Source organism: Streptomyces sp. NPDC051243, assembly GCF_044455405.1.
Lineage (GTDB): Bacteria > Actinomycetota > Actinomycetes > Streptomycetales > Streptomycetaceae > Streptomyces.
The window spans coordinates 56,471-114,141 of the sequence record NZ_JBITES010000025.1; the positions used below are offsets into that span (position 1 = coordinate 56,471).

Genomic DNA, 57,671 nt, shown 5'->3' on the forward strand with positions numbered 1-57,671 from the left:
AGCAGCAGCGCCGGGCGGGCGAGCGGGAGCTGGACCTGCCGCAGCTGCTGGGCCGGGGTCGCGCCGAGCGAGCGGGCGGACTCCAGGGCGGCCGGGTCGACCTGGCGCAGGCCCTGGGCGGTGATGCGGACGACGGCGGGCAGGGCGTACACGACGGCCGCGGCGACGGCGGGAGCGCGGCCCACGCCGAACAGCGCCACGACCGGGATCAGGTACACGAACTGCGGCATCGTCTGGAAGACGTCCAGGACGGGCCGGAGCAGCCGCTCGAAGCGGTCGCTGCGCGCCGCCGCGATGCCGGTCGCGAAGCCCAGGACCAGGGTGACGGCGACGGCCGCCAGCACCTGGGAGAGCGTGTCGAGGGACGGCTTCCACACGCCGAGGACACCGATCGCGGCCATGGCGAGCACGGCGGTCAGCGCGGTGCGCCAGGTGCCGATCGTCCAGGCCAGCGCGGCGACGATCAGCAGAACCGCCCACCACGGCAGCCACTGCAGGCCGTCGCGCACGGGGTCGAGGGCCCAGGTGGTGAAGTGGGCCGCCCAGTCGGCGGTGCCGCCGATGACGGGGACGCCGGAGTAGAGGTGGTCGGTCATCCAGTCGACGGCGCGGTTGACGGGTTCGGCGATGTTCAGGGTCCAGGTGTCGGGCCAGTCGAGGCGGCCGGCGAGACGTCCGGCGACGGCTACGGCCACGGCGGCGGCCAGGGCGTACGCCCAGCGCGCCCGGCCGTGGGGCGCCGGCTCGTCACCGAGCCGCTCGCCCGCCGCGCCGGTCACCCGGTCCAGTACGACGGCGAGCAGCACGATCGGGATGCCGGCCGCGAGCGCGGCACCGACGTCGACCGAGGCCAGCGCCTGGTAGACGCGGTCACCGAGGCCGCCCGCGCCGATGACCGACGCGATGACCGCCATGGACAGCGCCATCATGATCGTCTGGTTGAGGCCGAGGAGGAGTTCCTTGCGGGCCAGCGGGATGCGGGCGGTCAGCAGGCGCTGGCGCGCGGTCGCGCCGAGCGACTCGACCGCCTCCAGCACCTCCTTGTCGGCGCCGCGCAGGCCGAGGGCGGTGAGGCGGGCCATCGGCGGGGCGGCGTAGACGACGGTGGCCAGGACGGCGGCGGGGACGCCGATGCCGAAGACCAGGACGACGGGGAGCAGGTAGGCGAAGGCCGGGAGCACCTGCATGGTGTCCAGGACCGGGCGCAGCATCCGGTCCATACGGCCGGACAGTCCGGCGGCGAGGCCCAGCAGCGCGCCCACGACGACCGAGGCGAGCACCGCCACGACCATCAGCGCGAGGGTCTGCATGGTCGGGATCCACATGCCGAGGAAGCCGCAGGCCAGGAACGCGACGCCGGTACCCGCGGCGAGCCGCGGGCCCGCGACGCGCCAGGCGGTCAGCGAGGCCGCCGCCGTGACGCCGGCCCACCCTGCGGCGAGCAGCACCAGGTACACGGCCCGTACACAGATCACGACCGCGTTGCTGATGTGGCCGAAGAAGTAGAGGAACAGCGGGTGGCTGTCCCGGTTGTCGATGATCCAGTCGCTGGCCTTGGTGAGCGGTTCGGAGACGTCGACGGTCAGGGCGTCCGGCCAGGTGCCGCTCGCCCAGCGGGCGTTGGCGAGCGGCACGAGGACGGCCGCCACGACGGCGAGCAACAGCAGTTTGCGGGCGGCACGGTGTTTCAGGACGCCCGGAACCGTACGCGGAGCAGTCGCGGTGATCGTGGCCATCAGACCGCCTCCTTCGCGGTCCCGGCCACCACCTCGAGCAGCGCGTCCGAGTCCACCACCCCGACGCACCGGCCCTTGTCGACGACCCGTGCCGCAGTCCCCGCCCGTGCCACCGCCTCGATCGCCTCCGACACCGTCGCGTCCGGGGCCACGGCCGGGCCGTTGCCGGCCTCGTCCGCCGAGGCGGTCCGCATCGCCGTACGGACCGTCATGACCTGTTCGCGCGGGACGTCGCGGACGAACTCGCGGACGTAGTCGTCGGCCGGGGAGCCCACGATCTCCTCGGGCGTGCCCAGCTGCACGACCCGGCCGTCGCGCATCAGCGCGATGCGGTCGCCCAGCTTCAGCGCCTCACTGAGGTCGTGGGTGATGAAGACCATCGTGCGGCCCTCCTCCCGGTGCAGGCGGACGACCTCCTCCTGCATGTCGCGCCGGATCAGCGGGTCGAGCGCGCTGAACGGCTCGTCGAAGAGCAGGACCTCGGGGTCCACCGCCAGGGCACGGGCCAGGCCCACCCGCTGGCGCTGACCGCCGGACAGCTGGCCCGGCCTGCGGTGTTCCATGCCCTCCAGGCCGACCTTGGCCACCACCTCGGCGGCCCGTTCACGGCGCTCGGCCTTGCCGACGCCCTGGATCTCCAGGCCGTAGGCCACGTTGTCGAGGACCGTGCGGTGCGGGAGCAGGCCGAAGTGCTGGAAGACCATCGCCGCGCGGTGACGGCGCAGTTCACGCAGCCGCGTCTTGTCCATGGCGCGGACGTCCTCGCCGTCGATGGCAATGGTGCCGGCCGTCGGCTCTATCAGCCGGGTCAGACAGCGCACGAGGGTGGACTTGCCGGAGCCGGACAGGCCCATCACCACGAAGACCTCGCCCTTGCGGACGTCGAAGGAGACATCACGGACCGCCGCCGTGCAGCCGGTGCGGGTGCGCAGTTCGGCGGGGGCGAGGGCGGCCAGCTCAGGGTCGGCGGGGACCCGGTGCGCCTTGGGGCCGAAGACCTTCCACAGGCCCTCCACGGAGAAGACGGGCGCGGTCGGGGGCTTCCGGGTCTCGGGCGTCGCGGGTGTCTCGGGCATCTCGGGCGTCCTGCTCTCGGTCGTCGTACTCATCACGCCTCACCTCCGATCAGGTCGACGGCCTTCTCCCCGACCATGAGCACCCCGATCATCGGGTTCACTGCGGTCATCGTCGGGAACACGGAGGCGTCGGCGATACGAATTCCGTCCAGTCCGCGGATCCGCAACTGCGGGTCGACCACGGCCAGTTCGTCGTCGGCGGCGCCCATACGGCAGGTGCCGGCCGGGTGGTACACGGTGTGCGCGACCTTGCGCGCGTACTCGCTCAGCTCCTCATCGCCCGTGACGTCGGGGCCGGGGCACACCTCGCGCTTGAGCCAGCCGGCGAGCGGTTCGGCCGTGGCTATCTCGCGGGCGATCCTGATCCCGTCGACCAGCGTCCGCGCGTCGTAGTCGTCGTCGTCGGTGAAGTAGCGGAAGTCGAGCGCGGGCTTCACGGACGGGTCCGCGCTGGTCAGGTAAAGGCGGCCGCGGCTCTTCGGCTTGGGGATGTTCGGGGTCATCGAGACGCCGAACTCCGGCCGCTGGTAGCCCAGTCGCTCCGGGTTGTCCGTGAACGGTATCTGGTAGAAGTGGAACATCAGGTCGGGGCCCTGGTGTCCGGGGTCGCGGCGCACGAACAGCCCGGCGTCCGAATCCATCGCGGAGTTCTCCGGGATCGGGCCGTGGGTCTCCCAGACGATCACCGACTCCGGGTGGTCGAGCAGGTTCTCGCCGACGCCCGGCAGGTCGTGGACGACGGGGATGCCGAGCTGCTCCAGGTCCGCCTTCGGGCCGATGCCCGAGTGCAGCAGGAGGCGGGGCGAGTCGACGGCGCCCGCGCACAGGACGACCTCGCGCCGGGCGCGGACCAGGACCTCCTCGCCGTCCTTGGTGCGGACATGCACGCCCTGCGCCCGCGTGCCGTTCAGCTCCAGCCGGTACGCCCAGGTCTCCAGCAGGATGGTGAGGTTCTCGCGCTCGTCCATCACGGGGTGCAGATACGCCACCGACGCCGAGGAGCGCTTGTTGTTCTCGGGGTGGTAGGCGAGGTCGAAGAAGCCGACGCCCTCGGTGAAGGGCTGCTTGTTGAAGCCCTCGACGCGCGGGACGCCGAGCGCGCCCTGTGCCGCGTCGACGAAGTCCCGGGCGATGGCGTTCCGGTCCTGCTCGTCGACGGGGACGATGTTGTTCTTCAGCCGCGCGTAGTACGCCTCCATCGGCACCGCGCCCCAGCCCTTGGCGCCGGCCTCCTCCCACTCGTCCCAGTCGGACGGCAGCGGCTTGAAGGCGATGAGGGTGTTGTGACTGGAACACCCGCCCAGGACGCGGGCGCGGCTGTGCCGGATGTGCGAGTTGCCGCGCGGCTGCTCGGTGGTCGGGTAGTCGTAGTCCAGCTCGCCGCCGAGCAGGCCCATCCAGCGGCGCAGGGTGAGGACGTCGTCGCGTCCGACGTCGCTGGGGCCGCCCTCGATGACGGCGACGGTGACGTCGGGGTTCTCGGTGAGACGGGAGGCGATGACGGAGCCTGCGGTGCCGCCGCCTATGACGACATAGTCGTACTCGTGGGTGTTCTCGGGCATGGGGGTGCTACTCCAAGGGGGGGTTGATCAGGGCTGACTCGGGGGTGAGGGGGGACAGGGGTCAGCCCGCGAACCAGCGCACCGGCTTCGGCGCGAGGTTCTGGTAGACGTGCTTGGTCTCGCGGTACTCGGCGAGTCCGGCGGGGCCCAGTTCGCGGCCCACGCCGCTCTTGCCGAAGCCGCCCCACTCCGCCTGCGGGAGGTAGGGGTGGAAGTCGTTGATCCAGACGGTGCCGTGGCGCAGCCGGCCCGCGACGCGCCGGGCCCGGCCCGCGTCGGCGGTCCAGACGGCGCCCGCGAGGCCGTACTCGGTGTCGTTGGCGAGGGCCACGGCCTCGTCCTCGGTGCGGAAGGTCTCGACGGTGAGGACGGGTCCGAAGACCTCCTCGCGTACGACCCTCATCTCGCGGTGGCAGTGGTCGAGGACGGTCGGCTCGTAGAAGTAGCCGTTCGCCGGCCGCTCGGGGGACGGGGCGGGGCGCTTGCCGCCGGAGCGGAGCACGGCGCCTTCCTTGAGCGCGGACTCGACGTACGCCTCGACCTTGGCGCGCTGCTGCTCGGAGACGAGCGGGCCGCACTCGACGCCGTCGGCGGTGCCGCGGCCGAGGCGGATCCTCTCGGCGCGGCGGGCGAGTTCGGCGACGAAGCGGTCGCGGACCGACTCCTCGACGATGAGGCGGGCGCCCGCCGAGCAGACCTGGCCGCTGTGGATGAAGGCGGCGTTGAGGGCCTGGTCGACGGCGGTGTCGAAGGCCTCGTCGGTGGCGCAGGCGTCGGCGAAGACGACGTTGGGGTTCTTGCCGCCGAGTTCGAGGGCGACCTTCTTGACGGTGGGCGCGGCCGCCTGGGCCACCTTCGTGCCGCTGACCAGGCCGCCGGTGAAGGAGACCAGGTCGACGTCGGGGTGCTCGGCGAGCCGGGCGCCGACGGAGTGGCCCGGGCCGGTCACGATGTTGGCGACACCGGCGGGCAGCCCCGCCTCGACGAGCAGCTCGATGAGCGCGACGGTCGTCAGCGGGGTGATCTCGCTCGGCTTGACGACGAAGGTGTTCCCGGCGGCGAGCGCGGGGGCGATCTTCCAACTGGCCTGCAGGAGAGGGTAGTTCCAGGGGGTGATCAGCGCGCAGACACCGACCGGCTCGTGTACGACGACGCTGTGGATGTCGGTCGAGCCCGCGTCGACGACCCGGCCGGGGCCCTCGGCGGCGACGAGGTCGGCGAAGTAGCGGAAGGCGTCGGCGACGCAGTCGATGTCGACCCGGCCCTCCTCGACGGTCTTGCCGGCGTCGCGGCTCTCCAGCAGGCCGAGCTTCTCGCGGTCGCGCACGAGCAGGTCGGCGACGCGGCGCAGCAGGGCGGCGCGCTCGGCGACGGGCGTCTGCGGCCACTCGCCCCGGCCGCCGTCGAAGGCACGGTGGGCGGCCGCGACGGCCAGGTCGGTGTCCTTCTCGTCACCCTCCGCGACCACGGCGAAGGGCAGGGCGTCCGCGGGGTCGAGAATCTCGCGCGTGGCGCCGGAGACGGCCGCGTGCCATTCTCCGCCCGCGTGAATCGTCTGCTCTGCCTGTCGCGCCTGCTGTCCGGTCATGATCGGTGTCGCCTTCCGTTCCTGTTCAGCGCCCCTGAGTCACACAGGTGTCACCCACGAGGACCGTCACCGCCTGCCCCGGGCCCCCGGATCGCATGCGCAATCGGCGCGGAAAGTGCGGTGCGTCACTGAAAATGCGGACGAACAGGAACAAAAAGGACCACATGAGCCCTCTACGGTGACGTCCGTCAGAAGTCGGCCGGCGGGTCCTCCCCCACCCGGCCGTCGATCGACTCGCGGATCAGGTCGGCCTGGCCGACATGGCGGGCGTACTCCTCGATGAGGTCCGCGAGGATGCGCCGCAGGCTGGGCGACTGCCCGCCCCGACCGGTGTGGTGGGCGAGCCGGTCGAGGCCGCCCTCGGCGAGAGCCTTTCGGACGTTCTCCCGGGATCGGGCGACGGCGGACTCCCACAGCGCGTAGAGCTGCTCAGGGGTGTCGTCCGCGGCCGAACGCCATTCCCAGCCGGGCTCGGCCTCCCAGTCGACGGTGTTCCAGGGCACGCCCGGATCCTCACCCAGCAGCCGCCACGCGAAGTAGTCGGCCTCCACCAGCGCCAGGTGCTTGAGCAGCCCGCCCAGCGTGATCGCCGACGGGGCGAGCCGTGCGTTCAGCCCGGCCGCGTCCAGGCCCTCGCACTTCCAGGCGAAGGTCCTGCGCTGCCGTTCCAGGGACCCGATCAGGGTGTCGACCTCGCTGCCCGCGACGGGTGGTTCCAGGGGGATGTCCTCGCTCATGCGGATCACGCTACGGTCCATTCCGGACGATCCACGACCGGAACCCACGACGGAATGCACGACCGGATTCCGTGACCGGAACCCACGACCGGAATGCTGCCCGCCCATGCCGCACGACGAGAGCCCCACCGCCCGCGCACTCCTCGCCCTGGAGCTCCTCCAGAGCAGCCCCGGCATCACCGCCGACCGCCTCGCCGCCCGCCTCGGCGTCTCCGAGCGCGCCGCCCGCCGCTATGTCGGCATCCTGCGCGAGGCCGGCATCCCGGTCGCCTCCACGCGCGGCCCCTACGGCGGCTACCACGTCGGCCGCGGTGCGCGCGTGCCGCCGCTGATGTTCACGTCGGCGGAGGCGCTGGCCCTGGTCATGGCCGTGCTGGAGGGCCATCACGACGCGGCGGACCCGGCTACCCCGGTGGGCAGCGCGCTCGGCAAGATCGTGCGGGTGCTGCCGGATCCGGTCGCGCACCCGGCGGAGGCGGTCCGCAGGGTCAGCACCCGGGGCCCGGACGCCACCGGCCCCGACCCCGCCACCACGGCGGCCCTCGTCCAGGCCGCCGCGGCCGGGCGCCAGGTGCGGCTCGACTACGACCTGGGCGCCAAGGGCGTACGCGCCATGGAGGTCGACCCATGGGCGGTCGTCGTCCACCACGGCCGCTGGTACCTGCTGTGCTGGTCGCACTTCCGGAGAGCCCGGCGCGTGCTGCGCGTCGACCGGGTCGCCGAAGTGACCGTCCTGGACGGGGCGTTCACGCCGCCCGAAGGCCTCGACCCGCTCGAAACCCTCGAGGAACACCTCGCCGAGGGCTGGTCGTACGAGGTGGAGGTGATCGTCGAGGCCCCGGCCTCGCTCGTGACCGGGTGGCTGCCCCGCAGCCTCGGCCGCCCCGAGCCCATCGACGACCGCACCACCCGCATCCTCGCCACCACCGACGAACCCGACTGGTACGCCGCACAGCTCACGGCGATCCGGGCGCCGTTCCGGATCATCGGGCCGCGCGAGCTGCGGGAGGCGGCACGTGCGCTGGGTCAGCGCCTCACGGAAGCGGCGCGGGGCATGGACCAGGACGGGACCTTTGACTAAAGTCAAAGAAATATGGAGCCAGTATCCACGGAGCACGTGACGGCCTTCCGCCGCTTCAACCGCTACTTCACGCGCCGCATCGGCGTACTGGACGACCACTACCTCGGCCAGAACCGCCCGCTGGGCGAGGCCCGGCTGCTGTTCGAGGTCTCCGAGTTCCCGGAGGGTGCGTCGCTGCGCGAACTCAGGAGCCGGCTCGGCCTGGACGCCGGGTACCTGAGCCGGATGGCGAAGGCGCTCCAGGCTCAGGGCATGGTCCGGCTGAGCACCCACCCGCGGGACAGCCGGCTGCGCATGATCGAGCTGACCACGGCCGGGCGCGTGGAGGTGAAGGAACAGAACCGGCGGGCGAGCGCGGTCGCCGCCGGGCTCCTCGAACGGCTCAGCGAACCGCAACGCGCCGAACTGACCGAGGCACTGGCCACCACCCGGCGCCTGCTGCGCCTCGCGGCCATCACCGTCGACCTGGTCGACGGCGCCGCACCGGACGCCCGGGCCTGCCTGGACGCGTACGCGGCCGACATCGACGAGCGGTTCCCCGAAGGCTTCGACAAGAGCGACCTCGTGCGGCCCGAGGAGGTGTCCGGCGACGTCGGCGCGTTCTTCGTGGCCCGCGAGGAAGGCCACCCCGTGGGCTGCGGGGCGCTACGGCGCCTGGAACCCGGCGTCGGCGAGATCCGCCACGTCTGGGTGCATCCCGAGGCCCGCCGCCTGGGTCTCGCCCGCCGCCTCCTCGACGCCCTCGAACGCGAGGCGGCCGCGCGGGACCTGACCGTCGTACGCCTCGACACCCATGCCTCGCTCACCGAGGCGCAGGCGATGTACCGGGCGTGCGGGTACACGGAGATCCCGGCGTACGTCGACCACGTCTACGCCCACCACTGGTTCGAGAAGCGCCTGCCACCGACCCGCTGAACCGCACCCCCCCCAGGCGGTACGCCCCCGCTTCCTGCGCGGGAGAACGCGTTGATCTCCGGACGCGGTCAGGCCAGGGGCTCGGCCGCGATCTCGATGATCTCCGGGGGGCCCGCCCGGAACGCCGGGCTGGCCGCGTCGGCCTCGATCATGTGCGGGGTGGCGTCGTGCACGGCGAGCGCTTCCCTCGACGCCCACCGCTCGATGAGGACGAAGCGGTCGGGCTCCCCGCTCACCTGGTGCATGTCGTACCGCAGGCATCCCGGTTCGGCTCGCACGATCGGCGCGAGTCGCTCGAACGCGGCTACCTGTTCCCGGCCTCGGCCCGGCAGGGTGGTGATCAGAAGCACGAGTTGGATCGGTTGCGACATGCGAGGAAGCCTATCCAGAGCTGTGACCGGGCGCGCTCGCCCGGCGGGTGAACAAGCCGCGCGGGAGCGGCAGTTACGTGGACTTCTGCGACAACTGGGGCAGCGGCACGGCCGGTTCGGCGGTCGGGCGTTTGCGGTCGAGCCGGAGCATGCCCGTCAGGATGCCCGCGACCACCAGCACCGAGGCGAACAGCGTCGTGGGCGTGACGCGCTCGCCCTGGTAGGCCCACGCCGTCAGGATGCCGAAGACCGGCACGAACAGGGAGAAGGGAGCAACCGTCGGGGCGCTGTACGTACGCAGCAAATAACCCCACGCCGCGTAGCCGAACAGGGTCGCGATCCAGGCGACGTACACGGCGGCGGCGATACCGGACAGGCCCAGCTCCCGCAGTGCGTTCAGATCACGGTGCACACCCTCGACGGGGAGGGAGATCAGCGCCAGCGGGAGCGGCGGCACCACACTGACCCACACCATGAACCGGAACATGTCGGGCGGGCTCGCCTTACGCATCGCGATGTTGGACAGGCCCCAGCACGCCGCGGCCCCGACCACGAGCAGGAAGCCCGAGATCGGCCAGGCATCACCGGATTCCACGGCCACCAGCACCATGCCCGTGGCCGCGATGAGCATGCCCGCCATCTGAACTCCGCGAGGCTTTTCCTTGAGAAGTACTCCCGCGAAAATCATGGTGAATACGGCCTGTCCCTGCAGGACGAGCGAGGCGAGGCCGGGCGGCATTCCGATGTGCATGCCGATGAACAACAGGCTGAACTTCATGATCCCCAGGGCGACACCGACGGCGATCACCCACCGCCAGGGCACCTGGGGCCGCCCGACGAAAAACACGGCCGGCACCGCAGCGAGCAGGAATCGCACCGCGGAGAACAGCAGCGGTGGGAACTCCTGCAGGCCGATGTCGATGACGACGAAGTTGACTCCCCAGATTGCCGCGACCAGCAAGGCCAATGCGGTATGGGCAGGCTTCACCGGATCTCCCGTGTTGGTGTGGCGTACAGAGATCCATCAGACCAGGAGTCATGAGGCATGCCCAGCGCGAGTTGCTAATGGGGGAGCATTAGCATCTCTTCATGTTCGATCTCGGCCGCCTGCGGGCGTTGAACGCCATAGCCGCCCACGGCACCATCGCCAAGGCCGCCGCGGCCCTGGGCTACACGCCCTCGGCGGTGTCGCAGCAGATCGCCAAGCTGGAGCGCGAGGCCCGCACCGACCTGCTGGACCGGCAGGCCGGCAAGGTGACTCTGACTCCGGCGGGGCGCGTGCTCGCCCAGGCGGCCGTCGAGGTGATCGCGGTCCTGGAACGGGCCGAAGCGGACCTGGAGGAGCAGCGCGGGCTGCCCCGCGGCGAGCTGGTCCTGGCGGCGTTCCCCACCGCATGCCGGGGCTTCGTGGCGTCGGCCATGGCCGAACTCGCCGGGCTCTACGACGGTTTGGAGTGCCGGCTCATCGAAATCGATCCCACCCGCGCGCTCACGCTGGTGGTGCAGGGAGAGGTGGACCTCGCCGTGGTCCACGACTGGGACAACGCCCCGCTGACCATGCCTCCTTCGCTGACCGAGGCCCGCATCGGCGAGGACCTCGCGGACATCGTGCTGCCCGGCGGCCACGGCCTGGCGAGCCGGGAGGCACTGACCCCCGATGACCTCCTGAAGGAGCGGTGGATCAGCCAGGGGCCCGGCTCGATGTGCCATCGGTGGCTGATGGAGACGTTCGACGCCCGCGTCGGCATCGCGTATCAAGTCGAGGAGTACGAGTCGCAGTTGGCGCTCCTGAGGGCCGGTCTCGGGGTAGCGATGCTGCCCAGGCTCGGCCGGGCCGTGCTGCCCCCGGGCGTGCGGGCCGTGCCGCTGCGGCCCGCCCCGTCGCGGCAGATCTCCGCGGTGTGGCGGCGCAGGTCGGGTCAGCGGCCGTCGATCCTGGCCGCGCTGGAAGCGCTGCGCTCCCACTGGCCGGGATAGCACCCGGCGCGGCCAATCGCACGGTTTCACATCCTGAGATGAGCTGTTGACATGATCCCGACGTATACCCAACAGTGATCCGTGATCTTTAATCCGTAAACCGGATGGAGAGCGAACGGGGGGAATTGCGTGCCACTTCGGGAAGTCGCGCGCCAACACTGACGCCGTACGAACTCGGTGTCCATTCATGTCAGTGCGCTCCTGCCATAGGAGCGTCTTTCAGCTGACCTTTTCCAGGTTTCAATGGCCGCTGCCTGGACGCGTTTTCACTACGTTTCGACACTGTCAAGTCCCGCTTTTCCCTGCCCGAAACTCCCGATCTCCACCCGGCACACAGGGCTCTGATGAGAGGAACCACTGACGATGACTTTAGGTGCGTTTGAGCAGCCGCTGACGGATTCCAGTCAGCGGCGGGCGCACGCCCTGCGCGACCTGCGCGAGGTGCTCTCCTCGGAAAACTACGAGGGCGCCGTGCGCTGCGCCGTCCGTCTGCACTCGGAACTGCCGGACAAGACCCGCCTGGAGCGCAATGTCGTCCTGGTCGCCTACGGCGGCGGCAAGGACAGCTCGTACACCCTGGCGTTCGTCAGGACGATGCAGCTCATCCTCTTCCGGATCCACGGCTCGACCTTCCGCATGCGGGTGGCCACCAACCGCCACGCCGGGATGCCGCGTGCGGTGATGGAGAACATCGACCGCGCCTACCGTGCCCTGGGGCTGTTCGACGACCCGGAGTGTGAGCTTCTCCTCATCGACGGCCAACAGATCAAGACCTTCGACGTCGACGAGCCGCAGGCGGCCGATGTCGTGGAGCGCAACCGGCTCGACATCCTGATGACCGGCCACCGCACCGCCGGGGACGCGCGGCCGACCTTCTGCAACGCCTGCAACCTGTCCATGGTGAACTCCTTCGGCCTCGCCGCCGGCTTCGACGGTGGCGTGGACCTGATCATCACCGGAGACTCCAGGCAGGAGCAGCGCGACTACTACCTCTGGGTCTCCCGGCTCGCCCGCAGATTCGGGCTGCAGCCCGGGCCCGAGGAGCGCCAGGGCTTCAAGGGCTTCCTGACCGCACTGAACAACATCTCCCAGGCCTACTTCACCGACATCCACGGCGACGCGGCGACCGACCTCGTCGCCGAGCACGCGATCACCACCGATGTCCGCACCGGACTGCAGTTCTTCTCCATCTACGACGACACCGCCTACGCCTCGGGTGACCATTGGGAGCTCCTCACCGAGTTCCTCGGCTTCACCTTCGACGACATCGCCTTCAGTTTCACCGAGTCCGACTGCGGCAACCCCGCCCTGATGGCGCACCTGCGCGCCCTCAAGGCCGAGCGGTGCCACGGCCGTACATACGCCGAAGGCCTGAGCGAGTACGTCGAGTTCGCGATCTCGCTCATGCACAAGAAGGAGTTTCCGCCCCAGCTCGTCGCCCTGATGCGCGAGCGCTACGAGGGCGAGGGCGCCGCCCGGCGCATGCGGTCGGCCATGGACGCCTATGCGATGGAGGCGTACGGCCTGACCGAGGAGCAGCTCGTGACCATGGTCCACGCCCCCTTCACCGAGAAGGGTGTGCGCCTGGAGGAGTACCTCCGCACCGAGCAGCCCGGGCTCTCCGCCGAAGCCGTGCACGCCCTGCTCCGCGGCTCCGCGCAGGACGCCGTACTGACCGCGCGTCTGGAGCGGCTCAGCGGCCTGACGGTCGAGCAGTTGCGGGTGCTGTACGGGAGTTCGCTGCGGCTGCCCACGCTCACGCCGAGCAGCGGCGAACTCATCGACTCGATCCTCGACGGAGACCCGCACAAACAGGTCATCCAGACCCGGCACGCGGCGGACGGCCCGGTCGTCTCCGAACTGCTGTCCGGGCGGTGACCGATGCCCACTGACAGCCGACCTCCCCTGGCGGGGGCAGACTTCGTCCAGCTGGGCGCGACCCGCGACGGCCTGGACCCGTATCTGGACTGTGCCCGCCGCCGCGGCCTGCGGACCGTGCTGGTGGAGACCGCGGCGTATCTGCGCTGGCGCGCGCTGCTCGGCCGCCGACCGTTCGACGTGGAGCTCGCCGTCGAGCAGCCGCAGGACCCCGAGCAGGTGCGGGCCGCCCTCGACACAGCGGGCGTCCGGCCCTGCCTTCTTCTCGCCGGGTTCGAGCGGTACGTCTACTCGGCCTTCGACGTGGCGCGTGCCCTGCGCGTGACGCCCTGGCCGTACGCGGGTGAGAGCTTCCGTCCGCCGGACAAGGCTCAGCAGCGTGCCGCGCTGGAGCGCCGTGCGCCCTCGGTGCGCCAGCCCCGGTTCGTCACGCTCGGGGCACACGACGTGGTGCAGGCCGACGCTCTCGGGTACCCCCAGGTCGTCAAGCCGGTCGACGGCGGCGGCGGCCTGGGCGTGACCCTGGTCGACGGCCCGGCCGCGCTGCGCCGGGCCCTGGCGGACATCCGCGCCACTCTCAACTACGGCGGCGGCGCGTTCGGGGCCGTCATGGCGGAGGAATTCGTCAAGGGGCCCGAGGTCTCCCTGCAGGGCGTCGCGGTCGGTGGCCGGGCCCTCCTGCTGAGCGTGTGCGAGAAGATCACCGCGCTCGAATCGGTTCCGGGCGCCCCCGAGCTGACCGGTTTCCGCGAAGTGGGCCACATCGCGACCCACGGCGGCGGCGCGGACGACGCCCTGCGGGAGCTGGCCGACCGGAGCCTGAACGCGGTCGGATACGCGGAGGGCCCCTTCCACATCGACGTCCTGCAGGGGCCCGACGGGCCCGTCTTCGTGGAGATGGGCTTCCGGCTCTCCGGCGGTGGGCTGGTGGCGCTCGTCGAGCGGGCGACCGGAATCCAGTGGGCCGAGCTGGTCTTCCGGACTCACCTGGACCGGCAGCACCCTTCGCTGCCCGATGCCTCCGGGCGGGCGGCCGGTCAGGTCTCCGTCGTGTCGGACGAGGAGCTGCGGGCCGGACAGGCCCTGGCCGCGTCGGACGCCGGCATCGAGACGCTCCCCGCCCCGCATCCACCGTCGCCTGACCGACTGACGTCGGCCGAGCGCGAGTTGCTCGCCTCGGACCTGGCGCGGCACACCGGGGCCAAGGGCCGGGTCATCGCCGTGGGCGACGGCGCGACGCACGTCCGCTCCCTGCTGCAACCGCTCGTCGCCCCACGATTGCGAGGCTGATTCCCGCCATGTGCCGTCTCATCCTGGCTCAGGGCCGCTTCGAGTCCCGGGCCGTCCTGGACGCCGCCGTCGCCATGAGCTGCGGCCGCACCGCAGACCACGACGGGCCCACCGACGTCCACCCCAACGGCTGGGGCGCGGTGTGGCGCGACGCCGGCGCCGTCAACGGTCTCGGGGTGCACCGCGACGTACGCCCCCTCTCGGAGAGCTGGCAGGAGTCGCCGGTCCCGGACCTGACGACCGACTTCCTCGCGATCCACGCACGTCACGCGACCCTGCCCCAGAACCACGGGATCCAGTTCACCCACCCGCTGCACCGGGAGGACGAACTCCCCTGGTACTTCATGCACAACGGGTTCCTGCCCACCGTGCACAGCCTGCTCGGCATGGAGTCCTCCGCGTTCGACTCGCGTGAGTACTTCGACTACGTGATCCCCGCCGGTGCCGACACCCTCGACGCACAGCGGACCCGTCAGCTGCTGGACGCGATCCCGCCCGGCGGCAGTTCGGGAAACGCCATCGCCGTGAACCCGCGGGCGGCGTACGTCATCCACTGGACGTCCCCGCCGAACAAGTCGCCGCGCTACTTCACCATGCAGCGGCTGCGGACCCCCGACCTGACGGTGATCTCGTCCGAGGTGATTCCCGACCTCGCGCCGGCCGACCAGTGGGAACCGCTGGAGCCCGGGACCGTCGAGGCGTTCAGCCTCATCCCCGCCCAGACCCAGCTCTCGTACCTGTGAAGGAGTTCATCATGACAGGCACCACATCCTGGTCGCGGATCGTCGTCGACGCCGGCACCGAGCGGCCGGACGCGGGGCTGCTGCGCCGACTCGCCGACGGCGAGGTGGCCGTCATCGTCCTGCGGAACCTGCTGCCCGACGAGGTCTTCACGGAGAACCTCGAGAAGGTCGGCAAGCTCTTCGCCAACGCCTCCACGACCGCGTACGCCAATGGCAGCCTGACCACCATCGGCCCCTACCTCGCCAAGTACCTGGCGGAGCCCGCGGCCTACTTCGCCGAGGCCCAGCAGGCCAAGGCGATGCTGGAGGAGGCCGGCTTCGATCTGAGCGAGCGGGTCCGGTCCGCACTGCGGGACGCCCTCCGGCTCAGGTCCATGGAACCGGCCCGGGAGCCGGACGGCACCGAGTACGCCGCCTCGGTCGTCCGCATCCACGCCGACGGCGTGCGCAACCCCCTGCACAACGACAACATCATGCGGGACGCACAGGGCACCGGCCTGGCACTCGCCGGACTCACCCACCAGCTGAGCTGCGTGGTGTGCCTCCAGGAATGCGACGAGGGCGGCGAGCTGCGGACGTACCAGCGCGCCTGGGAGCCGGCCGACGAGCAGTACAAGATCCCCGGCGGTCTCGGCTACGACGAGGCCGTGGTGGAGGGCCACCCCTGCCACGAGTTCAAGCCGCAGGCCGGGGACGTCTACCTCATCAACCCGACCCGCTACCACTCCATTGAACGGGTCGGCGGCTCGGACCGGCTGACGATGGGCTTCTTCTTCGGTTTCGCCGACGACGAGCTGGATTCCGCGGTGGTCTGGGGATGAGTGACACCCTTGCTCAGCCGCAGGCGGCCGACGACACCATGCGCGCCCGTCTCCTCGACCTGCTCACCCGCCACAAAGCCCGCTTCCGGCTGATCGAGCACGCGCCCGAGGGACGGACCGACGTGGTCAGTGCGATGCGCGGGCACCGGACGGAGCAGGCGGCCAAGTGCATCGTCGTACGAGTGAAGGCGACCAAGAAGCACTCCCGCTACGTGCTCGCCGTCGTACCCGGTGACCGGCGCGTCGACCTCGGCAGGATCCAGGAGTTGTGGGCGGCACGGAACGTGTCCTTCGCCGACCGCGCCACCGCCGAGCGGCTGTCCGGCTGCGTCAGCGGCTCCATCGTGCCCTTCAGCTTCGACCCGGCCCTGGAACTGGTCGTCGACCCGGCTCTGCTGGAGCACGAGGAGATCTTCTTCAACGCGGCGGACCTGGCCTTGTCCGTGGCCCTCGACGTGCACGACTACGTGCGGATCGCCGAGCCCCGCACGGAGACGATCGGAGAGCGCGCCGAAGCCGCGCCGGCCTGACGCCCCCGAGCCCAAGAGCCAGGCCCCGTCAGCGTGCTGACGGGGCCTGGCTCTTCGTCGGGTGGGGTGGCCGGCTCTTTCGCTCAGTGCGGCAGGTGGGTCCCGAAGCTGCGCCGGTAGTAGACCAAGGGCGCCCTGTCCCCCGTGGCTTCGGCCTCCGCGGCGTCAACGCGGCCGAGGACGACGACGTGGTCTCCGCCGTCCACCAGATCGGCCACGGTCGACGCTATCCAGGCGGCGGCCCGGGAGATGCGCGGGAGGCCGTCGTCGATGGTCCAGGACGTGCCGAGGAACTTGTCGAGGCCGTCCCTCGCGGCGAAGGACATCGCCAGGTCGGCCTGGTCGGCGCCGAGTACGTTGAGACCGAAGCGACCGGACTCGCGGATCGCCTCCAGAGTTCTCGATCTCCGGTCCAGACTGACCAGGACCATGGCCGGAGTCAGCGACAGCGATGCGAAGGCGCTGACGGTCGCCCCGCGGGGCGCGGTGTCGTAGGGCATTGCGGTCACGATGGACACGGGTGTGGCCACGCAGGCCATGACGTCCTTGAACGCGCCCTGCAACGCTGTCTCGGTGATGTTCATCGAAGCTCCAGCTCCTTGACGAGATCGAGCAGAGGTGCTGGTTCCGTCAGGAGGTACATGTGTCCACCGGGAACCTTGAGCTGTGAGAAATGCCGCGTCGTCAGCGAGGCCCAGCCGGTCATGACCTCGGGTTCCAGCGGCCGGTCCGGCTCGGCCGACACGCAGTCCCCATCGGTCGGGAGCGGCCGTGGAGCCGGCGAGGTCGCCCCGAGTCGGACGTCCGTCGGCGGAGAGAGGGCGTCCGCCCAGCCACGGGGGGCGGACATGCCGCCGCCCGTGTGAGGGAAACAGACGAGTGCGCACCGGTGGCCGGAGCCGTATCGCCGCAACAGCCGGGTGTCCGTCGGTCCGGCGGGCGGGCTCATCAGGTGCCGGTCCGCGTCCCGGACCGCTCACCACCCGGTACGGCGACCGGGCGCAGACCCGTGCGGTACTGCGCGGCAAGCTCCCGGTATTCGGCGGCCGTCTCGTCGAGCACCGCCACATCACTGGCGCTCAGTGTCATCAGGACGGATGCGGGAGAGCCCGCGATCAGGCTCCGGGACGGATACACGGGGCCGGCGCTGAGCACCACGCCCGCTGAGACCCGTGAACTCGCGCCGACCGCGACCCCGTTCAGCAGGATCGCGCCGATTCCGATGACGGATCCGTCGCCGACCGAGCAACCGTGCAGCAGCGCACCGTGGGCGACTGTGACGTCCCGCCCGATGGTCAGCGGATAGTCGGGGTCCGAGTGCAGCATCGCGTGGTCCTGGATGTTCGAGCCGGGGCCTATGCGCACGCTGCCCTTGTCCCCGCGGATGGTCACGCCCGGCCACAGGCTGACGTCCGCCTCGATCTCGACGTCTCCGATCAGCACGACGTCGTCGAACGCGTAGACGCTCGGATGAACACGTGGGCCGACGCCCTGGAAGCTGTATGTCCTCATGGGTCAGACCCCTTTCTGAAGGAGCGGGGAAAGCCGGGCCAGGCTCGCAAGCACCTCGTCCTTGGGAAGTCCGAAGTCGACGAGGCAGGCGACCTCGTTCACGCCCATCGCACGGAAACCCCGCAGCGTCTCGCGGGCTCGCTCCACATCACCGATGAGGGAGCTCGAGGAGACGTACCGCTGGAACACCATCTCCAGGAAATCGTCGCGGTCCTCGTCCAGGTTCTGCAGCGTCTGCGATTTGTCCTGTGACTCACGCTGCCCGGATGTCGCATGCTGCGAGACGAAGGAGCTCAGATACTGGGTCATGGCCGGCCGGACCCGTTCGACGGCCTCGTCCGCGGTGACACCGACGTAGGTGTGCAGCATCAGCGAGACGACGCCGAGCTCGGGGTCGAGGCCCTTACGAGCGCGTGCCTCACGGTAGATCTCGATCCGCTTCCGGAGTTCGGCGGGACCGAAGTTGATGAGCGCCGACAGGACGTTGAGGCCGTTCTCACCGGCGAATCGCCACGCGTCCTCGTTCTTCGACGTCGTCAGCCAGACGGGCAACTCCGGCTGGACGGGGCGAGGAAAGGTCAGGATCTCGTGGACCTCGCCCAGGGCATCGGTTCGCTTGACCGCGTCGCCGCGCCACAGGCTCTGCAGTTGCTCCCGTGACCGGTTGAGCAGTTGGGCCCTGTCTTCGAAGCCCTCGGGATTGAGGACGAAGTCCCGCGCGTGCCAGCCGGGTGCCACCGCGAGGTCCACACGGCCGCCCGACAGGTTGTCGACGAGCGCCCATTCCTCCGCCACGCGGAGGATGTTGTGCAGCGGGAGGTTCACGCTTCCCGCCCGGATGCGGACGTTCTTGGTGATCGTCGCCAGTGCGGCTCCCAGAACGGCCGGATTGGGGTAGGCACCACCGGCCTCGGTGAAGTGCCGCTCCGGCGTCCAGATCGAGGTGTATCCGGCTTGATCGACAAAGCGGGAGACCTCGAGCAGAAGATCGTAGGGATCGCTGTCGCCGCTCAGGCCGGAGAAGAAGATGATGCCCAGATCGGGAAGGAGTGCGGCGGAAGGCGACGAAGAAGGAGCGGAAGTGGGGGAAGTACCGGGCTTCGAAGGGGAAGTGCCGGACTTCAGTTGGGCCTTCAGTCGCGCCAGCTGCCCGGCGCTGAGGAAAGAACCGTCAGACATACGCGGGCTCCTCGAGCAGCAGCGCCTTGATCACGTTCGTGGTTCCCGAGACCGAGCTGTTCTCGTAGAAGTCCCGGACGGAGAAGTCCAGTTCGAACGTCTCTCGCAATTTGTTGATCATCTGGATAGCCATGAGTGAGTTTCCGCCGAGCTCGAAGAACCCTCGGTCTGCGGCCACCGCCGACTCGCCGAGGAAGCTCTCGAAGATCTTCCCGACGATCCGCCGGATCTCTTCTGTCGCCTCGTCGCTGTCGTCGTCCGACGCCATCGGCGCGGGCGCGTCATCGAGGGGAGAGCCGCCCCGGGCGGGCTCAGCCGCGCTCACTGCCGAGGTCACGGCCGACTCCCCTACCGCACAGGTACCGCTGTCCGAGCTGAACCCGAGGGTCGGCTCCACCCAGTGGCGTTGCCGCTCGAACGCGTACGTGGGCAGGGGCACCATCCGCGCGGCGCTCGCGTACTCCTCGAGGGATACCTCGGAATCGGTGGCCCATCCGAGTGCGACCGCGTCCGCGAACGACTCGTCCTCGTGCTCCCGATCTCCCAGGGCCTGGGCCAGTTGGAGGGCAGGGTCGGCTCCGGAGCCCAGGTTGGCACGCACCAGATTGCTCATCGCCCGGCCGGCACCGATCTCGATGAACCTGCTCACGCCCAGCTCTCGCAGCGTTTCCACCGAACCGGCGAAGTCGACGGTACGTACCAGGTGATCCGCCCAGTAGTGCGGGTTCCTGGCCTCGTACTCCGTGAGAAGCCGGCCGGTGATGTTCGAGATCAGCGGGATCCGCGGGGCGTGGAAGGTGCGGGACCTCAGGAACTCGAGGAATTCGTCCGCGGCCTTCTGCATGAGCGGTGAGTGGAAGGCGTGCGACGTTGCCAGCCGCTGATGGTGGATACCGGCATCGGCGGCTCGCGCGGCAGCCGTCTCGATGCCGTCGCGGGTTCCGGACAGCACGAACTGCTGGGGGGAGTTGGTCGCCGCCACCACCAGAGGCCCGCTGTCGAGGAGGTCCGCGAACGGCTCCAGCCGGTCGACCGCGAGCATCGCCCCGGGCTCGCAGCGCCCCATGAGCCGCGCCCGCGTCGCGACGAGCGCTGCCGCCGTCGGCAGGTCGAAGACACCCGCGACGGTTGCGGCGACGATCTCGCCGAGGCTGTGTCCGAAGAGGTACCGGGGCCGGACGCCCGTGTCGACGAGCGCGGTCGCCAACGCGTACTCGACGGCGAACAGCAGCGGCTGCGCCACCGAGGTGTCGATGCCGTCGACCTTGCCGTCAGGTCCGAGGTACGTCCTCAGATCGAACCCGGTGTGGTCGTTCACCACGGCGATCGTCTCGTCGAACCGACGGGCGAAGTGCTTGTTCTTCGCCGCGAGGACGGTTCCCATCCCGGCACGCTGCGTCCCCTGTCCGGCGAAGACGAACGCGATCTCACGCGAACCCGACTCGGCTCCCTGGTGGTAGCGTCCGGCCTTCAGCCGCGCGACCGCCTCCTTCAGGTCGACGGCGGCCAGCGACGCACGGTGGGGATGCCGCGTCCGTCCCTCGCGCAGCGTGTACGCGTACTCCGCCAGTGAGCCGTCCGGGTGTGCGGCGAGATGCTCCGCCAGCGCGACCGCCTGGTTCCGCAGGGCCGCCTCGGACCGGGCCGAGAAGGTGAGGATGCTCGGTCCCTCGGCGGGTTCGGCCGGTTCTGCCGGGGCCTGCTCGAAGCTCTTGAGGATGACATGACTATTGGTGCCGCCCATACCGAAGGCGCTCACGCCGGCCCAGTTGTCCGTGTCACCGTCGAGCGGCCGACCCTCGGTGGTCACGAAATAGCGTGAACCATCCAGTTCGAGCGCCGGGTTGATCTCCCGCACATTCACCGTCGGCGGCACGTACTTGTGCTTCAGCACCAGCGCCGCCTTGATCAGACCGACAATGCCGGCGGCGATGTTGAGATGCCCGAAGTTGCCCTTGAGCGAACCGATACCGCAGGGTGCGCCGTCCAGGCCGTACGCCTGCTTGATCGCCTCGATCTCGATGGGATCGCCGAGTGCCGTCCCCGTGCCGTGCGCCTCGATGTACGAGATGTCCGTCTGCTTGACGCCCGAGATCTCAAGGGCATCCCGCAGGACGGCGACCTGGCCGGACACGCTCGGGGCGGTGAAGCTCACCTTCTCGGCTCCGTCGTTGTTGACCGCCGAGCCGGCGATCACCGCCTGCACGTCGTCGCCGTCGGCGATCGCATCGCGCAAGCGCTTCAGCAGGACGAGCCCGAGACCGTTGGTGAAGACCGTTCCGTTGGCACCGGCGTCGAACGGGCGGCAGATGCCGTCGGGCGACAGCACGCCGCCGACCTGGTACTGGTAGCCGGCTTCCTGGGGGACGCGCACGTACACCGCACCGGCGATCGCCGCATCGCATTCGCTCAGCAGCAGACTCTGCACGGCTGAGTGGACGGCCACCAGACCGGTGGAGCAGGCGGTCTGCACATTGACGCTGGGACCGCGCAGATTCAGCTTGTAGGAGATCCGGGTTGCCAGGAAATCCTTGTCGTTTCCGTGCCGGACGACCATCTCGCCCAGCGACTCGACGAGGTCGTTGCGGCGAAGAGCCCCGAACAGATAGGTGCTCATCCCCGAGCCCGCGAAGACGCCGATCCGCTGGTCGGTGCGCTGCGGATCGATGTTGGCCCGCTCCAGCAGCGATACCGACGATTCGAGCATGAGGCGCTGCTGGACATCCAGGATGTCCGCCTCACGCGAGGAGTATCCGAAGTACGAGGAGTCGAACTCGGCGATGCCGTCCAGGGTTCCGGCGCGCTTCACATAGTCCGAACGCGACCGCTGCCCGGCCGGTACTCCCGCCGCCGCCATCTCGGCGTCCGTGAGATCCCTGATAACGCTTTCGCCGTTCACCAGTCTCTGCCAGAACTCGTCGACGCCGTCCGCCTGGGGCAGCCGGCATTCCATCGCGACGATCGCGATCAGCTCGTCATCGTTTTCCATGTTCATCCCTGTTCGGTTCGATGCGAAAGCGCTTGCCGGACCTGACGGGTACGGGCACGCCTGGCCGACACGACACGCCTTCGACCTGCGCCGGCCGTGGCGGACGTGGCACTGGGTGAGTGGTCTCGCGGCTGCCTCGTCATGGCTTCCAGGAATCTCCGCTGAGCGTTGAAGGAGGCATGCTCGAAGAGCCGGACGAGCGGGAACCGGACGCCGAATTCCTTCTGGATCTCCGAGTGGAGAACGGCGATGGTCAACGAGCTTCCGCCCACGTCGAAGAAGTTCGCCTCGCGATCGGACAGGGACCCCGCGCCGCCACCGGCCACGGCGAGCCAGAGGCGCTCCAGCCGATCGGGCACCGAGCGGGCGTGCGGATCCGCCGCCCCCTCGAGGATGCGCCGGCCTTGCTCCTGAACATGGCGGCGAGCGGTCTCGGCGAGCGCCTTGCGATCGACCTTCCCGTTCGGGAGCTTGGGCAGCTCGGGAAGGAAGAGCATGATTGATGGGATCATGACATTCAGGAGTCGCTCACCCAAATAGTCACGGAGCTGCCGCTCGGCCGTCGCCTCACCCTCCACAACGGCGACGATCACCTTGGTGAACCGGTCTTCCTGCGCGCAGACGAAGACATCACGGACACTCGGATGCGACTGGATCGCGGAGCGGACCTCCTGCAGCTCGATCCGGACACCCGCGATCTTGATCTGCTCGTCCGCCCGCCCGAGGACCTCGATGTCGCCGTCCTTGTTCCGGCGTCCGAGATCCCCTGTCGGGTAAGCGAGCACAGGCTCCCCGTCGACGCCGATCTCCACGAACGGCGAAACGATCCGGCTCCCCACGAGATAGCCGTAGGAGGGATGGTCCGCCGCGATGTGGATCTCGCCGGCGACACCGTCCGCGCACAACTGCCCGTTCTCGCCCACGACATGGGTGCGGGAGTGGGGGAGGTTCCGACCCACCGGCTGGATCCCGGCGGCCACATCCCGCGGGACCCGGTAGAAGTGCTGGGCCAGCGTCGTCTCGGTCGGGCCGTAGAGATTCACCACCTGGCAGTGCGGAAAGGCACTCTGCCACCTGCGCACCAGCGCGCCGTCCAGCGGCTCTCCGGCGAAGAAGGACAGCCGGACGGACGGAATCGACTCGCTCTCGGCCCAGTCGTTCATCCACACCTTGCCGAGCGACGGGACCAGGTGGAAACCCGTGATCCCCTCGCTCCGCAGGAACTCCCGCACACCGGCGGCATCGAGGTGCGGCTCATCCGGAACGCACAGTGTGGCTCCGGAGACCAGGGGCGTCAGCGCGTCTCGGAACCAGACGTCGAAGGACAGGTTGGTCAGGTGCGCGAACCGGTCGTGGGGACCGATCCCGAATTCACCGGACTGCCACTCCAGGAACAGCGACAGGCCAGTGTGGCTGCCGACGATCGCCTTGGGCTGTCCAGTGGATCCGGAGGTGAAAGCAATGTACGCGCAGTCCTCGTTCTTGAGGACTTCGGCCGTGGCGGCCTCGCCCGCGGGGGCGGGTCTCAGGACGACCTGGTGATCGTTCGCGCAGGCGATGGTCGCCCTGGCCGGACCGCAGTTCAGCATGGTCTCGCGCCGCACCTCGGGCAGCGAGTCGTCCACGAGCATGACGATCGCCCCGGACAGCCACACTCCGAAGACGGCCGCGACCACCGATGCGCTGCGCCGGCCCAGAACGCCGACGACGTCACCGTTGCCGATGCCTTGCGCTTGCAGCTCATCGGCTACCTTCCGGGCGCGCAGCAGCAGCTCGGAGAAGGAAACCGACTCCGCGGAGGACTTGATCGCAGTCGCGTCGGAGAACTCGTCGCACGCCCGCTGCAAAAGAGAACCGACCGCCTGCACGGCTAAAATCTCCATCTTGAAGTCTTCCCACCGATCTGTCTCAGGTAAGGATCTTGCGCACTTCGGCGGATCAGGACGACGGCAGCTGCGCACGGGCAGGGCTGTCCTGAGAAGTGGATGTCCTTGAGCACGTCGACCAACCGGGCGACGGTGACCGGTGATCAGCGACGGCTACTACCGGAATACTCCGGACGCTGACAGGAATAGTGCGCGCCTCAGCCAAGCCGCGCACGAAGAAAAAAGACGTCTCCCTCGGCCGGCAGCGGCACGTTCAGCGGGAGGGCGTCGGCTCTGGCCGGCTCAAGGCCGGACGCGCATAGGAAGCGCGGTCATTCCCCGTGTGGTCACAGCAAAAATCCAAACATTCAGATCGTCCCCCTTGATGTGCTGATGTGGCCCCTCAGCACCCCTCTGACAATGTCCGCCGCAGAGGATAAGCAGACGGTGATCAATCTTCCCAGCCCTGTCTCACCATGTGGATAACCGGGGGAAGTTGTGGGGTCGATGCTGAACTGCGACCCAACTGGGGGGACTTTGCCGGAATTCGGGCAGACCCGACACGACAGAAAGGCCAACACCCGGCCCGGGGCGAAAGATTTCCGCCACCCAACGGCGATAATGCGCCGATCCGGCCACGCCCGAGAACCGGCCGGACCTCCCTGACCTGCAGCATCCCCCCGCTGCCCACGCACCACTGCACCACGAGCCATGGAAGGCGACACCCGCCGGAACAGCCCCGGTCAAACCGGTGAACCGCCGCAAAACTCAGCCATCAACAGTGATCGTGATCACATCCCCAGGCCTAGGGAATCGTGTTGACGAATATCGTGGATATGCCGTAGAAGTTTCCCTCGGCCCCCGCAACAAGACGCATCTCCTCTTCCTTCCGAGAGCTACGTACGTGGGGAGTCGTGTTCGCGCATCGACAGGAGAGCCGCCACCGCTTCCTCGGCGGCGAGTGAATCGCAAGATTTCACGGAACGACCCGCCTCTCCCCAATGCGGCATGACCACACCCCGAATCCGGCCATTGCCTCACGACGGCACAAGTCTGCCGACCAATACCCACAAGGATGGAACGCATGAAGGAAGAGAAGATTTTACCCACGCATGTGGTTGTCATATGCACGGATCGCCGGAGAATCCCGGCACGGATCCTCGATGGCGCCAGGAACATACGCGCCTCCGTGATTGTTGACAGGGGCCACAATCACACCTTCGGCCCGGACGTGGCCGTGTACGAGGTGCCCAATGTGCGCGACCCGGAAGCAGTTCTGGACACGGTCCTCTCCATTGCTCGCAAGGACCCGGTGGACCGCATCGTCTCCCCCGTCGAACACTCGGTACGAACGGCCGGATACATCCGGTCCACTCTCGGTATCGAGGGCATGGGATACGAGACGTCGCTGGCGTTCTCCAACAAATACATCATGAAGCGGCGCCTCGCCGCCGCCGGCCTGCCGACTGCCGCATTCCAGCAGGTCATGTCCTTCGACGAGATCCCGGCCGCGGCCAAGTACACGGGCTGGCCGTGCGTGGCCAAGCCGGTGTTCGGCGGCGGTTGCATCGGCGTGGCCGTGTTCCCGACAGCCGACGATTACGTTCGGTTCGGCGCCTCCGAAGCCGGAGTGGAGCTCAGGGAGAGCAACACGCCGATCATTGTCGAGCGGTTCGTCGAGATGGAGCACGAGTTCCACTGCGATGCCGTGGTGCGTGACGGTGAAGTGATCTTCGCTGCGCCTTCCCGCTATTTCACTCCCATCCTCGGGCAGATAGACACCTTCAGCGGGTCGTACCTCCTCCCGGCCGGGCACGAGGACTTCGACACCATCACCGAGATCAACCGCCAGGTCGTCCAGGCCCTCGGGCTGCGCGACGGGGTCACGCACCTCGAACTCTTCAAGACCGCCGAGGGGTTCGTCGTCGGCGAGATCGCCGGCCGTCCTGGTGGGGGCGGCATCGTCGAGGCGGTGCGACGTCACTGCGGCGTAGACCTCTGGGAGATGTTCTGGGCTTCTTCGCTCGGCGAGAAGCCGGAGATCCGTCCACGCCGTCCGGACGACATCCTGGGCACCGTCATGCTGCCGACCCGCCCGGGCAGGATCACGCGGCTGAGCACTCCGGAGGAGCTGTCCGCAAGCAGCGGCGTGGTTGCCGTGCAGATGTCCATGAAGGTGGGAGACGTGGTTCCCGCGGAGCTCACCTCGGCCACGACGACAGGACTCGTCTTCTTCTCCGCCCCGGACGAGGCCGCGGTCCCGGAGAGGCTGGCGGACCTCGCCGCCACCTATGCGCTCGAAGTGGAGAAATAAGATCGTGAGCATCCTGCTGCCGTACACCAGGAATTCCGACTCGCGGGTCGATGCCGGCCACCGGGCCGTGGGGGTCCGATGAGATACCTGATTCTCAATCGGGCCTCGCTCGCAGGGCGTCCCTATCCCGACTGGCTGGGTGCCGACCACGAGGCCGTCCTGCTGACCGACGCGGCGACCGTCTCGTCCGACCCCGAGGTGCGCTCCGCCCAACTCGCCGGATACGCGCATGCGGAATTCTTCGATGACTTCCATTTCAACCCTCTGGTCGAAAGCCGCGCCGTCGCGCTGCACCGGAAAATGGCCTTCGACCGGGTCATAGCGCTCTCCGAGTTCGACCTCGTGCGGGCCGCCCGGCTGCGTGAACTGTTCGCCGTGCCCGGGCAGGACGTCGCCAGCGCGACGGCGTTCCGGGACAAGCTGGAGATGAAGCGGATTCTGGAGCGGGCCGGAGTCCCGCTGGCCCCCTATGCGCCCGTCGCCAACCTCGCGGACCTGCTCGGGTTCATCGACCAGCAGGGATTTCCCGTAGTCGTCAAGCCGCGGTGGGGCGGCGGCTCCATCGACGTCCACGTCCTGCACAACCATCAGGACGTGGACAGCCTCCTCGCCGCCCACCGTGCCCTGGGCACCGACGACGGTGCGCAACTGCTCGCCGAGAAGTACATCGAGCACGAACTCATCCACATCGACGGCCTCGTCGTGGCCGGGGAAACACTGCTGATGTGGCCCTCGACGCACGGCCGCACCACCTGTCTGGACTTCAAGGAGGGCGGTGCCCTGCAGAGCTCCCTCCTTGATCCGGCCGACCCGCTGCTGACTCCCGTTCGGGACCTCACTCGCCAGGCGCTGGCCGCGCTGCCGACTCCGGACACCTGCATGTTCCACGCCGAGGTCTTCCTCGACGCCGACCGCCGCCTGGTGTTCAACGAGATCGCCAGCCGGATGGGGGGCGGCCTGATCGAAGGGGTTCTGCGACTGGGCTTCGGCATCACCCTGCCCGAGGTCTACGTCGGGGCGTTGAGCGGCCGCACACCGCCGCGGATCCCTGCCGAGCCGGTGCAGATCGCGGGCTGGTCACTGTTCCCGCCGCGTGCCGGCACGCTGGTGGAGATACCGGACACGTGTCCAGTGCCCGGAATCAGCGTGTACAGCAGACACGCCGAACCGGGGACCGTGCTCGAGGCCGCCCAGCTGAGCGTGTCGAAGATCGGTTCGGTGCTGGCCACCGGCCATGCGCGCGACGAGGTCGAGACGGCCCTCACCGAGGCACTGGCGTGGTTCGAGCGCTCCACGGTGATCCGGCCCGGGGCGGAAGGCGGCGAGGCGGGCAGCACGACGTGATCCAAACGCTGCGACTCGCCAGGAGTACACCGGGTTGTCTGCTTCTCCTGGGCGGGAACCTCGCGGTCGCGTTCGGCAGCAACCTCGTGCTCCCCTATCTCGCGGTCTTCCTGACCCAGGATCAGCACCTCAGCCCGGCCGTGGTGGCTATGGCGATCACGGCCAGGTTCTGGTGCCAGCAGGGTCTGACCCTGCTGGGCGGCTGGATCGCCGACCGCCTCGGCGCGGTGGGCGCCATGTGTGCGGGGCTGCTCGTCAGGGCTCTGTCGTATCTGCTGCTCCTGGCCGCCTCGGGTCCCGTGTCGGTGGTCGCCGCGTGCGGCCTCCTCGGCTTCGGCGGCGCGATCTTCGTACCCGCCTCGAAGTCGGCGCTGGTACAGCTCTTGGGCACGAAAGAGCAGCTCAGGGCCGTGTTCGCACTGCGCAGCACCGCGAACAACGCGGGAACCGCCCTGGGCCCGCTGATCGGCAGCCTCCTGCTTCTCATGGCCGACGCCCGCGTCAGCTTCGTCATCACCAGCTGCGCCTTCGTGGTGCTGGCCGTCCTGCTGCTGCGGCTGCGCCCACTGCTGACCGCCGACCGGACGACGGCCGGGCCGACAGCCGAGGACGCCGGCTCCGGTCACCCGTCCCGGCCGCTGGACTCCCGCAAGCTGGCGTGGATCCTGCTGTGCGCCTTCGCCTTCGGCTTCTCCTACATCCAACTCGAATACGCGCTCCCGGTGTTCACCGGCCATGTGCAGAGCTCGTCGTTCGTCGGTGTGCTCTTCTCCGTCAATGCCGTTGCCGTGGTACTCCTCCAGCTGCCGCTGAACCGGTCCGCCGACCGGACCCGCAGCTCAGCGGTGGTCATCTCCGGCGCGCTCCTGCTGATGGCGATCAGCTTCGCGGCCGCCTCCCCGGGCACGATGGCCGGCCTGATCGTGTGCGTGCTGCTCTTCTCCGTCGGCGAGGTACTGATCGACCCCTGCATCGACAGCGAGATCGCCGCTTCGGTCCCGGCGCACCGCCGGGGCACGGCCTTCGGCTTCGTCGGTACGTCCATCGCCGCGGGCGGCGCCGTCGCCAACGCTCTGGCAGCAGTGCTCTCCGGCGACCGCGGAGCCGTGAGTCACCAGTTCTGGCTGCTCCTGGGTGGCATAGGCGTCGGCTTCGCCGCGATCGTCTACCTCACCTCGTACGTCACGTCGCCGAAGCCGGTGCGGAGCACGACGACACCCTGAGCGCCGGTCGGCATCATGGCGCGGACACGCACAGGCCCCGTTCCGGGCAGAACCGGAACGGGGCCTGTGCGGGCTCACGAGGGAGCCGTGCGCGGAAACTCAGATCAGGCCGAGGGAACGGACCGCGTCCCGCTCCTCCTCGAGCTCCTTGACGGAGGCGTCGATACGGGCGCGGGAGAACTCGTTGATCTCCAGGCCCTGGACGATCTCGTACTTGCCGTCCTTCGTGGTGACCGGGAAGGAGGAGATGAGCCCCTCCGGAACGCCGTACGAACCGTCGGACGGAATGCCCATCGACACCCAGTCGCCGTCGGCGGTGCCGTTGACCCAGGTGTGGATGTGGTCGACGGCGGCGTTGGCGGCGGAGGCGGCCGAGGAGGCGCCGCGGGCCTCGATGATCGCCGCACCGCGCTTGGCGACGGTCGGGATGAAGTCCTCGGCGAGCCACTTCTCGTCGTTGACGACCTCGGCGGCGTTCTTGCCGGCGATGGTGGCGTGGAAGATGTCCGGGTACTGGGTGGCGGAGTGGTTGCCCCAGATGGTGAGCCGCTTGATGTCGGCGACGGTCGAGCCCGTCTTCTTCGCGAGCTGGGTGAGCGCGCGGTTGTGGTCGAGGCGGGTCATCGCGGTGAACCGCTCGGCCGGTACGTCGGGCGCGGCGGCCTGCGCGATGAGCGCGTTGGTGTTGGCCGGGTTGCCGACGACCAGGACCTTGATGTCGTCCGCGGCATGGGCGTTGATGGCCTGGCCCTGCGGCTTGAAGATGCCACCGTTGGCCTCGAGGAGGTCACCGCGCTCCATGCCCTTGGTGCGGGGGCGGGCGCCGACGAGGAGGGCGACGTTGGCGCCGTCGAAGGCGACGTTCGGGTCGTCGCTGATGTCGATGCCCTGCAGGAGCGGGAACGCGCAGTCGTCGAGCTCCATCGCGGTGCCCTGGGCGGCCTTGAGCGCCGGGGTGATCTCGAGAAGCCGCAGCCGGACCGGCACGTCCGCGCCGAGCAGCTGGCCGGAGGCGATGCGGAACAGCAGGGCGTAGCCGATCTGGCCGGCCGCGCCGGTGACGGTGACGTTCACGGGAGTGCGGGTCATGGCGTTCTCCGTATGACAGCTGGCGGTGGGGCGTCCCTGCCCCGGGGTGCGGGACGTAGAGATGATCGATCTCTTGGCGTCAAGAGATCCATCCGTCAGGCTATCGCGCATCCGGGATCTCGCACGGCCGGGTCCGTGTGGCCCGTCCCACAGAATCTCGATCAATGCCGATCATTGTCGATCAAGGGGCGAAAGGAGCGGCCGCCCGGTCCGGGAGAGGGGGACCTGGGCGGCCGCTGGGTGGGGGTACCGGTTGCCGGACTCCCGTGGGGGTACGGTGCGCGTGCCCACTTTGCCGACGGCCATTCCTGCCCCGCCGAATCTTTTTTCGCCCCCGCCGCCCCTAGGCGAACTCCCCGGAGGGGGCACCCCGGACGGGCCACCTCACCCCCGCGTGAAAGATGCGGGCGGCGCCGAGAAGTCACCGCCCTTTCCAAGAAGTCGGCGCGCGCTACTGCGTACACCCCTCCAGCCCCGCGGCCAGCGTCGCGCACGCCGTCGCCTCGCCCGCGTCCTTCACGGCGATCATCGGGGTGTACGCGATCGCGTCCCCGGCGACGGTGATCGTCCCGGTCTGCTTCGTCTTGCCGACCGTCACCACCACCTCGTCGCCCTGCGCGGCCTGCGTGATACGTCCCCACGCCGCGCCGCACGTCTCGCTGTAGCGCACCTCGACCACGGCCGTGCCGACGGTCGCGGTCTTGGCGGTGGTCACCAGGTCACCGCTGCAGCCCATGCTCTCCGCGTCCTTGCCGGTGCAGGAGTCACCGCTGCACTTCACCCCGGCCGGCAGATCGGGGTCGGTCGTCACGGACGGCGAGGGCGACCTACCGGCGTTCGGGTTCTTCTTCCCGCCGTTGTCGAGGAGGAAGAACACCGCCGCGATCACGACCAGCACACCGACGACCCCCGCGAGGAACATCGTCAGCCGCCGCTTGCCACCGCCGCCGCCCGCGGGCACCCCGTCCCCCGGCCGCCCCGGAGGCGCGCCGTACTGACCGGGCGCCCCGGACCCGACCGCCGGCCCGGAAACACCGGACGCGCCGGCCACCCCGGAGGCGCCGGACGCGTCACCCGACGGCGCCGTACCCGTACGGCCCCCCGCCTGCGACGGCCCCCGATACCCCGCCAGGCCCCACGAGTTGGCTCCCGAGGAGCCGCCCTCACGGACGTCACCCCCCGCGGCGCCCCGCACCGCCGAGTCCCGCGGCGAAGAGTCCCGTACCGAGGAATCCCGTACCGAGGAATCCCGTACGGAGGAGTCCCGTACCGAAGAATCCTTGACCGCCGCATCCCTGACCGCCGAGTCCCGCACCTCTGGCGCCGAAGGCTGCGCCGGAACCGCGGGCGGAACGGTCGGGGCCACCCCCGCCGGCCCCGCCACCCCGGGCGTGGGCACGGCCGTGGCGCTTCCGCCCCGCCGCGCGCCCTTGCCCGCCTTCGCGCTCCCCTTGGCATTCGCCGGTGGCGCCCCGAACTCGCCCAGTGCGGCACGCGCCTGGGAGATCCGGATCGCCTCCATGGTCATGTCGTGGCGCATCTCCGAACGGCTCCAGGCCCGTTCGGCGAGCTCCCACATCGTCGTCAGATGGATCGGATTGGTCCCGGTGACCTCGGCGAGCGCCACGATCGCGCCCTTGGGCGCGAGCAGCCGCCCGTTCAGATACCGCTCCCAGGACGTCTTGCTGTATCCCGTCCGGTCGGCCAGCGCCGCGATGCTCAGACCGCTGCGGTCCACGAGCCGGCGCAGCTGGCTCGCGAACTCCCTGACCTGCGGATCGAGTTCATCCGGCAAGTCCCTCCAACGAGGCATTGCTTCCCCCCTCTTCCCCCCGGTTCGTGCTGGTGTTTCTCGCGTCTCCCCCGCGCGTGGTGCCCTCTGCCGAGTCCCCGTTCTGGCTACCCACAGGGATGCGCCCAGTGAGGATCTCAGTTCCCGGGGTGGGGGCGCACGGGAGCATTGCGACCGTGGGCACGCACCGTTGCACGCCCGCCGGACGTCATCCAGTGTTCCACCGGCCCCCCTCGCCGGCCGACCCAACCCTGGCAGTAAGCCCTTGCGATTCACAGGACGCCCCGGACCGTCCCGATCGACCACGCTAGCCCGCTTGTTGAACGACTTCCTTGCAAATCCGCGAACTTGTCAACACATCGCCACACAGAAACCACATAAACGATCACTCGCGCCACTTACGCCGTATTCAGACAAATCCGGCACGAACGGCGCGATCGACACGGAGGCCCCAAGGGACTCATCCCAGCGCCACAGCCCCGATCACCGCGGTCAACGCCAAGGCCACGACCAGCACCACCGCGACCACCAGCAACCGGCGCGAGGGCGGCTCCGACTGCTTCGGCGGCGCGTCCCACCAGGGGAGAGTCGGATCCTCCTCGTACCCTTCGGATTCCTCGTCCGCATCGCCACCACCGGGGCTCTCGGTCTTCCCGGCGAACCGGCCCGTGCCCTCCGGCTTCCCGGCGTCCCGTTCCGCGCCCTCCGGCTTCCCCGCCCCCGGCACCACCACCGGCTTCGGCCAGGCCCGCACCGCCAGTTCCCACCGCACCCCGAAGCGCTCCGCCTCCTCCTTGCCGATCCCCGCCACCCGGCACAGCGCGACGACCGCCTGCCGGGGCGGGGGCTGGGTGGCGTTGAGGTAGCGCTGCCAGGAGGACTTGCTGTACGCGGTGCGCGCACCCAGCGCGACCAGGCTCAGGCCCGTGCGGTCCTTGAGCTGCCGCAACTGCTCCACGAAGTGCCGCACCTCCGGCGGCAGATCGTCGGGCAGCGGCTGCCAGGCACCCATCGCTCACCTCCGAACCAGATCCGATCGGGTGACGACACAGGGCGACGCCTTGGTTCCCCGACGGCCCGGACGTAGCGGAACGGTCACCTCCGTGCCACAGCGCGCTGACAGGCGTTGAACAACCCCTTCACCGTGCCCCACGGTGGACGCGGACGGCGGTCCGTCCTTGCTCGGGGGAGAAGACGGACCGCCGTCACACGCAGAGCGTCAGCTGTCCACCGTGAAGTGCAGGGCGTCCTTCAGGAACGGCACCTTCAGCAACGGGTCCGGCTGAGCCATCAGCGCCAGCAGCACGATCACGAGGCCCAGCACGCCGTACGTCGCGATGTCCGTGAAGCGGGAACGTACGGCGAGCATGCCGACGCTCGGCAGGAGCCACCGCAGCACCGCGCCGGCCAGCAGAGCGCCGCCGATCACCAGCGTGCCGACGCGGAACACGTCGAGCGCGGTGATCAGCAGGCCGACCCCGACCAGGCCGAGGACGAGGAGAACGGGCCACTGCCGGGCGGGCGCCGGCGCGTCACCGCCGGCGGCCCGGCCCCCGCCCTCGGGGCGGGCCGTGTCCCTGGTGAACAGCGGGAAGCGGCGCGTGGTGCGCCGGGGCACGCCCTCCGCGTCCGGGGCGCTCACCGGGTCCCGGACCTCGATCTCCGCCGCCCCGGCAGTGTCCGCCGCCCCGGCGGTGTCATCCGCCCTGGCGTCGTCAGCCGCACCGGCCCTGTCCTCCGCCCTGCCGGCGGTGTCCTCAACCGACACTGCGCTCCGCCGCCTCGACCACGTTGACCAGCAGCTGCGCCCGGGTCATCGGGCCCACGCCGCCGGGGTTCGGGGAGATCCAGCCGGCCACCTCGGCGACACCGGGGTGGACGTCGCCCACGATCTTGCCCTCGGCGTTGCGCGAGACACCGACGTCGAGGACGGCCGCGCCCGGCTTCACGTCCTCGGGGCGGATGAGGTGGGCGGAGCCCGCGGCGGCGACGATGATGTCCGCGTTCCGCAGGTGCGCCGACAGGTCGCGCGTGCCCGTGTGGCACTGGGTGACCGTCGCGTTCTCACTGCGCCGGGTCAGCAGCAGCGGCATCGGGCGGCCGATGGTCACGCCCCGGCCGACGACCACGACCTCCGCGCCCTTGATCTCGACGCCGTACCGGCGGAGCAGGGTGAGCACGCCGTTGGGGGTGCAGGGCAGCGGGGCCGGCTCGTTCAGGACCAGGCGGCCGAGGTTCATCGGGTGGAGACCGTCGGCGTCCTTGGCCGGGTCCATCAGTTCGAGGATGCGGTTCTCGTCGATGCCCTTGGGAAGCGGCAGCTGCACGATGTAACCGGTGCAGGCCGGGTCCTCGTTCAGCTCGCGGACGACCGCCTCGATCTCCTCCTGGGTCGCCGTGGCCGGCAGCTCGCGCTGGATGGAGGCGATGCCGACCTGGGCGCAGTCGCGGTGCTTGCCGGCGACGTACTTCTGGCTGCCGGGGTCCTCCCCGACCAGGATCGTGCCGAGGCCGGGCGTGACGCCCTTCTCCTTCAGCGCCGCCACACGGGCGGTCAGATCGGACTTGATCGCGGCTGCGGTGGCCTTGCCATCGAGAATCTGGGCGGTCATGGGTCCCATCCTCCTAGATGACGCCCTCCCGGTTCCAATCCGGGTCCGCAACGGAGCCCGCCCGGGCCTCCCGGCCGTATCTCCACCCGTATCCACTCATGATCAGCGATGTTGCACTTGCACAACACATAGGGAATGCGGCTGGACAAGTAAGAGCAGACTAAAGAACGATGTGACGGCAGTGCCGCGGGCAGAGCCGGGGGGACAACCGCATCCGAAGACCTTCCTCCGAACCGTGCCGCGCGTCCCCGCACTCGGACAACGGAGGAAAGACCGCCATGAGTTTCGGCGACCCGAACAATCCCTACGGCCCGCCGCCCCAGGGCCAGCAGCCCGGCTACCCGCCGCAGCAGCCTCCCCAGGGACAGCCCGGCTACGGCTACCCCCAGGGCGCTCCGCAGCAGCCGCCCGCCTACGGCTACCCGCAGGGCCAGCCGCAGGCCTACCCCGGCTACCCGGGCGGCGCCAACATGATGCCGATGGAGATGCCCGGCCTGATGAAGACGGCCCGTGTGCTGCTTTTCATCATGGCCGGCTTCCAGATCCTGTTCGGCCTCATCGCCGGCGTCGCCGTCGGTGCCGCCCAGGACGTCTCCAACGGCGTCGGTTCCGGTGACGACACCGACGCGCTGGCCGGCCTCGGCTTCCTGGCCGCGGGCCTGCTGCTCGCCCTGGGCGCCCTGTCGATCTTCCTGGGCGTGAAGTTCAAGAACGGCGGCAGCGGCATCCGCATCACCACGATCGTGTACGCGTCGCTGATGATCCTCGGCGGCATCCTCAACATCGTGAACGGCGCGAACGGCTCCGCCACCTTCGGCGGGCTCATCTCCCTCGCCATCGCGGGCGTCATCCTCGCGTCGATGGTGAACAGCGCCTCCACCGCCTGGTTCAACCGCCCGAAGTACTGAACAGTTCACGCCAATAACAGCCGAGGGCCGTGTCTCACCCGTATGAGGGGGACACGGCCCCGCTGCGTCGCCCTACCCTGACGTGGGTAGCCGTCAGGCACGGGGAGACGCACCTTGTACAGCATCATCGTGGTACCTCCGCCGACCACGGAGGACGAGAGCCACCGCACCCAGATCCGCATGGCGCCCGGCGACCGGCTGAGCTTCGGGCGTTCCGCTTCCGACAACGACCTCACCATCGCCCACGAGGGCGTGTCCCGCAGAGCGGGTGAGATCACCGCCCAGGGCGCCTTCTGGATACTCAGCAACCTCAGCCGGGAGCAGACGTACGTCGTCGAGAACCCGGAGGGCGCGGGCGAGCACATCAAGGTCGGGCCGGGGCGGCTGGACGCGCCGGTCCCCTTCGAGTTCTCGCGGATCGTGCTGCCCGCGGCCGGCGATCTGCTGCCGATCGAGGTGTGGGCGCCGCGGCACGACTACCGCAGCGAGGACGGCCTGGACGGCGCCACCACCGCGCCCGCCTTCTCCGTCGACCGTACGAAGCGGTACTTCGCGGTCCTGGCCGCCCTGTGCGAGCCCCGCCTGCGGGGCGAACCGCACGCCCCGCCGCCCACCGTGGACCAGGTGGTGGAGCGGCTGCGCCCCAACTGGCCCGCCGCGTCCCGCACTTCCGTCCAGTGGAACATCGACTACCTCGCGGTGAAGCTGCGCCTCAAGCCCGCCCCGGAGACGGCGGACACGGGCCCGCGGCTCAACGGCAAGAAGGAGTCGCTGGTGTCACTGGCCCTGCGTTTCGACCTGGTCCGGGAGGACGACCTGGTCGTCCTGGCCGCACCGGCCTCCGGGCGGGTGACGCGGTGACCGAGCCGTACGCCGTCCCGGTGCCGAAGGGGTACCGGGTGGGCGTGTGGGAGGTGCGGGAGCCGATCGCGACGGGGGCGTTCGGGAGTGTGTACGAGGGCAGACGTACCGGAGCCGACGAGGCGCTGCCGAAGACGGCGGCCCTGAAGTTCCTGCCCACCGGCACCGGAACCCCCCGCCAGCTCACCCACCTGCGCGAACTCGTCGACCGCGAGGTCGAGTTGCACCGCCGGCTGAAGCAGCCGCGGCTGATCCGGATGTACGACACCCTCGTCGTCGACGACCCGGCCAGCCCCGCCCTCGACGGCGCCACCATCCTCGTATTGGAGAAGGCGGAGGGCTCCCTGTCCGCGCTCCTCGCGGCCGAGCCGCGCCCCGCCGCCGGGCCCGCCCTGCTCGCGCAGATCTGCGAGGGGCTGGCGCAGCTGCACCACGCCGGCTGGGTGCACGGCGATCTGAAGCCGGCCAACGTGCTGCTGATGGCGGACGGTTCGGCGCGGCTGGCCGACTTCAACATGGCGGCGGAGCTGGAGGGCACGCACGCCTACACACCGGCCTTCTCGACGCCCGACTACACGCCGCCGGAGCTGCTCTGGTCGGAGATCGGCGAGCGGGGCCGCCGGATCCGCCCCTCGGCGGACGTCTGGGCCTTCGGGGTCCTGGCGCATCTCCTTCTGACCGACTCCTTCCCGCTGCCCGGGGCCACCTCGACGGCCCGCCGTGACGCGGCCGCCGCGTACGCCCGCGGCACCGACGACCTGCGCCTGTCGCCCGAACTCGCGGACGAGTGGCGGGAGATCGTCCGGGACTGCCTGACCCGCACGCACGCCGACCGGATCGGCACCCAGGACCTGCTGCGGCGGGTGGAGGCGGCGGCCGGCGCCGGCCGCTCCCCGCGCCTGCCGCGGGCCCTCCTCCCCCGCCGCCGCTCCCGCCGTACGACGGCGCTGGCCGCCGCGACCGCGGTGGTCGCCGTTGCCGCGCTCGGCTACGGCGTGAGCAACTGGGCGGACCCCGACGGGGACGGTGGCCGGTCCCCGGCCGGCGACAGCGCGAAGGTCACGGCCGCCGCCTCCTACGGCGCCGACGAACTCCGTACCGACAAGGGCGTTCCCGTGGCCTACCGGCGGCTGATCGTCGACTCTGCCCACGACTGCGTCCATCAGGAGGTCACCCCCGCGCTGATCGCCGCCCTGCTGAAGGCGGAGAGCAACTTCGACCCCGACCTGTCCGACCCGTCCGTGGGCAAGGAGGGCGAGTACGGCATCGCGCGCTGGACGCCGAGTCTGTTGCGCTGGTGGATCCGGGCGGACGGCGTCCCCGCGACGCAGACCCCCAAGCCGCCGCTCACCCCCGCCGAGTCCATTCCGGCCGTGGGCCGTTACCTGTGCTACATGCAACCGCTCCTCGACCAGAAGGGTTTGTCCGGCGACCGCAGGGTGCTGCTGGCGGCCGCGTACCGGACGTCGACCAAGGTGGTGAACAACGCGGGCGGTGTTCCCCCGAAGTACCGCGACTACGCCGCCCGCGTCGCCCATTACCTCAAGGAGTACACGCCGCCCGGCAAGAAGTGACCCTGAGAGTTCTGAGGTACCGGTCGGCGGCCGCCACTGGAACGTTGGACACCGCTCCACCACAGCGAAGTGACCAACCGCGTTCACACCATTCACGTTCACACCATGCAATGGGGGAACACCAGTGAACATCGCCAAGCCCGCCGCGCTGCTCATCGCGGCCACCGCCCTGATCGCCGGCTCCACGGTGACGGCCTCCGCCGTCGCCGGACCGGACGGCACCCGGGTGACCAGCACCCAGCAGGTCGCCGAGGAGGTTCTCGCCGGGAACCAGAAGCCGCTCCGGGTCACCGCCGACAAGGTCACGTACGACGGCCTGACCGTCACCGCCGCGCCCAAGGGCCAGATCGGCACCCGGGACCTGGCCTGCGGCTACGGTCACCTGTGCATGATCGTCAAGGGCCAGAAGTTCGACTTCTACAAGTGCCAGACGTGGAACCTCACCAACTGGACCGGTGACGGCCCGTTCACCAACAACCAGACGCCCGGAACGGTCGCCAAGTTCTTCAACAAGGACGGCAGTGTCCGCTGGACGTCCACGGCGTACCAGGCCGGCACGGCGACGTGGGACCCGATCTGGTCGCTGCGTCCCTGCTGACCCGACCGGTAAAGGCCACGCGGCCTCCGGCTCCCTCGGGGGAGAGCCGGAGGTCGCGCCGCGCCATGCCGCGCGAAAGCCTCGAAGTCGTGCTGAGGCACCCCTTACCCTTCCTCACGTTGAACGTTGAACGGGGGAATGGAGGGGACGACTCCATGTACAGCGTCATCGTGGTGCCGCCGGCGTGCGGCGGTGTAGCCGACCAGGTGAGGATCGCCACCGGTGAGCGGCTTTCGTTCGGCAGGGCCGCGCCGGACGGCGCACTGACCATCGCGCACGAAGGGGTGCCCCGGATCGCCGGGGAGATCACGGCACACCGGTCCTTCTGGCTCCTGAGCAACCTCAGCGCGGACCAGACCTACGTGGTGGAGAACCCGGAGGGCGCCGGAGAGCACCTCAAGATCCCGCCGGGCCGGCTGGAAGCCCCCGTACCGTTCGAGTTCTCACGCGTGGTGCTGCCCGCCGCGGGGGACCTGCTCTCCTTCGACGTCTGGGCCCCGCGCCACGCCTTCCGCAGCGCCGACCGCCGGGGCCTGCCCGGTGCCGCCACAGCACCGGCATTCGCCCTGGACCGCACCAGCCGCTACTTCGCGGTGCTGACCGCCCTGTGCGAGCCCCGGCTGCGCGGCGAGCCGCACGCGCCGCTGCCGGCGGTGGAGCAGCTGGTGGAGCGATTACGCCCGGCCTGGCCGACCGTCAGCCGCTCCTCCGTCTACTGGAACATCGACTACCTGGCCCTCAAACTCCGCCTTCGCCCCGGCCCCGACGCCGCCGAGCCCGGTCAGCGCGTCAGCGGCAAGAAGGAGTCACTGGTGTCGCTCGCGCTCCGCTTCGACCTGGTCCGCGAGGACGACCTGAGCGTGCTGGCCGCGCCCGTCAGCGGGGTGGCCCGGTGACCGGGCGGTCGTACGCCGTTCCCGTCCCGAAGGGCTACCGGATCGGCCCCTGGGAGGTGCGCGAGCCGCTCGCGTCCGGCGCGTTCGCCACCGTGTACGCGGCCCGGCTCGCCGGGGAGCAGGGCCCTGGGCAGACCCCGCCGCTGCCCCACCGGGCCGCCCTGAAGTTCCTGCCCACCGGCACCCGCACCCCGCGCCGGCTGCGGCACCTGCGTGAACTGGCCGAGCGCGAGGTCGAATTGCTGAAGCGTCTCAAGGCGCCCCGGCTGATCCGCATGTACGACACCCTGACCGTCGACGATCCGGAGCACCCCGAGCTGGACGGCGCCACCGTGCTCGTACTGGAGCAGGCCGAGGGCTCCCTGGACGCGGCACTGGAACACGAGCCGAAGCCGGATGCGGGCCCGGCCCTGCTGGCGCAGATCTGCGAGGGCCTGCACCAGTTGCACCACGCGGGCTGGGTGCACGGCGACCTGAAACCCGCCAATGTCCTGCTGCTGAAGGACGGTTCGGTACGGCTGGCCGACTTCAACATGGCCGCCGAACTGGAGGGCACCCACGCCTACGCCCCCGCCTTCGCCACGCCCGACTACACCCCGCCGGAGCTGCTGTGGCCGGAGGTGGACGAGCGGGGCACCCGGGTCCGTCCGTCGGCCGACGTATGGGCCTTCGGGGTCCTCGCGCACATGGTCCTCACGGATTCCTTCCCCTTGCCAGGTGGCAGCGCGGAGGCACGCACCGACGCGGCGATGCGCTATGCGCGCGGCACCGAGGAGCTGCGGCTGTCCCCCGAACTCCCGGACGGCTGGCGGGAGATCGTGCGGGACTGCCTGGCCCCCACGCACGCGGAGCGCGTCACCCGGATCTCCGACACCGGTGCCCTCCTGCGCCGGGTCGAGGAGGCCGCGGGTGCCTCCCGCTCGGCGCGGCTGCCGAGGCTACGGCCCCGGCGGTGGCGGCGTCCGGCACTCGTCGCGGCGCTGGTGGCGCTGGCCCTGGGGGCGACGGCGACGACGTACGCGCTGCGCGACGAGGGAAGGCCGACCGCCTCGGCACCACCCACCTGCGAGAAGCCCACGGTGTACGAGGACGCCGAGCACGGCCGTGGCTACACCGCCGGCTGGAACGGCACGTGGGACTTCAGGATCAAGCGGGGCGAGGGCGGCAGCCAGGTCCGCGAGGCCCAGTGCCTGCTCCGGTATCTGCACGGCATCGCCGAGGTCGGCGAGGCGGACGGCATCTTCGGTCCGCTGACGCACGAGGCGGTCGTCACGTTTCAGGAGCGGGTGGGGCTGGAGGCGGACGGGGTGGTGGGGGCGAGTACGTGGCGGGCGCTGCGGAAGGCCGGGGAGGTCTGACCTGAGGGGACCGGGTAATTCCGGTGATCCAGGGGGCGGTTGGGGGGAAGATGTACACCGCACCTGTCGTAGACGACGCAGACCTGGAAGGTTCGCACGTGAGACCGACCCGTATCGCCCTGACCCTCGTCGCCACCGCCCTGGCCCCGGCGCTCCTGCTGGCCACCCCGGCCTTCGCCGCCGACCCGGCCGCCCCGTCGTCCGCCACCACGGTGGCGACCGCGTCCGACGCGACCGACCCGGGCGTCGACGAGATGTCCGACGACAACGTCCGGGTCGCGATCATGCGCATCATCGCCGACCCCACCACGGGCAAGGCCGTCTACGCCGCCGCGCAGAAGGCCATGGACGGCACGATCGAGGACCAGCGGTACTTCCTGGCGACGGGTCGCTGGATCGCGCAGGCCGAGGACGACCGCGTGGCCATCGCCCGCATACTCGCCTCCGCCGACCCGAAGACCGACAAGGCGGTCATCAGGGAGGCCAACGAGGCCCTCGACGCCAACACCCCGGAGGCCCTGCGCGCCTTCCTGGAGACCGGCTACCGCCTCGCCCGGGCCGAGGACGACCGGGTCCGCATCGCCCGCATCCTGGCCGACCCGACGATCAGCGACGCGCTGCGGGCGGCGGCGGAGGACGCCATCGACGGCACGCCGGAGGAGTTGCGGTACTTCATCGAGGTGGGTCAGTACGAGGTGGACGGCTGAGCGTCGTCGCCGCGACTCGACCCAGAGGGCCCGGGCGCGGGTGGGGAACACCGGCTCCCGGGCCCGCTGGGTGCTCGGTCCCGTGCGCATTCCCGGAACCTTTCAGGCGTTCCCCGACCGCCACCCGGTAGCCTCACACCAACTGTCGTGACGCAGGCGACTGTTGGGAAGAGCAGCACTCGGGGGATCGATGACAGACCAGCGGCAACCCGTGCCGTCGAATGCCCCGGCGTCCCGTGACGCCGCTCTGGAGCAGGCGGGCGCCAGACCACTGCGGCGGACCGACCCGGGCCGCATCGGGCCCTACATCCCCCTCGGCCTCCTCGGCAGCGGCGGCATGGGCCACGTCTACCTGGCCCGCCCCGCCGACAACACCCCCGGCCTCGCCGCCGTCAAGGTGATCCGCCCCGAGTACGCCGAGGACCCCCGGTTCCGGCGCCGCTTCGAGCGGGAGGCCGTGGTGCACGGGCAGGTGCACACGCCGCGCACGCCGGACCTGCTGGGCACCGGGTTCGACGACTCGTTGCTGTGGATGGCGACCCAGTACCTGCCCGGCCTCAACCTCGCGGACGCCGTGCGCGAGTGCGGCAGGCTGGAGCGTGCCGGGGTGTGGCGGCTGGTTGGGGAGCTCGGGCAGGCGCTGTCGGCGCTGGCCGCCGCCGATGTCGTACACCGGGATCTCAAACCGTCCAACATCATCCTGTCCCTGCGGGGCGCGCACGTCATCGACTTCGGCATCGCGCAGGCCGCCGACGGCAGCGCGATCACCTCGACGGGCAACCGGGTCGGCACGCCCGCCTTCATGGCGCCCGAGTATCTGCGCGAGGCGCGCTGCGACACCGCCTCCGACGTCTTCTCGCTCGCGGGGAGCCTGATCTACGCCGCCACCGGGCACGCCCCCTTCGGGGGCGGAACGGGCGTCGACGTGATGCACCGGGTCGCGTTCGAGGAACCCAAGCCGGAGATCATGACCGAACTCGCCGCGGTGGAACCGGCGTTGGCCGCCCTGCTCTCCGCCTGCCTCTCCAAGGACCCCGCCGGACGCCCCACCCCGCGCCAACTCCTCGACGCCGCCACAGCCGCCGGTCACGGCCACGCGCCCGCCCCCTGGCACGAGCCGCTGGCCGCCCGGCTGCACGCCCGGCAGGAGGCCTGCGAGTCACTGGAGCGGCTCGCCGTCCAGGAGACGGTCCAGTTGCGTACGCCGCCGCAGTTGAGTACACCGCCCCAGGCCCCTACGCCGGCCCAGTCCCCGACCTCCGACCAGCCGCCCACGCCGGCCCAGTTCCCCACACCGGCCCAGCCGCCCATGCCCGCCCCGTTCCGTACGCCCACCGAGCCCCCGGCGTTCCACGGCCCAGCCCCGGCCTTCGGGCCCACCCTCGGGCCGCACACCACCCCCGTACAGACACCCGCCCCGGAAGTCAGCGGTAGCCGCAGGAAGCGCAAGGCCTTCCTCGCCGTCGCAGCGAGCCTCGCCGTGTGCGCCGTAGCCGCGGGCGCCTTCTTCCTCACCCGCCCGTCCCTCGACGAAACGGCCTCGACCGGACCCGCGGCAAGCGACAGCGCCGACGCCGGCCAGGCGCAGGACTCCGCCCTCCCCAGTTCCTCCGCCTCCCCCTCCGGCGACAAGGGCACGGACAAGGAAAAGGGCGAGGAGAAGGAGACGGCCTCCGCGACGGAGGACGCCGAGGCCTCGAAGAGCCCGAACGCGGCCGGAGGCGGCACGGGCGGAGCCCAGGCCACTCCCACCGGCGCCCCCTCCAGCACCTCCGGCGGCGACGAAGGCGGCGCGGGCGGCGGCAGCGCCCCGGCCCCCACCCCCACCAAGACCGCCACGACCCCCGCCACGCCGCCCTGGCTCTCCGACTGCACCTACTACTCCGGCACCGAACTCACCGACCGCGGCGACACGGGCCAGCGCGTCGTCCAGGTCCAGTGCATGCTCACCAAGCGCGGCTACAGCGTCGGCGGCTCGGGCGTGGACGGCGAGTTCGGCGCGGACACGGAGTCCGCGGTGAGGCTGTTCCAGAGCGACAAGGGGCTGGAGGTGGACGGCCAGGTCGGGCCCGACACCTGGGCGGCGCTGCGTCGTTCCACCTGACGGCGACATGGGTGAGGGGCGCGCCGTTGCGTACGGCGCGCCCCTCATACGTGCGGGCTCACAGCCCTGTGCTCACCGCTCAGTGGAAGAAGTGCCGCGTCCCCGTGAAGTACATGGTCACGCCCGCCTTCTTCGCGGCCTCCACCACCTGCTCGTCACGGACCGAACCGCCGGGCTGGACGACCGCCTTGACGCCGGCCTCGGTGAGGATCTCCAGACCGTCGGGGAAGGGGAAGAAGGCGTCGGAGGCGGCGTACGAGCCCTGGGCGCGCTCGGCGCCGGCGCGCTCCACCGCCAGCTTGGCGGAGTCGACGCGGTTGACCTGGCCCATGCCGACGCCCACCGAGGCGCCGTCCTTGGCGAGGAGGATCGCGTTGGACTTGACGGCCCGGCAGGCCTTCCAGGCGAAGGCCAGCTCCGAGAGCTCCTCGGCGGACAGCGCCTCGCCCGTCGCGAGGGTCCAGTTGGCCGGGTCGTCGCCGTCGGCCTGGAGGCGGTCGGTGACCTGAAGGAGGGCACCGCCGTCGATGGGCTTGATCTCGACGGGGTTGCCGGGGCCCTCGGGGCAGCGCAGCACGCGGATGTTCTTCTTCTTGGCGAGGGCCTCGAGGGCGCCGTCCTCGTAGTCGGGCGCGACGATGACCTCGGTGAAGATCTCTGCGACCTGCTCCGCCATCTCCTTGCTGACCGGGCGGTTGACGGCGATCACGCCGCCGAAAGCGGACAGCGGGTCACAGGCGTGCGCCTTGCGGTGCGCCTCGGCGACGTCCGCGCCGATCGCGATGCCGCAGGGGTTGGCGTGCTTGATGATCGCGACGCAGGGCTCGGCGTGGTCGTACGCGGCACGGCGGGCGGCGTCCGTGTCCGTGTAGTTGTTGTACGACATCTCCTTGCCGTGCAGCTGCTCGGCCCGTGCGAGACCGGCGCCGCCGCCGTCGACGTACAGGGCCGCCGGCTGGTGCGGGTTCTCGCCGTAGCGGAGGGTGTTCTCGCGCTCCCAGGTGGCGCCGAGGAAGTCGGGGAACTGAGAGTCGTCAACGGGGGCGTACGAGGAAGCGAACCAGCTCGCGACGGCCACGTCGTACGCCGCCGTGTGTTGGAACGCCTCGGCCGCGAGCCGCTTGCGGGTGGTGAGGTCGAAGCCGCCGTCGCGGACCGCCGCGAGGACGTCGCCGTAACGGGCGGGGCTGGTGACGACCGCCACGGACGGGTGGTTCTTGGCGGCGGCGCGCACCATGGACGGGCCGCCGATGTCGATCTGCTCGACGCACTCGTCCGGGGAGGCGCCGGAGGCTACCGTCTCACGGAACGGGTAGAGGTTGACGACGACGAGGTCGAAGGGCGCCACGCCCAGCTCGTCGAGCTGCTGACGGTGGCTGTCCAGGCGCAGGTCGGCGAGGATGCCCGCGTGCACCCGCGGGTGCAGCGTCTTGACGCGGCCGTCCAGGCACTCGGGGAAGCCGGTGAGCTCCTCGACCTTGGTCACGGGGACGCCGGCGGAAGCGATACGACCCGCGGTGGACCCGGTGGAGACGAGCTCCACGCCCGCCTCGTGCAGGCCGCGCGCGAGGTCCTCGAGGCCCGTCTTGTCGTAGACGCTGACGAGCGCCCGTCGAATGGCCCGCTTGTTGCTCTCGGCGGTCACTGGATAACTACCTTTCGTCCCTCAATGCGATAGCCGTTGCGGGCGAGCCGCCCCACGACCTCGACGAGCAGCCTTCGCTCGACTTCCTTGATGCGCTCGTGCAGAGCGCTCTCGTCGTCCTCGTCCCGGATCTCGACCACGCCCTGAGCGATGATCGGTCCGGTGTCGACGCCGTCGTCGACGAAGTGGACGGTGCAGCCCGTGACCTTGGCGCCGTACGCGAGGGCGTCACGCACGCCGTGGGCGCCGGGAAAACTGGGGAGCAGGGCCGGGTGGGTGTTCACGAACCGCCCGCCGAAGCGCGCGAGGAACTCCTTGCCGACGATCTTCATGAACCCGGCGGACACCACGAGGTCCGGCTCGTGGGCGGCGACGGCCTCCGCGAGCGCCGCGTCCCACTCCTCACGGCTGGCGTGGTCCTTGACCTTGCAGACGAAGGTCGGCAGTCCGGCGCGCTCGGCCCGCGCGAGCCCCTCGATGTTCTCGCGGTCGGCGCCGACCGCGACGATCTCGGCGCCGTACGCCTCGGGGCCGACGGCGGCGATCTCGTCCAGAAGCGCCTGCAGATTGGTGCCGGATCCGGAGACCAGGACGACGAGGCGCTTGGCACGCTCGGCCACGGGCTTGGCGGCCACGGTGGGGCCCTTTCTCGGGGGTGCGTTTCTTCGTGCGGCCGGCGGGCATGGACGTCGACGGGTCCGCGCGTCGAGCGCTCAGCGCTCGACGCGCAGGTGGTCTGTACGTTCATACGAATGCATCGCGCCCCGGAATACGGGGAAGTCTACGAAGCAGCCGACCGTCAGCAACGATACCGGCACACCGGGCGGCCCCCATGGGACGGGGGCATGGCCGGAAGGTAGCGTCTGCGAGGGAGCGGGCTCGGGAACGCGGTCGGTGTGCGGTGCGTTCACGAAGTGACAGCTCACGCAGTTCGTTCCTGTCAGCCATCGTTCGACTCGCCATCGTGCGTATTCACCAAGGGGAAGACGCTCACTTGATGCCGGACCGCAGCCTGCGACTCCTCACGCTCCCTCCGCAGTCCCTGCAGGGAGGGGAGCACAGCGGCATGCTGCTGCGGGAGCGCCCCGCCTCACCGCCCGACGCGCCCTCGGGCGGACAGAACGGCGACGAGCGGGGGCCGGGCCCGGGCGGCCAAGCTCAGGACGACAACCCCTTCGCGCCGCCCCCGGAGGGCACGCCGGACCGCCCGTGGCAGCCGCGGCGCCCCTCGGGCGAGGACGGCTCGCGGGGATCGGGCGAGGGCGACTCGCCGTGGGGCAGCCAGTGGAGCGACCGCCAGCCGGGCCGCTCCTCGGGCGGCTTCGGCGACCGGCCCCGCGGCGGCCAGGACGGCGGCCCCGGAGGCAGCGGCCCGGGCACCGGCATGCGCTGGGACCCCACCGACCCCGTCCAGCGCCGGGCGCGGTACGCCCTGCTGTCCGGCATGTGGGCCTTCTTCTTCGCCCTGTTCAGCTGGCCGTACGTCGCCCTCCTGCTCGGCGCGCTGGCCCTGTACTGGAGCATCAGCAGCCTCCGCGCCAAGCCCCGCACCCCCGACCCGGACAACCCGGCCCCCCAGCAGACGGGCCGCCCCCAGACGACGGCGGCGGTGAGCGGGCTGGTCACGGCGTCCCTCGCGATCGCGGTGGTGGCCGCCGGGTTCACGGCGCAGATGGTCTACCGCGACTACTACACCTGCACGAGCGACGCCCTGACCAACGAGGCGAAGCAGTCGTGCAAGGAGCTCCTGCCCGAGGAGCTGCGGGGGGTTCTGGGGGACGCCGGGTGAGTTGAGAGGGTGGGTGCCGCGGCAGCGGGGGTTGGGGCGCGATGCCACAGCGTGGTTGAGGCGGCGGAGCGGCAGCGTGGTTGAGGCGGCGGTGCGGCAGCGTGGTTCAGGTGGGATGACGCAGCGTCGTTGAGGGCGCGACGGGGCAACCCGGGTGCGGCATCCTCGCGGTCACTGTGACGCGGTGTTGTCCGGGGGTTCGGGAGATTCCGGGTTCTCCGGGGCGTGCGGCGATACCGGGTTCTCGAGGGTGTCCGGTGCGGTCGAGGCCTCGTGGGCGGCCGGGGCGGCCCGGTCCTCGCGGGCGTCCGCGTCGGCCGAGTCCTCGCGGGCGGCCCGGGCGGCCCGGTCCTCGTGCGTGTCCGCGTCGGCCGAGTCCTCGAGGGTGTCCCGCGCGGTCGGGTTCTGGCGGGCGGCCGGAGCGGCCGAGCCCACCCCGGCGTCCCGGGGTCGAGAGTCCTCGTGGGCTTCCGCCGGTGCCGACGCCTGCTTCATCGCCGCCCCACGTGTGGCACGCCCGGCATCGTCGTGCAACGGCCCGGGTGAGGGCGGCGGCTCCGGTGGCCGGGCGTCGGACGGGAAGCCGTCCGGCTCGAACGTGGTGTCGTGGTCGTACTCCACGTACGGGACGTGCGGGACGTCCCGGCCGTGCGCCTCGATCGAGGAGTCCCGGCCGTCCTGCGGGAGCCGTACATCCTGGCCGCCGCCCTGCCGGCGAACGGCGTGGTCCGGCGCGAATGCCGTGAACAGGTCCTCCTGGTCGTACACCGAGCGCCCCGCCCTCGATTCCGTGGCCGCGCCGTCGCCCTCCCCCGACCGCGCCCTCCGCGAGAACCACCCGCCGACCAACGGCAGCCGCTCCCGCAACCGGCGCCCACCGGTACCAGCGTCCATCCCACCCGAGCCGTCCTCACCGGCACCCCCCACCCGCGAGCCCGCCGCACCCGAGCCGCTCTGCCCCGACGCCTCCACCCGAGGCACCCCGATCCGCGCCCCCCGCACCCCGCTCCCCTGCCCTGCCGTCGCCCCCCGCCCCGCCAGGCACCGCCACGCCCGCACGACCACAGCCACGGGCACCGCCACCAGCCCGACCCACCCCAGCGTCGCCGCCCCGACCTGCCACCACACGGGCCCGAACTGCGCGAGCCGCCCGACCCCCAGCGGCCCGCCCGACAGCGCGGCCAGCACGGCGAACATGACCCCGCAGAGCACGGCAGCCTGCGCGGCGACCCCGGCGGTCCGCCAGGTCGACCAGATCACGGCGGGCTGCTGTCCGGCCTGGGATCCGCCCGCCGAATTCGCCGGCCCACCCTTGGACCGCTCCTCCTTGGACGCTCGCCCGGCCCTGACCCCTGGAGCGACCTCGCCACCGCCGTACCGACCCCCCGCTCGTACCGCCGCCCTCCCCACGAACCACCCCACCACCGCCCCCGCCACAACCGGCACCGCCAGAACCCCCCACCGCTCCGGCCCGCCGACCCCCGCCCCCGGCACCGCCTCCAGCAGCGGAAACGGCGGCAGCAGCGGCGCGGGCGCCGAGGACACCGGCCCCACCACATGCCCCGCCCCGAGCACGAACCCCGGCCCGAGGGCGTACGACGCCGCCCACACCGCCGCGTTCGGTACGAGCGCCGCGCACAGCAGCAGTACCGCGAACCGCCCCGACCACCCCTCCGTCAGGTGCAGGAAGGACGTCCGCGCCGCCCCGCCGTGCCACACCAGCGAGCCGCCCACCAGTACCGCGCCCCCGCCGACGAGTACCGCCGCCCCGGCCCCGGCGGCCCGCGCGGCGATGCCGAGCCGGGCGCGCGCCACCACCCCGGGCACCAGCCGCCGTACCCGCCTCGGCAACGCGACCAGCACGCTCTCCACCACCTCGGGCGGCCGCCCGCACGCCGTCCACACCCCCGCCCCCGCCGCCACCATCACAACCGCCGGCACCCACACCCCGGTCCAGGCCCACTCCGGCCGCAGCTCGCCCCGCGCCGCGTACGCCGCGGCCGCCGCACCGACCCCGAGATAGCCGAGCACGACTCCCGCCCACGCCATGCGCCCCGGCACCAGCGGCGACCCGTCACCCGCGTCCGCCGCCGTGTCCCGCGCCGCCCGGTGCACCAGCAGCACCGGCAGCAGGAACATCAGCAACGGCGTGACGCCGACCGGCGCGGGGACGCCGGTGAGGGTGTCGGCGCGGACCAGTTCGGCACCGTGCGCCAGCAGCCACAGCACGGCGGCGATCCGCAGCGCGCCCCCCGGCCCACTGTCCGGATACGGCGAGGAGACCCACAGCACCATCACCAGCACCGCGAACCCGCCCAGCCCGAGCCCTGCCGCCACCGCACCGTTCAGAAGACTGGCGGCCAGCCCGGGCGTTCGGTCGCGCATGCGCGGGTGCGGGGACGACGGGGTCGTTCGGCGAGCGGTCATCTCGATCACGCCCGCCATGCTCCCAACGACACGCGCTTTCCCGTCGTAACAGGCGAACCTCCGATGTGTCGCCCAATATATGTTTATGTACTTTTTCGCACGAAAGGGCGCCCGGTGACACCGCGATCCGCAGCCCCGCTGCCCCCGCCCAGCGAACGCCGACGCCTGCGGGAGGCCTGCTCATTGACGCAGGCTCAGGTCGCGGCACGGGTGGGCGTCAGCCGCGCGACGGTACACGCGTGGGAGCACGGCCGTACGTCACCGCGCGGCCACAGGAGAGAGTCGTACGCACAACTGCTCGACTCGCTGGCGAAAGAGACGGCGGCTCAGGAAGCTACGGGGGAGCCAGAGGTGACAAAGCGTCAGCAGCAGCCGCGACCCGTGTCCCCCGAGGGGCCGTACGCCGATCCGGCACCCCCCACCCCCGAACCCTGGCGCGAACGCCGCCCCCTCACCCCCGCCCAGGCCTTCGACGCGCTGTACGCCTTCTGCGCCCCCGCCCTCGCACGGCAGACCTACCTGCTCACCGGGCGCCGGGAACTCGCGCGGGAATCGGTGGAGCGTGCCTTTCAACTCGCCTGGCAGCGCTGGCCGGAGGTGGCCCGCGACCGGGACCCGGCGGGCTGGGTGCGGGCGGCGGCGTACGACTTCGCCCTCTCTCCCTGGCACCGGTTCCGCCCCCGCTACCGGCACCCCGAGCCCCCGCCGGCCGACGCCTCCGACCGCGTCCTGCTCGACGTACTCCTCGAACTGCCACCACCACAGCGCCGCACGCTTCTGCTGTACGACGGTGTCGGCCTCGACCTGCCCGAGACGGCGGCGGAGTCGGAGGCGAGCACTCCGGCGACCGCGCGGCGCCTCCTGCACGCCCGCGCCGCGATCGCCGACCGCCTCCCGCCCCTGTCCGACCCGGCCGAACTCCACCACCGCCTGGCCGAACTGGCCTCCGCGGAGCGCTTGCGCGCGGCCAAGCCGGCGGTGGTACGCGACAGCAGCGAATGCCGGGCCCGCTTCTGGACCCGCGCGGCCATCGCGTTCACGGTGGCCCTGATCGGCACGACGGCACTGACGCTGCGAACGGCTCCGACACAGTACGAGCCACCCGTGCCACCCGGGCAGACGGTGCTCGGCGTACCGCCGAAGGTGGCGCCGGGGCCGTTGTCGGCGGAGGAGCAGAAACTGCGGGCGAAGCTGCGCTCGGAGCTACAGCACGGCCCGGAGCGCCTGGCACCACAGCCACAGTGACGCTCGGCCACCGCGCCCGCCCCGGCCCGGCCCGCGCAGACTGCCCAGCCCGCGCAGCCGCCGGCCCGCCCGCCCAGCCTGCGGGCAGTCGTGCCGCTGGGGCGCTGGGGGGTCCCCCTGCTCGAGGTAAGTCGAGAGCTTCGGGGAGGGTGGGCGCTGGGGGTACCCCCTGCTCGAAGAGCTTGGGGGAGGCACCCGTCAGCGCGGCGAGCGACAACGCCGGTGGGCCCGCCCCCACCCGGGGAACGGGCCCACCAACGTCAGCTGAGTGCCGTAACTACCTTCAGCCGCCGAGAATCTCGCGCGCGAGCTTCGCCGTCTCGGTCGGCGTCTTGCCGACCTTGACGCCCGCCGCCTCCAGCGCCTCCTTCTTCGCCTGGGCGGTGCCCGACGAACCGGAGACGATGGCGCCGGCGTGACCCATGGTCTTGCCCTCCGGCGCGGTGAAGCCCGCGACGTAGCCGACGACCGGCTTGGTCACGTTGTCCTTGATGAAGGCCGCGGCCCGCTCCTCGGCGTCGCCGCCGATCTCACCGATCATCACGATCAGGTCGGTGTCGGGGTCGGCCTGGAACGCGGCGAGGGCGTCGATGTGCGTGGTGCCGATGATCGGGTCGCCACCGATGCCGACGGCCGTCGAGAAGCCGATGTCACGCAGCTCGTACATCATCTGGTACGTCAGCGTGCCGGACTTCGACACCAGGCCGATACGGCCCGGCTTGGTGATGTCGCCCGGGATGATGCCGACGTTCGACTGGCCCGGGGTGATGATGCCGGGGCAGTTCGGGCCGATGATCCGGGTCTTGTTGCCCTTCTTGCCGGCGTACGCCCAGAAGGACGCCGTGTCGTGGACGGCGATGCCCTCGGTGATGACGACGGCCAGCGGGATCTCGGCGTCGATCGCCTCGACGACCGCGTCCTTGGTGAACTTCTCCGGCACGAAGATGACGGAGACGTTGGCGCCGGTCTTCTCGATGGCCTCGGCGACCGTCCCGAAGACGGGTACCTCGGTGCCGTCGAAGTCCACGGTCTGACCCGCCTTGCGCGGGTTCACGCCGCCCACGACGTTCGTGCCGTCACCGAGCATGAGCTTGGTGTGCTTCATGCCGGTGGCGCCGGTCATGCCCTGGACGATGACCTTGCTGTCCTTGTTGAGCCAGATAGCCATGGTGTGTTGGTGTCCTCGTCCTGAGTGCTTACTTGGCGGCGTGGGCCAGCTCGGCGGCCTTGTCGGCCGCGCCGTCCATGGTGTCGACGCGCTGGACCAGCGGGTGGTTGGCGTCGGTGAGGATCTGCCGGCCGAGCTCGGCGTTGTTGCCGTCGAGACGGACGACGAGGGGCTTGGTGACCTCCTCGCCGCGGTCCTCGAGGAGCTTCAGGGCCTGGACGATGCCGTTGGCGACCTCGTCACAGGCGGTGATGCCACCGAAGACGTTGACGAAGACGGACTTGACGTCCGGGTCGCCGAGGATGATCTCCAGACCGTTGGCCATGACCTGGGCGGAGGCGCCACCGCCGATGTCCAGGAAGTTGGCCGGCTTGACGTTGCCGTGCTTCTCACCGGCGTACGCGACGACGTCCAGGGTCGACATGACCAGACCCGCGCCGTTGCCGATGATGCCGACCTCGCCGTCGAGCTTGACGTAGTTGAGGTTCTTCTCCTTGGCGGCGGCCTCGAGCGGGTTGGCCGCGGCCTTGTCGTGCAGCTCGTCCCAGTCGTGACGGAACTCGGCGTTGTCGTCCAGCGACACCTTGCCGTCGAGGGCGATGACGTCACCGGAGGCGACCTTCGCGAGCGGGTTGACCTCGACGAGGAGGGCGTCCGACTTGATGAAGGTGTCCCACAGCGTGATCAGGACGTTCACGACCTTGTCCGCGACCTCGGCCGGGAACTTGGCGGCCTCGACGATCTCGCGGGCCTTGGCCTCGTCCACGCCGTCGATGGCGTCGATCGCGATCTTGGCGACGGCCTCCGGGCGGGTGGCCGCCACCTCCTCGATCTCCATGCCGCCCTCGACGGAGGCGATGGAGAGGAAGGTGCGGTTGGCCCGGTCGAGGAGGAAGGAGACGTAGTACTCCTCGATGATCTCCGGAGCCGTCTCGGCGATCATGACCTTGTGGACCGTGTGGCCCTTGATGTCCATGCCGAGGATGTCCGTCGCGCGGGCGACGGCCTCGTCCGGGGTGGCGGCGAGCTTCACGCCACCGGCCTTGCCACGGCCACCGACCTTCACCTGAGCCTTGACGACGGACTTGCCACCCAGGCGCTCAGTGGCTGCGCGGGCCGCCTCAGGCGTGTCGATGACTTCACCGGCCAGCACCGGTACATCGTGCTTGGCGAAGAGGTCCCTCGCCTGGTACTCGAACAGGTCCACGCGCTTCCGTCCCTATCAGTGATCTCGCGGTTCGTTGGATGCGTGGGCGTGCCGCGAAGGGCAACGTGACGTCCGCTGTCACAAGGGAGGCGCACACGGTGTCCGAGCGCGCGGCATGTCCGTCTCGCAGGTTATCGCTGCTTGCGGGGGGCCTCTAAATCGCGGGTCACACCTGAGCGGTGATACCTGTCACATGATGCCGCGATCAGCAAAGATCTCTGGCACGGCGTGCCGACTGTGAGGAAACGGGAACCTGTCGGAGAAGGACCGGGAAGACCGGGTAAGGACCTCACCGGGCTGGGGTTGACCCGGTGAGGTCCCTGAACAGCCCGAAGAGGCACGAATGGGCCGCCCCTGTGGGCTCTGGGCAGGTGATCCCCACCCCAATGGGGATCACCCGGCCCTTCCGCGGGGTTCCGGTCGGAACGGCCGACGGTTTTCGGCCGTCCGGGGCCGTCTGCCCCGCGGAGTCGGTCGGTCGCCACGACGGGCGCGGCTCGCGGATGCGGGTGGTGCGTGCGTCCGCGATCGCGTCCGCCGTGGCGGCGGGTGCGCCGTACGTGGCTTCCGCCGGGCCGTCGTACGACGTCGAGGGCCGTGCGGTCAGATGCCGTACGGCGCCTGGTGGTACAGGTCCTGCGCGTAACCCGGCGTGATCGACTGTCCGACGCCCTGCACGCCGCTGACGGCGTTGCCCGCCAGCGGGCCGGCCGAGTGCCGGACCGTGCCGTTCAGGTCCCCGGCGAAGGGCGCGACCTGCCCGGCGACGCCGTGCGCGAAGGGGTCGACCTCGCCCACGACGCCGCCCGCGAAGGGCTGGACGTCGCCCGCCACGCCGTACGCCAGCGTCGTGGCGCTGCCGCCGACGCCCTGCACGACCGGGCTGACGGTGTCCACCACCTGGTCCACGACGGGCTGCACGGCGCCGGTCACGCCGTACGCGAACGGCTGCGCATGAGCGGTCACACCCTCGGCGAAGGGGACGGTCTGCCCGGCCACCCCGTGCACGAAGGGGTCGACCCCACCGACGACACCGCCCGCGAAGGGCTGGACATCGCCGACCACGCCGTACCCCAGCGCACCCGCGTCCGCGCCGGCCTGCCCGGCGACCGGCACCACGCCGTGCACGGCGGTGTCGGCGACGGGCGGCAGGACGGCGCCGCTGCCGCCCGCGGCGGCCTGGCCGGCCAGGCCGGTGGCGTACGGCGGTACGTCCGCGGCGACGCCCTGCACGACCGGCTGCACGTCGGCGACCGCGCCGTAGGCGACGGGCCGGACGTCGGCGACGGTCCCGTGGGCGAAGTGCTGGACATCGCCGACCGCACCGTGGGCCACCGGCTGCACACCCTCGACGGCGCCGCCGACGACCGGCTGGACCCCCTGGACGGCCTGTCCGGCGACCGGCTGGACGCCCGCGACCGCACCGGCGACGACCGGCTGGACCCCGTGGACGACACCGCCAGCCACCGGCTGCACATCGGCGACGACGCCGTACGCCAGCGCGGCGGCCGCGTCCACGGTGTGCCCGGCGGTCTTGGCGACCCCGGCCACCGCGCCGTGGGCGACCGGCGCCACGCCCTCCACTGCCTGGCCGACGACCGGCTGCACGCCGGCCACCGCTCCGCCGGCCACCGACCGGGCACCGGCCACGGCGCCACCGGCCACCGGCTGGATGCCGTCCACCGTGTGCCCGGCGACCGGGGTCACCCCGGCCACGGCGTGCGTGGCGGCGGGGGCGACACCGGCGACGGCGCGCTGGGCGGCCGGAACGACGCCGTCGACGACGCGCCCGGCGACGGGCTGCACGCCGTTCACGGCCTCGGTGGCGAGCGGCGGGACGACCGCGTCCGCGGTCTGCGCGACGACCGGGGTGACCGTGCCCGGGACCGTGCTGACCGTGCCGACCACCCGCTGCTCCACGCCGCCGACCGTGCCGGTGACATGGCTGGGGACGGCGGAGACGGAGGCCTCGGCGGCCGTCTTGACCGCGGTGGCCCTGCCGGTGGCGGTGGCCGTCGCGTCCGCCGCCTGGCCCTTGAGGTGGGTGACGGCGGCCTGGGCGACGTCCTGCGCACCCGCTCCGGTGCGGCCCGCGCCCGCGACGGCGTACTGCGCCTTCGTCCGGACGACGCCCTCGACGCCCTGCGCCTGCGCACGGGCCGCCGCCTGCGTGCCCTGCAGCTTCGTCTGCGCGGCGGCGAGCGCCTTCTCCAGCTCGGGGGCGAAGGCGGAGAGGGGGCCGAAGAGGTAGTCGATGGGGCTGGGGGTGCCCGGGGTGTCGGGGAGCTGCGGGGCGTCGTGGCGTGCGTCGTCGAGGTCGGCGACGCCTGCCGAGACGCGGGCCTCGGCCTGCGCAGCGATCTGCGCCGCCTTGTCCGCGCGGGCGGTCTTGGCGCCCTGGATGGCCTGCGCGGCGCCCTTGGCCTTCGCGGCCTTGGCCGCGGTGCCGGCGGTCGGGACGTCGACCTTGGCGTCGACGTAACGGCGGGCCTGATCGGCGGCGCTCGCGGGCGTCGTCGTGGCCGTGCCGGTGACCGTGCCGACCGTGTTGCCGGCCGTGTCGCCGGCGCCGTCGGTGACGCCGGAGACGGTGTCCGTCACGTCGGACACGACACCGTTGACGGTGCTGGTCACCCCGCCGAGCAGGCCGGTGGCGTCGGCGCTGTCGACCGCGTCGGTCGCGTCGGTCGCGTCGGTGGTGGTGTCCGGTACGGAGAGTGTGGAGGCGGGCAGCTCGTCCGCGTTGGCGACGGTCGAGCCGAGCGCCCAGGCGCCGGTGACACCGGCGGCTATGACGATCGAACGGCGGATGTTCTTGTTCATGCGTGCGTCGGATCCCTAGATCTTGGGGCTCCGAAGGCCACCGGGAAGGCGGAGTTCCTGGAAGAACTCCGCGAGCTCCGGGGCTTCGGACGGTTGGGGACAGTCCGGCGCCGTTCCGGTCGCGGTCCGGGGAGTAGGGGACCAGCGGGACCGGGTACGGCTCCGGCGGCTTCCGTCCGGGGGATGTCAGGGGGACATCCGGGACTGGGGGGTCCGGACGGGCGGGCAGACCTGTTTCCGCCCCCGCGCGGCAGGTCTACGGCGGGGAGGGTCGGCCTGCTGCCCTACGCGGGGGAAACCGGTATGTCCCCGTGCCTGTCGAGGATCTCGTCCGCGTCGGCACGCGCGGCGGCGCCGGGCACCAGCCGCAAGGGGGCCCGCTGGCTCAGCGAGACGGCGTGCGCGTCCCCGTGCCGTGGGTTGTTGTTGTCGCCCGCCGAACGGCTGCCGCCCACAGCACCGGGGTGATCAACCGGCGCCTGGTGGACGGGGGCGTAGCCGGCGGACGCCGTGCGGTGCGCGTCGCCGGTGCCGGTGGAGGCCTTGGGCACTGCGGCACCGGAACCGGCCCACGGACCGTAGGTGACGTGAGCGGCGGTTCCTCCGGTACGGCCCTTGTCGTCACGCCGGTCACCCGAGGCGGGCGCCTCCGATCCCGGCTGCGGCGTCGTGGTGACGGGCGCGGGCAGGGTCTGCGCGGGGACAGCGGGGGCGGTCGGCAGACCGGGAAGCTCAGGGAAGCCGGGCACGCCGGGCACGCCGGGCACTTCGAACCCCGGCAGGCCCGGCCAGCCCGGCGACTCCGGCATCGTCGGCAGTACCGGCAGAACCGGCAAGGAGGGCAGCGACGCCAGCGGCGGCGCGGCTTCGGCCAACCCCTCGGTCAACCCCTCGGTCACCGTCTCGACGACCTTCCCCACGGGCTCTACGACACGATCGGCGACGCCCTGGACGAGGTGCTCGGTCACGGGGCCGACGAGTTCGTCGGCGGTGCCGTCGGCTGAGTGCGGGGCAGGGACGACGGGGGCTGAGTGCCGGGGAGTTGCCGGGTCGGCCTGGGGCGTCGTCGGCGGGTTGGCCGGGACGCTCGGCTCGTCGTGGTGCGGCGCGGGCTCGGGCAAGGCGTCCGGAGCGGGCCCGGCCGGGGCATGGGGGCCGGGGATGGCCGGGGCATGGGGACCGAGGATGGCCGGGGCCTGCTCACCAGTCCTGGCGGGTTCACCCGCCGGCAGCTCGACCGTGCTCCTCGCCACCGTGCCGACCTCGTCGCCCTCCGAGCCGTCCGACGCCGAAGGCACAACCCCGGCGGGGGCGGAGGGTGCCGAAACCGAGGACGCCGATGTACTCGTCCCCGCCGACACCACGTCCGCCGCATACGCCCGCTCCCCGCAGAGGAACCCGAGCACGAACAGCCCGCCCACCAGCAACGCCACCTGGAGCGCACGCCTCCCGGCCACCATGCGCACAATGCGCACAGCGGCGAACGGCAGAGCGGCTGACCAGGTCAAAACGGGGTGGTTCCTCCCGTGCGGCGGAATGAAGTACACGTGACGAGCGTGGAGTCGGCGGCGGCGCGGTATCAGCAAGCGGGGCGCGGCGCACCGCTGAAAAGGCGCGTCGATCCTCGCACGCCCCTCCCGAGGTCGCGCAAGCCCCCCGCTACCGATGGGCACTCATGTCCGTTTTGCTGGCCCAAGTCGGTCGTCACCAGGTCGACAAATCACCGGTAAATCCTCGCCATTGCCCTCCTCGTTTCCCACCTCACGCGACGTCCGGCACGGAAGCGGCGCCGTAACCGGCACGCCCTCGCACGACATCGGCACCGGACACGACGGCGGCATCCGGGTTCGGCACCCTCCCCCGGCACACGCCTCACACGGCGTCCGACATGGGAATCAGCGCCTCGTCCGGCGCCCGCGTCACACGGCGTCCGGCATCAGCGCCTCATCCGGCGCCCCCGTCACACGGCGTCCGGCACCGGAATCGGCCGCTTCTCGATGGCCGCCGCCATCACCTCCGGGAACAGGTCGGGCGTGCAGGCGAAGGCCGGTGCGCCCAGCGCCGCGAGCGCGGCCGCGTGTTCCCGGTCGTAGGCCGGTGCCCCCTCGTCCGACAGCGCCAGCAACGCCACGAACTG

At 70.9% G+C, this 57,671-nt stretch carries 47 protein-coding genes (2 of these 47 running past the window's edge); 21 read left to right on the forward strand and 26 right to left on the reverse strand.

Going from position 1 to position 57,671, the window contains the following annotated elements:
- The 5 genes from ACIBAG_RS42885 to ACIBAG_RS42905 form a co-directional block, all read right to left on the reverse strand.
- Window positions 1–1,736 carry the 5' portion of an ABC transporter permease gene (locus ACIBAG_RS42885; RefSeq protein ID WP_399113186.1) on the reverse strand. Its footprint begins 211 nt before the window's first position, so the window shows 1,736 of its 1,947 coding nt (coding positions 1–1,736); it begins with the start codon at window positions 1,734–1,736; its stop codon lies beyond the left edge, outside the window.
- Window positions 1,736–2,845, reverse strand: coding sequence for a glycine betaine/L-proline ABC transporter ATP-binding protein (locus ACIBAG_RS42890; protein ID WP_399113188.1), 1,110 nt, complete (start codon window positions 2,843–2,845; stop codon window positions 1,736–1,738). Before ACIBAG_RS42890 ends, ACIBAG_RS42885 begins: the two co-directional genes overlap by 1 nt.
- Complete coding sequence (locus tag ACIBAG_RS42895) at window positions 2,845–4,374, reverse strand: GMC family oxidoreductase (RefSeq protein ID WP_399113190.1); 1,530 nt, start codon at window positions 4,372–4,374, stop codon at window positions 2,845–2,847. The genes ACIBAG_RS42890 and ACIBAG_RS42895 overlap by 1 nt, the downstream gene beginning before the upstream one ends.
- A 61-nt stretch (window positions 4,375–4,435) precedes the next feature.
- The gene (locus ACIBAG_RS42900) at window positions 4,436–5,962 is read right to left on the reverse strand and encodes an aldehyde dehydrogenase family protein (protein WP_399113192.1); all 1,527 of its coding nucleotides are present in this window, start codon (window positions 5,960–5,962) and stop codon (window positions 4,436–4,438) included.
- 188 nt (window positions 5,963–6,150) lie between these two features.
- Window positions 6,151–6,699, reverse strand: coding sequence for a DinB family protein (locus tag ACIBAG_RS42905; protein ID WP_399113194.1), 549 nt, complete (start codon window positions 6,697–6,699; stop codon window positions 6,151–6,153).
- 106 nt (window positions 6,700–6,805) lie between these two features.
- Here ACIBAG_RS42905 and ACIBAG_RS42910 point away from each other — a divergent pair, with 106 nt between their 5' ends.
- Together ACIBAG_RS42910 and ACIBAG_RS42915 are read left to right on the forward strand one after the other, a co-directional pair.
- Entirely contained in the window at window positions 6,806–7,780 is a 975-nt protein-coding gene (locus ACIBAG_RS42910) for a helix-turn-helix transcriptional regulator (protein WP_399113196.1), read from the forward strand.
- Window positions 7,781–7,792: 12 nt separating this feature from the next.
- A complete protein-coding gene (locus ACIBAG_RS42915) occupies window positions 7,793–8,695 on the forward strand; it encodes a GNAT family N-acetyltransferase (protein ID WP_399113198.1) in 903 nt (300 codons plus the stop codon).
- Window positions 8,696–8,763: 68 nt separating this feature from the next.
- Here the strand turns inward: ACIBAG_RS42915 and ACIBAG_RS42920 are convergent, their stop codons facing one another.
- On the reverse strand, window positions 8,764–9,066 hold the full coding sequence (locus ACIBAG_RS42920; RefSeq protein ID WP_399113200.1) for a putative quinol monooxygenase: 303 nt from the start codon (window positions 9,064–9,066) through the stop codon (window positions 8,764–8,766).
- 73 nt (window positions 9,067–9,139) lie between these two features.
- Window positions 9,140–10,027, reverse strand: coding sequence for an EamA family transporter (locus tag ACIBAG_RS42925; RefSeq protein WP_399113202.1), 888 nt, complete (start codon window positions 10,025–10,027; stop codon window positions 9,140–9,142).
- 128 nt (window positions 10,028–10,155) lie between these two features.
- Between ACIBAG_RS42925 and ACIBAG_RS42930 the strand changes: the two genes are divergently transcribed.
- The 6 genes from ACIBAG_RS42930 (at window position 10,156) to ACIBAG_RS42955 (ending at window position 16,305) form a co-directional block, all read left to right on the forward strand.
- A complete protein-coding gene (locus ACIBAG_RS42930; RefSeq protein ID WP_399113204.1) occupies window positions 10,156–11,043 on the forward strand; it encodes a LysR family transcriptional regulator in 888 nt (295 codons plus the stop codon).
- A gap of 363 nt (window positions 11,044–11,406) precedes the next feature.
- A complete protein-coding gene (locus ACIBAG_RS42935; protein ID WP_399113205.1) occupies window positions 11,407–12,921 on the forward strand; it encodes a PqqD family protein in 1,515 nt (504 codons plus the stop codon).
- 3 nt (window positions 12,922–12,924) lie between these two features.
- Window positions 12,925–14,211, forward strand: a complete 1,287-nt coding sequence (locus tag ACIBAG_RS42940; RefSeq protein WP_399113207.1) for an acetyl-CoA carboxylase biotin carboxylase subunit family protein — start codon at window positions 12,925–12,927, stop codon at window positions 14,209–14,211.
- Window positions 14,212–14,219: 8 nt separating this feature from the next.
- Window positions 14,220–14,954, forward strand: coding sequence for a class II glutamine amidotransferase (locus ACIBAG_RS42945; RefSeq protein WP_399113209.1), 735 nt, complete (start codon window positions 14,220–14,222; stop codon window positions 14,952–14,954).
- A gap of 11 nt (window positions 14,955–14,965) precedes the next feature.
- Complete coding sequence (locus ACIBAG_RS42950; protein WP_399113211.1) at window positions 14,966–15,775, forward strand: hypothetical protein; 810 nt, start codon at window positions 14,966–14,968, stop codon at window positions 15,773–15,775.
- Window positions 15,772–16,305, forward strand: a complete 534-nt coding sequence (locus ACIBAG_RS42955) for a YbaK/EbsC family protein (protein WP_399113212.1) — start codon at window positions 15,772–15,774, stop codon at window positions 16,303–16,305. The genes ACIBAG_RS42950 and ACIBAG_RS42955 overlap by 4 nt, the downstream gene beginning before the upstream one ends.
- Window positions 16,306–16,388: 83 nt before the next feature.
- Here the strand turns inward: ACIBAG_RS42955 and ACIBAG_RS42960 are convergent, their stop codons facing one another.
- The 6 genes from ACIBAG_RS42960 to ACIBAG_RS42985 all read right to left on the reverse strand — a co-directional run bounded on the left by ACIBAG_RS42960 (window position 16,389) and on the right by ACIBAG_RS42985 (window position 23,946).
- The gene (locus ACIBAG_RS42960) at window positions 16,389–16,889 is read right to left on the reverse strand and encodes a flavin reductase family protein (RefSeq protein WP_399113214.1); all 501 of its coding nucleotides are present in this window, start codon (window positions 16,887–16,889) and stop codon (window positions 16,389–16,391) included.
- Window positions 16,886–17,050: a hypothetical protein gene (locus tag ACIBAG_RS42965; protein WP_399113216.1), complete on the reverse strand. Its 165-nt coding sequence runs from the start codon at window positions 17,048–17,050 to the stop codon at window positions 16,886–16,888. The genes ACIBAG_RS42960 and ACIBAG_RS42965 overlap by 4 nt, the downstream gene beginning before the upstream one ends.
- Window positions 17,051–17,253: 203 nt before the next feature.
- On the reverse strand, window positions 17,254–17,817 hold the full coding sequence (locus ACIBAG_RS42970) for a gamma carbonic anhydrase family protein (RefSeq protein ID WP_399113218.1): 564 nt from the start codon (window positions 17,815–17,817) through the stop codon (window positions 17,254–17,256).
- A 3-nt stretch (window positions 17,818–17,820) separates the two neighbouring features.
- Window positions 17,821–18,996 (reverse strand): MupA/Atu3671 family FMN-dependent luciferase-like monooxygenase, encoded by a 1,176-nt coding sequence (locus ACIBAG_RS42975; protein WP_399113220.1) that lies wholly within the window; start codon window positions 18,994–18,996, stop codon window positions 17,821–17,823.
- Window positions 18,989–21,985 (reverse strand): beta-ketoacyl synthase N-terminal-like domain-containing protein, encoded by a 2,997-nt coding sequence (locus ACIBAG_RS42980; protein ID WP_399113222.1) that lies wholly within the window; start codon window positions 21,983–21,985, stop codon window positions 18,989–18,991. The genes ACIBAG_RS42975 and ACIBAG_RS42980 overlap by 8 nt, the downstream gene beginning before the upstream one ends.
- Before the next feature lie 2 nt (window positions 21,986–21,987).
- The gene (locus ACIBAG_RS42985; RefSeq protein ID WP_399113224.1) at window positions 21,988–23,946 is read right to left on the reverse strand and encodes a non-ribosomal peptide synthetase; all 1,959 of its coding nucleotides are present in this window, start codon (window positions 23,944–23,946) and stop codon (window positions 21,988–21,990) included.
- Between the two features lie 988 nt (window positions 23,947–24,934).
- On the opposite strand from ACIBAG_RS42985, the gene ACIBAG_RS42990 reads away from it, so the two are divergent.
- From ACIBAG_RS42990 to ACIBAG_RS43000, 3 genes are all read left to right on the forward strand, one after another.
- Entirely contained in the window at window positions 24,935–26,164 is a 1,230-nt protein-coding gene (locus ACIBAG_RS42990; RefSeq protein ID WP_399113226.1) for an ATP-grasp domain-containing protein, read from the forward strand.
- A gap of 78 nt (window positions 26,165–26,242) precedes the next feature.
- Window positions 26,243–27,508: a hypothetical protein gene (locus tag ACIBAG_RS42995; protein WP_399113228.1), complete on the forward strand. Its 1,266-nt coding sequence runs from the start codon at window positions 26,243–26,245 to the stop codon at window positions 27,506–27,508.
- Window positions 27,505–28,731, forward strand: coding sequence for an MFS transporter (locus ACIBAG_RS43000; RefSeq protein WP_399113230.1), 1,227 nt, complete (start codon window positions 27,505–27,507; stop codon window positions 28,729–28,731). The genes ACIBAG_RS42995 and ACIBAG_RS43000 overlap by 4 nt, the downstream gene beginning before the upstream one ends.
- 99 nt (window positions 28,732–28,830) lie before the next feature.
- Here ACIBAG_RS43000 and ACIBAG_RS43005 read toward each other — a convergent pair whose 3' ends face one another.
- The 5 genes from ACIBAG_RS43005 to ACIBAG_RS43025 all read right to left on the reverse strand — a co-directional run bounded on the left by ACIBAG_RS43005 (window position 28,831) and on the right by ACIBAG_RS43025 (window position 34,224).
- Window positions 28,831–29,820 (reverse strand): malate dehydrogenase, encoded by a 990-nt coding sequence (locus tag ACIBAG_RS43005; RefSeq protein WP_399113231.1) that lies wholly within the window; start codon window positions 29,818–29,820, stop codon window positions 28,831–28,833.
- Between the two features lie 451 nt (window positions 29,821–30,271).
- Window positions 30,272–31,633 (reverse strand): DUF2690 domain-containing protein, encoded by a 1,362-nt coding sequence (locus ACIBAG_RS43010; protein ID WP_399113233.1) that lies wholly within the window; start codon window positions 31,631–31,633, stop codon window positions 30,272–30,274.
- 439 nt (window positions 31,634–32,072) lie between these two features.
- On the reverse strand, window positions 32,073–32,624 hold the full coding sequence (locus ACIBAG_RS43015) for a helix-turn-helix domain-containing protein (RefSeq protein ID WP_399113235.1): 552 nt from the start codon (window positions 32,622–32,624) through the stop codon (window positions 32,073–32,075).
- Between the two features lie 207 nt (window positions 32,625–32,831).
- Window positions 32,832–33,272, reverse strand: coding sequence for a DUF3017 domain-containing protein (locus ACIBAG_RS43020; protein ID WP_399113299.1), 441 nt, complete (start codon window positions 33,270–33,272; stop codon window positions 32,832–32,834).
- Between the two features lie 97 nt (window positions 33,273–33,369).
- Complete coding sequence (locus tag ACIBAG_RS43025; protein ID WP_399113237.1) at window positions 33,370–34,224, reverse strand: bifunctional methylenetetrahydrofolate dehydrogenase/methenyltetrahydrofolate cyclohydrolase; 855 nt, start codon at window positions 34,222–34,224, stop codon at window positions 33,370–33,372.
- A 278-nt stretch (window positions 34,225–34,502) separates the two neighbouring features.
- Between ACIBAG_RS43025 and ACIBAG_RS43030 the strand changes: the two genes are divergently transcribed.
- The 8 genes from ACIBAG_RS43030 (at window position 34,503) to ACIBAG_RS43065 (ending at window position 43,230) form a co-directional block, all read left to right on the forward strand.
- Entirely contained in the window at window positions 34,503–35,132 is a 630-nt protein-coding gene (locus ACIBAG_RS43030; RefSeq protein WP_399113239.1) for a hypothetical protein, read from the forward strand.
- Between the two features lie 114 nt (window positions 35,133–35,246).
- Window positions 35,247–35,993 (forward strand): FHA domain-containing protein, encoded by a 747-nt coding sequence (locus tag ACIBAG_RS43035; RefSeq protein ID WP_399113241.1) that lies wholly within the window; start codon window positions 35,247–35,249, stop codon window positions 35,991–35,993.
- Window positions 35,990–37,567, forward strand: coding sequence for a protein kinase (locus ACIBAG_RS43040; RefSeq protein ID WP_399113243.1), 1,578 nt, complete (start codon window positions 35,990–35,992; stop codon window positions 37,565–37,567). The genes ACIBAG_RS43035 and ACIBAG_RS43040 overlap by 4 nt, the downstream gene beginning before the upstream one ends.
- A gap of 124 nt (window positions 37,568–37,691) precedes the next feature.
- Window positions 37,692–38,165 (forward strand): hypothetical protein, encoded by a 474-nt coding sequence (locus ACIBAG_RS43045; RefSeq protein ID WP_399113245.1) that lies wholly within the window; start codon window positions 37,692–37,694, stop codon window positions 38,163–38,165.
- 155 nt (window positions 38,166–38,320) lie between these two features.
- Window positions 38,321–39,061, forward strand: coding sequence for an FHA domain-containing protein (locus ACIBAG_RS43050; RefSeq protein WP_399113247.1), 741 nt, complete (start codon window positions 38,321–38,323; stop codon window positions 39,059–39,061).
- The gene (locus ACIBAG_RS43055; protein ID WP_399113249.1) at window positions 39,058–40,419 is read left to right on the forward strand and encodes a protein kinase; all 1,362 of its coding nucleotides are present in this window, start codon (window positions 39,058–39,060) and stop codon (window positions 40,417–40,419) included. Before ACIBAG_RS43050 ends, ACIBAG_RS43055 begins: the two co-directional genes overlap by 4 nt.
- Before the next feature lie 98 nt (window positions 40,420–40,517).
- Window positions 40,518–41,126, forward strand: a complete 609-nt coding sequence (locus ACIBAG_RS43060; protein WP_399113251.1) for an ALF repeat-containing protein — start codon at window positions 40,518–40,520, stop codon at window positions 41,124–41,126.
- Between the two features lie 190 nt (window positions 41,127–41,316).
- Window positions 41,317–43,230, forward strand: coding sequence for a protein kinase (locus tag ACIBAG_RS43065; protein ID WP_399113253.1), 1,914 nt, complete (start codon window positions 41,317–41,319; stop codon window positions 43,228–43,230).
- A 79-nt stretch (window positions 43,231–43,309) separates the two neighbouring features.
- Here the strand turns inward: ACIBAG_RS43065 and purH are convergent, their stop codons facing one another.
- Both purH and purN read right to left on the reverse strand, forming a co-directional pair.
- Window positions 43,310–44,875 (reverse strand): bifunctional phosphoribosylaminoimidazolecarboxamide formyltransferase/IMP cyclohydrolase, encoded by a 1,566-nt coding sequence (purH, locus tag ACIBAG_RS43070; RefSeq protein WP_399113255.1) that lies wholly within the window; start codon window positions 44,873–44,875, stop codon window positions 43,310–43,312.
- A complete protein-coding gene (gene purN / locus ACIBAG_RS43075) occupies window positions 44,872–45,510 on the reverse strand; it encodes a phosphoribosylglycinamide formyltransferase (protein WP_399113257.1) in 639 nt (212 codons plus the stop codon). The genes purH and purN overlap by 4 nt, the downstream gene beginning before the upstream one ends.
- 362 nt (window positions 45,511–45,872) lie before the next feature.
- On the opposite strand from purN, the gene ACIBAG_RS43080 reads away from it, so the two are divergent.
- Complete coding sequence (locus ACIBAG_RS43080; RefSeq protein ID WP_399113259.1) at window positions 45,873–46,664, forward strand: hypothetical protein; 792 nt, start codon at window positions 45,873–45,875, stop codon at window positions 46,662–46,664.
- A gap of 171 nt (window positions 46,665–46,835) precedes the next feature.
- Here ACIBAG_RS43080 and ACIBAG_RS43085 read toward each other — a convergent pair whose 3' ends face one another.
- The gene (locus tag ACIBAG_RS43085; protein ID WP_399113260.1) at window positions 46,836–49,109 is read right to left on the reverse strand and encodes a DUF6350 family protein; all 2,274 of its coding nucleotides are present in this window, start codon (window positions 49,107–49,109) and stop codon (window positions 46,836–46,838) included.
- Between the two features lie 96 nt (window positions 49,110–49,205).
- Between ACIBAG_RS43085 and ACIBAG_RS43090 the strand changes: the two genes are divergently transcribed.
- The gene (locus ACIBAG_RS43090; RefSeq protein WP_399113262.1) at window positions 49,206–50,336 is read left to right on the forward strand and encodes a helix-turn-helix domain-containing protein; all 1,131 of its coding nucleotides are present in this window, start codon (window positions 49,206–49,208) and stop codon (window positions 50,334–50,336) included.
- Between the two features lie 283 nt (window positions 50,337–50,619).
- On the opposite strand, the gene sucD is transcribed toward ACIBAG_RS43090, so the two are convergent.
- From sucD to ACIBAG_RS43115, 5 genes are all read right to left on the reverse strand, one after another.
- Window positions 50,620–51,504 (reverse strand): succinate--CoA ligase subunit alpha, encoded by an 885-nt coding sequence (gene sucD / locus ACIBAG_RS43095; RefSeq protein WP_399113264.1) that lies wholly within the window; start codon window positions 51,502–51,504, stop codon window positions 50,620–50,622.
- A 28-nt stretch (window positions 51,505–51,532) separates the two neighbouring features.
- Entirely contained in the window at window positions 51,533–52,711 is a 1,179-nt protein-coding gene (gene sucC / locus ACIBAG_RS43100; RefSeq protein ID WP_399113266.1) for an ADP-forming succinate--CoA ligase subunit beta, read from the reverse strand.
- Window positions 52,712–53,314: 603 nt separating this feature from the next.
- Window positions 53,315–55,534, reverse strand: a complete 2,220-nt coding sequence (locus ACIBAG_RS43105; RefSeq protein WP_399113268.1) for a hypothetical protein — start codon at window positions 55,532–55,534, stop codon at window positions 53,315–53,317.
- A 284-nt stretch (window positions 55,535–55,818) separates the two neighbouring features.
- Entirely contained in the window at window positions 55,819–57,042 is a 1,224-nt protein-coding gene (locus tag ACIBAG_RS43110) for a hypothetical protein (RefSeq protein WP_399113270.1), read from the reverse strand.
- Between the two features lie 452 nt (window positions 57,043–57,494).
- On the reverse strand, window positions 57,495–57,671 hold the end of the coding sequence (locus ACIBAG_RS43115) for a VWA domain-containing protein (RefSeq protein WP_399113301.1). The gene runs 987 nt beyond the window's last position; 177 of the gene's 1,164 nt are visible here — the last part of the coding sequence; its start codon lies off the right edge, out of view — the gene reads right to left on this strand; the stop codon is at window positions 57,495–57,497.

Bases quoted from the DNA above. Each gene is read 5' to 3' on its own strand.
- ACIBAG_RS42890 (WP_399113188.1), bottom strand. From the start codon at position 2,845: ATGAGTACGACGACCGAGAGCAGGACGCCCGAGATGCCCGAGACACCC.
- ACIBAG_RS42895 (WP_399113190.1), bottom strand. From the start codon at position 4,374: ATGCCCGAGAACACCCACGAGTACGACTATGTCGTCATAGGCGGCGGC.
- ACIBAG_RS42900 (WP_399113192.1), bottom strand. From the start codon at position 5,962: ATGACCGGACAGCAGGCGCGACAGGCAGAGCAGACGATTCACGCGGGC.
- ACIBAG_RS42905 (WP_399113194.1), bottom strand. From the start codon at position 6,699: ATGAGCGAGGACATCCCCCTGGAACCACCCGTCGCGGGCAGCGAGGTC.
- ACIBAG_RS42910 (WP_399113196.1), top strand. From the start codon at position 6,806: ATGCCGCACGACGAGAGCCCCACCGCCCGCGCACTCCTCGCCCTGGAG.
- ACIBAG_RS42915 (WP_399113198.1), top strand. From the start codon at position 7,793: ATGGAGCCAGTATCCACGGAGCACGTGACGGCCTTCCGCCGCTTCAAC.
- ACIBAG_RS42920 (WP_399113200.1), bottom strand. From the start codon at position 9,066: ATGTCGCAACCGATCCAACTCGTGCTTCTGATCACCACCCTGCCGGGC.
- ACIBAG_RS42930 (WP_399113204.1), top strand. From the start codon at position 10,156: ATGTTCGATCTCGGCCGCCTGCGGGCGTTGAACGCCATAGCCGCCCAC.
- ACIBAG_RS42935 (WP_399113205.1), top strand. From the start codon at position 11,407: ATGACTTTAGGTGCGTTTGAGCAGCCGCTGACGGATTCCAGTCAGCGG.
- ACIBAG_RS42940 (WP_399113207.1), top strand. From the start codon at position 12,925: ATGCCCACTGACAGCCGACCTCCCCTGGCGGGGGCAGACTTCGTCCAG.
- ACIBAG_RS42945 (WP_399113209.1), top strand. From the start codon at position 14,220: ATGTGCCGTCTCATCCTGGCTCAGGGCCGCTTCGAGTCCCGGGCCGTC.
- ACIBAG_RS42950 (WP_399113211.1), top strand. From the start codon at position 14,966: ATGACAGGCACCACATCCTGGTCGCGGATCGTCGTCGACGCCGGCACC.
- ACIBAG_RS42955 (WP_399113212.1), top strand. From the start codon at position 15,772: ATGAGTGACACCCTTGCTCAGCCGCAGGCGGCCGACGACACCATGCGC.
- ACIBAG_RS42960 (WP_399113214.1), bottom strand. From the start codon at position 16,889: ATGAACATCACCGAGACAGCGTTGCAGGGCGCGTTCAAGGACGTCATG.
- ACIBAG_RS42970 (WP_399113218.1), bottom strand. From the start codon at position 17,817: ATGAGGACATACAGCTTCCAGGGCGTCGGCCCACGTGTTCATCCGAGC.
- ACIBAG_RS42975 (WP_399113220.1), bottom strand. From the start codon at position 18,996: ATGTCTGACGGTTCTTTCCTCAGCGCCGGGCAGCTGGCGCGACTGAAG.
- ACIBAG_RS42980 (WP_399113222.1), bottom strand. From the start codon at position 21,985: ATGGAAAACGATGACGAGCTGATCGCGATCGTCGCGATGGAATGCCGG.
- ACIBAG_RS42990 (WP_399113226.1), top strand. From the start codon at position 24,935: ATGAAGGAAGAGAAGATTTTACCCACGCATGTGGTTGTCATATGCACG.
- ACIBAG_RS42995 (WP_399113228.1), top strand. From the start codon at position 26,243: ATGAGATACCTGATTCTCAATCGGGCCTCGCTCGCAGGGCGTCCCTAT.
- ACIBAG_RS43005 (WP_399113231.1), bottom strand. From the start codon at position 29,820: ATGACCCGCACTCCCGTGAACGTCACCGTCACCGGCGCGGCCGGCCAG.
- ACIBAG_RS43010 (WP_399113233.1), bottom strand. From the start codon at position 31,633: ATGCCTCGTTGGAGGGACTTGCCGGATGAACTCGATCCGCAGGTCAGG.
- ACIBAG_RS43015 (WP_399113235.1), bottom strand. From the start codon at position 32,624: ATGGGTGCCTGGCAGCCGCTGCCCGACGATCTGCCGCCGGAGGTGCGG.
- ACIBAG_RS43025 (WP_399113237.1), bottom strand. From the start codon at position 34,224: ATGACCGCCCAGATTCTCGATGGCAAGGCCACCGCAGCCGCGATCAAG.
- ACIBAG_RS43030 (WP_399113239.1), top strand. From the start codon at position 34,503: ATGAGTTTCGGCGACCCGAACAATCCCTACGGCCCGCCGCCCCAGGGC.
- ACIBAG_RS43050 (WP_399113247.1), top strand. From the start codon at position 38,321: ATGTACAGCGTCATCGTGGTGCCGCCGGCGTGCGGCGGTGTAGCCGAC.
- ACIBAG_RS43065 (WP_399113253.1), top strand. From the start codon at position 41,317: ATGACAGACCAGCGGCAACCCGTGCCGTCGAATGCCCCGGCGTCCCGT.
- ACIBAG_RS43080 (WP_399113259.1), top strand. From the start codon at position 45,873: ATGCCGGACCGCAGCCTGCGACTCCTCACGCTCCCTCCGCAGTCCCTG.
- ACIBAG_RS43085 (WP_399113260.1), bottom strand. From the start codon at position 49,109: ATGGCGGGCGTGATCGAGATGACCGCTCGCCGAACGACCCCGTCGTCC.
- sucD (WP_399113264.1), bottom strand. From the start codon at position 51,504: ATGGCTATCTGGCTCAACAAGGACAGCAAGGTCATCGTCCAGGGCATG.
- ACIBAG_RS43105 (WP_399113268.1), bottom strand. From the start codon at position 55,534: ATGAACAAGAACATCCGCCGTTCGATCGTCATAGCCGCCGGTGTCACC.